Origin of the sequence: Pseudomonas oryzihabitans (assembly GCF_014522265.1) — a bacterium.
Lineage (GTDB): Bacteria > Pseudomonadota > Gammaproteobacteria > Pseudomonadales > Pseudomonadaceae > Chryseomonas > Chryseomonas aestiva.
In genome coordinates, this window is record NZ_CP017024.1 from 407,501 (window position 1) to 463,733 (window position 56,233).

Annotated in this window: 49 protein-coding genes and 4 pseudogenes; 26 read left to right on the forward strand and 27 right to left on the reverse strand. The window is 66.2% G+C overall.

All coding sequences use genetic code 11. The features are described 5' to 3' along the window. Window positions 1-42 precede the first annotated feature (42 nt). Window positions 43-420, reverse strand: coding sequence for a hypothetical protein (locus BGI51_RS01915; protein ID WP_017640656.1), 378 nt, complete (start codon window positions 418-420; stop codon window positions 43-45). 270 nt (window positions 421-690) lie between these two features. Here BGI51_RS01915 and BGI51_RS01920 point away from each other — a divergent pair, with 270 nt between their 5' ends. The 8 genes from BGI51_RS01920 (at window position 691) to copD (ending at window position 8,953) form a co-directional block, all read left to right on the forward strand. Further along, window positions 691-1,488 carry an outer membrane protein OmpK gene (locus tag BGI51_RS01920; RefSeq protein WP_187980144.1) on the forward strand — a complete coding sequence of 266 codons (798 nt, stop codon included), beginning with the start codon at window positions 691-693 and terminating at the stop codon, window positions 1,486-1,488. 69 nt (window positions 1,489-1,557) lie between these two features. Further along, window positions 1,558-2,934, forward strand: a complete 1,377-nt coding sequence (locus tag BGI51_RS01925; protein ID WP_187980145.1) for a uracil-xanthine permease family protein — start codon at window positions 1,558-1,560, stop codon at window positions 2,932-2,934. A gap of 70 nt (window positions 2,935-3,004) precedes the next feature. Continuing rightward, window positions 3,005-3,661, forward strand: a complete 657-nt coding sequence (locus BGI51_RS01930; RefSeq protein WP_187980146.1) for a TetR/AcrR family transcriptional regulator — start codon at window positions 3,005-3,007, stop codon at window positions 3,659-3,661. Beyond that, on the forward strand, window positions 3,658-4,242 hold the full coding sequence (locus tag BGI51_RS01935; protein WP_187980147.1) for an IMPACT family protein: 585 nt from the start codon (window positions 3,658-3,660) through the stop codon (window positions 4,240-4,242). Before BGI51_RS01930 ends, BGI51_RS01935 begins: the two co-directional genes overlap by 4 nt. Window positions 4,243-4,437: 195 nt before the next feature. Continuing rightward, on the forward strand, window positions 4,438-5,649 hold the full coding sequence (locus BGI51_RS01940) for an ammonium transporter (RefSeq protein ID WP_187981250.1): 1,212 nt from the start codon (window positions 4,438-4,440) through the stop codon (window positions 5,647-5,649). 209 nt (window positions 5,650-5,858) lie between these two features. Continuing rightward, window positions 5,859-7,649, forward strand: coding sequence for a SulP family inorganic anion transporter (locus tag BGI51_RS01945; protein ID WP_187980148.1), 1,791 nt, complete (start codon window positions 5,859-5,861; stop codon window positions 7,647-7,649). 33 nt (window positions 7,650-7,682) lie between these two features. Further along, entirely contained in the window at window positions 7,683-8,054 is a 372-nt protein-coding gene (copC, locus tag BGI51_RS01950; RefSeq protein ID WP_133862510.1) for a copper homeostasis periplasmic binding protein CopC, read from the forward strand. A 2-nt stretch (window positions 8,055-8,056) separates the two neighbouring features. Then, entirely contained in the window at window positions 8,057-8,953 is an 897-nt protein-coding gene (gene copD, locus BGI51_RS01955) for a copper homeostasis membrane protein CopD (RefSeq protein ID WP_187980149.1), read from the forward strand. 33 nt (window positions 8,954-8,986) lie between these two features. Here copD and BGI51_RS01960 read toward each other — a convergent pair whose 3' ends face one another. From BGI51_RS01960 to BGI51_RS01975, 4 genes and pseudogenes are all read right to left on the reverse strand, one after another. After that, window positions 8,987-9,592 (reverse strand): outer membrane protein, encoded by a 606-nt coding sequence (locus BGI51_RS01960; protein ID WP_187980150.1) that lies wholly within the window; start codon window positions 9,590-9,592, stop codon window positions 8,987-8,989. A 169-nt stretch (window positions 9,593-9,761) separates the two neighbouring features. Beyond that, the gene (locus BGI51_RS01965) at window positions 9,762-10,772 is read right to left on the reverse strand and encodes a class 1 fructose-bisphosphatase (RefSeq protein WP_058792208.1); all 1,011 of its coding nucleotides are present in this window, start codon (window positions 10,770-10,772) and stop codon (window positions 9,762-9,764) included. A gap of 164 nt (window positions 10,773-10,936) precedes the next feature. Continuing rightward, on the reverse strand, window positions 10,937-13,033 hold the full coding sequence (glgX, locus tag BGI51_RS01970; RefSeq protein WP_187980151.1) for a glycogen debranching protein GlgX: 2,097 nt from the start codon (window positions 13,031-13,033) through the stop codon (window positions 10,937-10,939). 262 nt (window positions 13,034-13,295) lie between these two features. Beyond that, window positions 13,296-15,736: pseudogene (locus tag BGI51_RS01975) on the reverse strand (glycogen/starch/alpha-glucan phosphorylase). 316 nt (window positions 15,737-16,052) lie between these two features. Between BGI51_RS01975 and BGI51_RS01980 the strand changes: the two are divergent. Next, a pseudogene (locus BGI51_RS01980) lies at window positions 16,053-16,798 on the forward strand (SDR family oxidoreductase). Between the two features lie 145 nt (window positions 16,799-16,943). Here the strand turns inward: BGI51_RS01980 and BGI51_RS01985 are convergent. The 4 genes from BGI51_RS01985 to ptsP all read right to left on the reverse strand — a co-directional run bounded on the left by BGI51_RS01985 (window position 16,944) and on the right by ptsP (window position 23,974). After that, window positions 16,944-18,299 (reverse strand): chloride channel protein, encoded by a 1,356-nt coding sequence (locus BGI51_RS01985; protein ID WP_187980152.1) that lies wholly within the window; start codon window positions 18,297-18,299, stop codon window positions 16,944-16,946. Window positions 18,300-18,372: 73 nt separating this feature from the next. After that, complete coding sequence (locus tag BGI51_RS01990) at window positions 18,373-20,130, reverse strand: PTS fructose-like transporter subunit IIB (RefSeq protein WP_187980153.1); 1,758 nt, start codon at window positions 20,128-20,130, stop codon at window positions 18,373-18,375. Next, window positions 20,127-21,095 carry a 1-phosphofructokinase gene (gene pfkB, locus BGI51_RS01995; protein ID WP_187980154.1) on the reverse strand — a complete coding sequence of 323 codons (969 nt, stop codon included), beginning with the start codon at window positions 21,093-21,095 and terminating at the stop codon, window positions 20,127-20,129. Before pfkB ends, BGI51_RS01990 begins: the two co-directional genes overlap by 4 nt. Beyond that, window positions 21,092-23,974 carry a phosphoenolpyruvate--protein phosphotransferase gene (ptsP, locus tag BGI51_RS02000; protein WP_187980155.1) on the reverse strand — a complete coding sequence of 961 codons (2,883 nt, stop codon included), beginning with the start codon at window positions 23,972-23,974 and terminating at the stop codon, window positions 21,092-21,094. Before ptsP ends, pfkB begins: the two co-directional genes overlap by 4 nt. Window positions 23,975-24,255: 281 nt before the next feature. On the opposite strand from ptsP, the gene cra reads away from it, so the two are divergent. After that, window positions 24,256-25,248, forward strand: a complete 993-nt coding sequence (gene cra, locus BGI51_RS02005; RefSeq protein ID WP_133862521.1) for a catabolite repressor/activator — start codon at window positions 24,256-24,258, stop codon at window positions 25,246-25,248. Further along, window positions 25,245-26,042 (forward strand): TatD family hydrolase, encoded by a 798-nt coding sequence (locus BGI51_RS02010; protein ID WP_187980156.1) that lies wholly within the window; start codon window positions 25,245-25,247, stop codon window positions 26,040-26,042. The genes cra and BGI51_RS02010 overlap by 4 nt, the downstream gene beginning before the upstream one ends. On the opposite strand, the gene ampD is transcribed toward BGI51_RS02010, so the two are convergent. Then, window positions 26,039-26,599 (reverse strand): 1,6-anhydro-N-acetylmuramyl-L-alanine amidase AmpD, encoded by a 561-nt coding sequence (ampD, locus tag BGI51_RS02015; RefSeq protein ID WP_187980157.1) that lies wholly within the window; start codon window positions 26,597-26,599, stop codon window positions 26,039-26,041. The genes BGI51_RS02010 and ampD overlap by 4 nt on opposite strands. Next, a complete protein-coding gene (locus tag BGI51_RS02020) occupies window positions 26,599-27,075 on the reverse strand; it encodes an FAD/FMN-containing dehydrogenase (RefSeq protein WP_133862524.1) in 477 nt (158 codons plus the stop codon). The genes ampD and BGI51_RS02020 overlap by 1 nt, the downstream gene beginning before the upstream one ends. A gap of 83 nt (window positions 27,076-27,158) precedes the next feature. On the opposite strand from BGI51_RS02020, the gene BGI51_RS02025 reads away from it, so the two are divergent. Further along, window positions 27,159-27,638, forward strand: coding sequence for an MOSC domain-containing protein (locus BGI51_RS02025; protein WP_187980158.1), 480 nt, complete (start codon window positions 27,159-27,161; stop codon window positions 27,636-27,638). A 256-nt stretch (window positions 27,639-27,894) separates the two neighbouring features. Further along, window positions 27,895-29,187 (forward strand): NAD(P)/FAD-dependent oxidoreductase, encoded by a 1,293-nt coding sequence (locus tag BGI51_RS02030; RefSeq protein WP_187980159.1) that lies wholly within the window; start codon window positions 27,895-27,897, stop codon window positions 29,185-29,187. 67 nt (window positions 29,188-29,254) lie between these two features. On the opposite strand, the gene BGI51_RS02035 is transcribed toward BGI51_RS02030, so the two are convergent. Beyond that, window positions 29,255-31,441: a DUF1631 domain-containing protein gene (locus BGI51_RS02035; RefSeq protein WP_187980160.1), complete on the reverse strand. Its 2,187-nt coding sequence runs from the start codon at window positions 31,439-31,441 to the stop codon at window positions 29,255-29,257. Window positions 31,442-31,686: 245 nt separating this feature from the next. Between BGI51_RS02035 and nadC the strand changes: the two genes are divergently transcribed. Both nadC and BGI51_RS02045 read left to right on the forward strand, forming a co-directional pair. After that, window positions 31,687-32,574, forward strand: coding sequence for a carboxylating nicotinate-nucleotide diphosphorylase (gene nadC, locus BGI51_RS02040; protein ID WP_187980161.1), 888 nt, complete (start codon window positions 31,687-31,689; stop codon window positions 32,572-32,574). Window positions 32,575-32,692: 118 nt separating this feature from the next. Further along, window positions 32,693-32,914: a hypothetical protein gene (locus tag BGI51_RS02045; protein WP_133862529.1), complete on the forward strand. Its 222-nt coding sequence runs from the start codon at window positions 32,693-32,695 to the stop codon at window positions 32,912-32,914. Here BGI51_RS02045 and BGI51_RS02050 read toward each other — a convergent pair. Both BGI51_RS02050 and purU read right to left on the reverse strand, forming a co-directional pair. After that, on the reverse strand, window positions 32,902-33,153 hold the full coding sequence (locus tag BGI51_RS02050; RefSeq protein WP_187981396.1) for a hypothetical protein: 252 nt from the start codon (window positions 33,151-33,153) through the stop codon (window positions 32,902-32,904). The genes BGI51_RS02045 and BGI51_RS02050 overlap by 13 nt on opposite strands. Beyond that, window positions 33,125-33,976: a formyltetrahydrofolate deformylase gene (gene purU, locus BGI51_RS02055; protein ID WP_133862531.1), complete on the reverse strand. Its 852-nt coding sequence runs from the start codon at window positions 33,974-33,976 to the stop codon at window positions 33,125-33,127. Before purU ends, BGI51_RS02050 begins: the two co-directional genes overlap by 29 nt. Before the next feature lie 300 nt (window positions 33,977-34,276). Between purU and mvaT the strand changes: the two genes are divergently transcribed. Next, window positions 34,277-34,660: a histone-like nucleoid-structuring protein MvaT gene (gene mvaT, locus BGI51_RS02060; RefSeq protein ID WP_187980162.1), complete on the forward strand. Its 384-nt coding sequence runs from the start codon at window positions 34,277-34,279 to the stop codon at window positions 34,658-34,660. Window positions 34,661-34,904: 244 nt separating this feature from the next. Here the strand turns inward: mvaT and sbcB are convergent, their stop codons facing one another. Beyond that, a complete protein-coding gene (gene sbcB / locus BGI51_RS02065; protein WP_187980163.1) occupies window positions 34,905-36,350 on the reverse strand; it encodes an exodeoxyribonuclease I in 1,446 nt (481 codons plus the stop codon). A gap of 108 nt (window positions 36,351-36,458) precedes the next feature. Between sbcB and BGI51_RS02070 the strand changes: the two genes are divergently transcribed. From BGI51_RS02070 to BGI51_RS02080, 3 genes are read left to right on the forward strand one after another with little or no spacing between them, the layout of a single operon-like run. Continuing rightward, window positions 36,459-37,661, forward strand: a complete 1,203-nt coding sequence (locus BGI51_RS02070) for a DUF4350 domain-containing protein (RefSeq protein ID WP_252977188.1) — start codon at window positions 36,459-36,461, stop codon at window positions 37,659-37,661. Beyond that, on the forward strand, window positions 37,658-38,653 hold the full coding sequence (locus BGI51_RS23740) for an AAA family ATPase (RefSeq protein ID WP_187980164.1): 996 nt from the start codon (window positions 37,658-37,660) through the stop codon (window positions 38,651-38,653). Before BGI51_RS02070 ends, BGI51_RS23740 begins: the two co-directional genes overlap by 4 nt. Continuing rightward, window positions 38,650-39,444 carry a hypothetical protein gene (locus BGI51_RS02080; RefSeq protein ID WP_187980165.1) on the forward strand — a complete coding sequence of 265 codons (795 nt, stop codon included), beginning with the start codon at window positions 38,650-38,652 and terminating at the stop codon, window positions 39,442-39,444. Before BGI51_RS23740 ends, BGI51_RS02080 begins: the two co-directional genes overlap by 4 nt. On the opposite strand, the gene BGI51_RS02085 is transcribed toward BGI51_RS02080, so the two are convergent. Continuing rightward, window positions 39,429-39,791: a PilZ domain-containing protein gene (locus tag BGI51_RS02085; RefSeq protein ID WP_187980166.1), complete on the reverse strand. Its 363-nt coding sequence runs from the start codon at window positions 39,789-39,791 to the stop codon at window positions 39,429-39,431. The genes BGI51_RS02080 and BGI51_RS02085 overlap by 16 nt on opposite strands. Before the next feature lie 56 nt (window positions 39,792-39,847). Beyond that, entirely contained in the window at window positions 39,848-40,234 is a 387-nt protein-coding gene (locus tag BGI51_RS02090) for a tetratricopeptide repeat protein (RefSeq protein ID WP_133862536.1), read from the reverse strand. 196 nt (window positions 40,235-40,430) lie between these two features. Here BGI51_RS02090 and pyk point away from each other — a divergent pair, with 196 nt between their 5' ends. Further along, entirely contained in the window at window positions 40,431-41,882 is a 1,452-nt protein-coding gene (pyk, locus tag BGI51_RS02095) for a pyruvate kinase (RefSeq protein ID WP_133862537.1), read from the forward strand. A gap of 98 nt (window positions 41,883-41,980) precedes the next feature. Here pyk and BGI51_RS02100 read toward each other — a convergent pair whose 3' ends face one another. Next, a complete protein-coding gene (locus BGI51_RS02100) occupies window positions 41,981-42,151 on the reverse strand; it encodes a hypothetical protein (RefSeq protein ID WP_166655937.1) in 171 nt (56 codons plus the stop codon). Between the two features lie 124 nt (window positions 42,152-42,275). On the opposite strand from BGI51_RS02100, the gene BGI51_RS02105 reads away from it, so the two are divergent. Beyond that, window positions 42,276-44,891, forward strand: a complete 2,616-nt coding sequence (locus BGI51_RS02105; RefSeq protein ID WP_187980167.1) for a DEAD/DEAH box helicase — start codon at window positions 42,276-42,278, stop codon at window positions 44,889-44,891. 79 nt (window positions 44,892-44,970) lie between these two features. Here the strand turns inward: BGI51_RS02105 and BGI51_RS02110 are convergent, their stop codons facing one another. Further along, complete coding sequence (locus BGI51_RS02110; protein WP_187980168.1) at window positions 44,971-45,444, reverse strand: phosphate-starvation-inducible protein PsiE; 474 nt, start codon at window positions 45,442-45,444, stop codon at window positions 44,971-44,973. A 207-nt stretch (window positions 45,445-45,651) separates the two neighbouring features. On the opposite strand from BGI51_RS02110, the gene BGI51_RS02115 reads away from it, so the two are divergent. Then, on the forward strand, window positions 45,652-46,458 hold the full coding sequence (locus BGI51_RS02115) for a SirB1 family protein (RefSeq protein WP_187980169.1): 807 nt from the start codon (window positions 45,652-45,654) through the stop codon (window positions 46,456-46,458). Here the strand turns inward: BGI51_RS02115 and BGI51_RS02120 are convergent. The 3 genes and pseudogenes from BGI51_RS02120 to BGI51_RS02130 form a co-directional block, all read right to left on the reverse strand. Continuing rightward, window positions 46,455-47,143, reverse strand: a pseudogene (locus BGI51_RS02120) (LrgB family protein). The gene BGI51_RS02115 and the pseudogene BGI51_RS02120 overlap by 4 nt on opposite strands. Further along, on the reverse strand, window positions 47,136-47,519 hold the full coding sequence (locus BGI51_RS02125) for a CidA/LrgA family protein (RefSeq protein ID WP_166655938.1): 384 nt from the start codon (window positions 47,517-47,519) through the stop codon (window positions 47,136-47,138). Before BGI51_RS02125 ends, BGI51_RS02120 begins: the two are co-directional and overlap by 8 nt. A 112-nt stretch (window positions 47,520-47,631) precedes the next feature. Next, window positions 47,632-48,081, reverse strand: coding sequence for a flavodoxin (locus tag BGI51_RS02130; RefSeq protein ID WP_187980170.1), 450 nt, complete (start codon window positions 48,079-48,081; stop codon window positions 47,632-47,634). Window positions 48,082-48,302: 221 nt separating this feature from the next. Here BGI51_RS02130 and BGI51_RS02135 point away from each other — a divergent pair, with 221 nt between their 5' ends. The 4 genes from BGI51_RS02135 (at window position 48,303) to BGI51_RS02150 (ending at window position 50,302) form a co-directional block, all read left to right on the forward strand. Further along, window positions 48,303-48,863 carry an antibiotic biosynthesis monooxygenase gene (locus BGI51_RS02135; RefSeq protein ID WP_187980171.1) on the forward strand — a complete coding sequence of 187 codons (561 nt, stop codon included), beginning with the start codon at window positions 48,303-48,305 and terminating at the stop codon, window positions 48,861-48,863. 96 nt (window positions 48,864-48,959) lie between these two features. After that, window positions 48,960-49,658, forward strand: coding sequence for a dihydromonapterin reductase (folM, locus tag BGI51_RS02140; RefSeq protein ID WP_187980172.1), 699 nt, complete (start codon window positions 48,960-48,962; stop codon window positions 49,656-49,658). Window positions 49,659-49,673: 15 nt separating this feature from the next. Then, the gene (locus BGI51_RS02145) at window positions 49,674-49,967 is read left to right on the forward strand and encodes a DUF1244 domain-containing protein (protein WP_187980173.1); all 294 of its coding nucleotides are present in this window, start codon (window positions 49,674-49,676) and stop codon (window positions 49,965-49,967) included. Next, a complete protein-coding gene (locus BGI51_RS02150) occupies window positions 49,964-50,302 on the forward strand; it encodes a HopJ type III effector protein (protein ID WP_187980174.1) in 339 nt (112 codons plus the stop codon). Before BGI51_RS02145 ends, BGI51_RS02150 begins: the two co-directional genes overlap by 4 nt. A gap of 57 nt (window positions 50,303-50,359) precedes the next feature. On the opposite strand, the gene lpxC is transcribed toward BGI51_RS02150, so the two are convergent. The 5 genes and pseudogenes from lpxC to murC form a co-directional block, all read right to left on the reverse strand. Further along, window positions 50,360-51,274, reverse strand: a complete 915-nt coding sequence (lpxC, locus tag BGI51_RS02155; RefSeq protein ID WP_017640702.1) for a UDP-3-O-acyl-N-acetylglucosamine deacetylase — start codon at window positions 51,272-51,274, stop codon at window positions 50,360-50,362. 109 nt (window positions 51,275-51,383) lie between these two features. Further along, window positions 51,384-52,565 carry a cell division protein FtsZ gene (ftsZ, locus tag BGI51_RS02160; RefSeq protein WP_133862548.1) on the reverse strand — a complete coding sequence of 394 codons (1,182 nt, stop codon included), beginning with the start codon at window positions 52,563-52,565 and terminating at the stop codon, window positions 51,384-51,386. A gap of 53 nt (window positions 52,566-52,618) precedes the next feature. After that, window positions 52,619-53,862 (reverse strand): annotated as a pseudogene (gene ftsA / locus BGI51_RS02165) (cell division protein FtsA). Window positions 53,863-53,878: 16 nt separating this feature from the next. Further along, window positions 53,879-54,733, reverse strand: a complete 855-nt coding sequence (locus BGI51_RS02170) for a cell division protein FtsQ/DivIB (protein ID WP_133862549.1) — start codon at window positions 54,731-54,733, stop codon at window positions 53,879-53,881. 65 nt (window positions 54,734-54,798) lie between these two features. After that, entirely contained in the window at window positions 54,799-56,214 is a 1,416-nt protein-coding gene (murC, locus tag BGI51_RS02175; protein ID WP_252977276.1) for a UDP-N-acetylmuramate--L-alanine ligase, read from the reverse strand. Window positions 56,215-56,233: the final 19 nt, after the last annotated feature.

Below are 56,233 nucleotides of genomic sequence, written 5' to 3' on the forward strand. Positions count from 1 at the left end.
AGGGGAGTTTCAGGACAGGTCAACAGGTTATTTCAAGAAACTTCAATAAAGCGGTATGGGCGCCAGGCGATAACCCGCTTCGGTCGCGATGATCCGGTACTGCTTGATCTCGCCAGGCGTCAGGAGAATGGACTGGGAGATGCTGCTCGCCATGGGTGCTGCGCAACCACCCGGACCGGAAGAGGTAAGACTCACGGCGATTTCGCCAGGCGGCAGATTGAAGGAAGCACTCTGGCCCGCCATGAGGGTACCGGCCAGTCGCCCCTGGATCACCAGACCTATATCGCATCCTGATCCGGAATAGGCGTCGCCGCGGGTGATCATGAGGATGCCCGGCTGCCCCGTCCCGCCCTGGGGGACCTGAGCCGAGGCGAAAGAGCTGCAGAGCAAGGCCGTCAGCACACCGATAAGCAACTTCATGTCTATCTCCTGCAGGGTCGCCAAGCACCTTAGCACTGCGCAGGCCCCCGCGCGCTGTTTCGCAGCAGAGCCGCGTCAGGCGCCGCTTCAGGGCACGAAAACTGAGCAAGTGGTCAGGTTTGGTGCCGCGCCCAACAGCTGAAATTTCCCGGAAGCCTTATACAAGGCGTTGAAAAATAACTATTTTCCTCCGCCCGCTTGGGTTTGGCGTCGATTTTGCTGAGCACGGCGGACGCAACACACAACGAGAAAGCACTTCCAGGAGCCTACATGCGCAAGACCCTAAACACCGCGCTGCTGACCACCAGCCTACTCGCAGCCGGTATCGCCAACGCCGCAGACAGTCCACTGCTGTGGCATGGTGAAAGCCTCACCTATCTATATGGCAAGGATTTCCGGGTCGATCCCCGTATCCAGCAGACCGTCACCTTCGAGCATGCCAGCAGCTGGACGTGGGGCGATCTCTTCCTCTTCGTCGACAGCATCTGGTTCAACGGCGCGACCAATGCCAGCGACGGCCATCAGGGCTTCTACGGCGAACTCAGTCCAAGACTGTCCTTTGGCAAGCTGTCCGGCCGGGATCTTTCCTTTGGCCCGATCACCGATGTGCTGCTCGCCACCACACTGGAATACGACCAGAACGATGGCGAGGGCGCCGGCCGTGATCAGCGCAACTACCTGGTCGGTCCGGGTTTCGACCTCAAGGTGCCGGGCTTCGACTACTTCCAGCTAAACCTCTACTACCGCAAGCCGGATGGCGGCAATGCGCCCTCGGGTGCCTGGCAGCTTACGCCGGTATGGGCCTACACCCTGCCCCTGGGCAATTCGGATCTGCTCATCGATGGCTATCTGGACTGGGTGATGAACAACAAGGGTAGCTACCACGCCAACCTGCACTTCAATCCACAGGTCAAGTACGACCTGGGCAAGGCCATGGGGTACGAGGCCAAGCACCTTTATGTGGGTACCGAGTACGACTACTGGTCGGACAAGTACGGCATTAAGGACAGCGAGGGATTCCGTACCGACCAGAGCGTTTTCAGCTTCCTGGTGAAGTATCAGTTCTAGTCCGGCCAGACCCACTTTTGGCGCTGTAGCCGCCGTCCCGGCCCGCCGCGCCACTGCGAGGTAATCATCATGCCCAGTCCCGTCCCCGATGATCTGCTCTATGGCCTGGACGAGCGTCCGGCCCCGCTCGCTGCCTTTTGCGCTGCCCTGCAGCATGTCCTGGCGAGCTTCGTGGGGATCGTTACTCCACCGCTGATCATTGCCGGGGCCCTGGGTCTGCACGAGCACCTGCCCTATCTGATCAGCATGGGGCTGATGGTGTCGGGCGTCGGCACCTTTCTGCAGGCCCGCGGTGCCGGTGGGCTGGGGGCGGGCATGATCTGCCTGCAGGGCACCAGTTTCTCCTTTCTGTCCGCGGTGCTGGCAGCCGGGATGCTGGTCAAGCAACGCGGCGGGACACCGGAGGACATCCTGGCGATGATCTTTGGCGTCTGCTTCTTTGGCGCCTTCGTCCAGATCGGCCTGAGTCGCTGCCTGGGCCTGTTGCGCCGAGTGATCACACCACTGGTGACCGGCATCGTCATCACCCTGATCGGCATCAGCCTGATCAGGGTGGGCATCACCGATCTCGGCGGGGGCGCAAAGGCCGCCAACTTCGGCGCACCGATCAACCTGGCTCTCGGCGGCCTGGTCCTGGTGGTTATCATTGGCCTGAATCTGTCACGGCGACCCTGGGTGCGGCTGTCGGCGGTGATGATCGGATTGCTGGTGGGCTCCCTGGTCGCCTGGAGCTGTGGCCTGCTGAAACCCCAGGCGCTGCCGGATCTGCCCCTGATCAGCGTCCCCCTCCCCTTTCGTTTCGGCTTCGCCTTCGACTGGTCGGCCTTTTTGCCGGTCACGCTGATCTATCTGATCAGTACCCTGGAGACCACCGGCGACCTGACCGCCAATTGCCTGATTTCGCGGCAACCCATCGAAGGTCCCGGCTATCTGCGGCGGTTGCGGGGCGGGGTCCTGGGCGACGGTGTCGCCTGCCTGCTCGCGGCCACCTTCAATACCTTTCCCAGCACCACCTTCGCGCAGAACAACGGGGTGATCCAGCTGACCGGCGTGGCCAGCCGCCATGTCGGCTACTGGATAGGCGCCATCCTGCTGGTGCTGGGTCTGTTCCCCATCCTGGGCGCCGTCCTGCAGCAGATTCCCAAACCGGTGCTGGGCGGTGCGACCCTGGTGCTGTTCGGCAGTGTCGCTGCGGCCGGAATACGGTTGCTGGCACAGTGCACGCTGGATCGTCGCAGCCTGCTGATCATCGCCACTTCCCTTGGCGTGGGCCTGGGTATCGCCAGCCAGCCGACACTGCTGGATCAGTTGCCGCCACTGGTGAAGAGTCTCTTCGACACCGCGATCACCAGCGGCGGCATCACCGCCATCCTGCTTAACCTGCTGCTGCCCGAAGAGCGCAGCGCAGCGCTGACGGAATGCCGCTCGCCGGCGCCACACCCATAAAAGAGCCCTTGTGTCCGGGACCGGGGGTACGCTATTGATGCCTGCCGCGCCTTTGGATCCTATCGTTGTCATGACCCTTCTCGTACCCGCCCATCACGCCGGCCAGGACAAGCCGGCCGGACGCATCCGGCAGAAGAATGAGGAGTCGATCCTGAGCGCGGCGGAGGAAGAATTCGCCCGCCATGGCTTCAAGGGCACCAGCATGAACACCATCGCCCAGCGCGTCGGGTTGCCCAAGGCCAATCTCCACTACTACTTCAACAACAAGCTCGGCCTCTATATGGCGGTGCTGGGCAACATCCTCGAACTCTGGGACAGCACCTTCAACCACCTGACCGTGGAAGACGACCCCGCCGAGGCCCTCAGCCGCTACATCCGCGCCAAGCTGGAATTCTCGCGGCGCCAGCCGCTGGCCTCGCGGATCTTCGCCATGGAGATCATCGGTGGTGGTCACTGCCTGTACGAGTATTTCGATCAGGACTACCAGACCTGGTTTCGCAGCCGGGCGGCGGTGTTCGAGGCCTGGATCGCGGCCGGCAAGATGGATCCGGTGGATCCGGTCCACCTGATCTTTCTGCTGTGGAGCAGTACCCAGCACTATGCCGACTTCGCCAGCCAGATCTGCCAGGTGACGGGACGCAGCCGCCTGACGCGGCAGGATTTCGACGAAGCGGCGCGGACCCTGACCCATGTCATCCTCAAGGGACTGGGCCTCCAGGCGCCATGACCTTCACCCTGATCCGGGATGCCGCCTTTGAAGAAGAGGTGCGCAAGAGTCGTTTTCTGGCCCTCGCCGCGCCCGTTTCCACGGTGGAAGCGGCCATGACCTTTATCGAGCGCGTGAGCGTACCGACCGCGACCCACAACTGCTGGGCGTGGAAGCTTGGCAACCAATACCGCTTCAATGACGACGGCGAGCCAGGCGGCACCGCGGGCCGGCCCATCCTCGCCGCCATCGAGGGGCAGGATTGCGACCAGGTGGTGGTGGTGGTCGTCCGCTGGTATGGCGGCATCAAGCTGGGTACCGGCGGACTGGTGCGCGCCTATGGCGGTTGCGCTGCCCGCTGCCTGCAGCAGGCGGACAGGCAGCCGCTGGTGGTGCGGCAGGACTACGGCTTCGCCTGTACCTATGCGGAGTGGCCGCTGATCAAGGCGCGCCTGGCCGCCCTGGCGGTGGTGCTGCTCGAAGAGGACTACCAGGCGCTGGAGATCACCCTGCGGATCGCCGTGGAACCGCAGCGTCGCGACGAGGTGGCGACCTTGCTGACCAATCTGAGCAGTGGTCGGATCGTTCTGCGCTCGCTTTAGCGGCACGACCTTTGCTGTCTAGTGGTGCATGCCTTTCCGACTTGCACCGCCCTGGCGCATTCCTGCGCTCTACCCGGGTTGTGTCTTGTCTGGCGGCAAGACTGAACCTGCCAAGAGCCGCAGCCCGCCCCAAAAGTGCGCATCAAGCGGCCGTCAGGCATGTTTTTGGTGCAACCCTTTCAGATGACTGCCCTGATGAACGAATTGCCTTCCGCCGTGGCGACCCTGGTCCACAGTGCCAATACCCTCTTTCTCCTGCTCGGCGCCGTGATGGTGCTGGCCATGCACGCCGGCTTCGCCTTTCTCGAAGCCGGCACCGTGCGGCACAAGAACCAGGTGAATGCCCTGTCCAAGATCCTCGCCGACTTCGCCATTTCCACCCTGGTGTACTTCTTCGTCGGCTACTGGATCGCCTATGGCGTGACCTTTTTCGCGCCGGCCCAGGTGCTGACCGCCGACAGCGGCTACGGACTGGTGAAGTTCTTTTTCCTGGCGACCTTCGCCGCGGCCATTCCGGCGATCATCTCCGGCGGTATCGCCGAGCGGGCGCGCTTCGTGCCGCAGCTGTGCGCTACGGCGCTGATCGTGGCCTTCGTCTATCCCTGTTTCGAAGGCCTGATGTGGAACAACAACCTGGGGCTGCAGGACAGCTTCGAAGCGCTGTTCGGGGCGCGCTTTCACGACTTCGCCGGCTCGGTGGTGGTGCACGCGGTGGGTGGCTGGCTGGCCCTGGCGGCGGTGATGCTGCTGGGGCCGCGTCAGGGTCGCTATCGCGAAGGCCGGTTGGTGGCCTTTCCGCCGTCGAACATTCCCTTCCTGGCGCTGGGCTCCTGGATCCTGATCGTCGGCTGGTTCGGCTTCAACGTCATGAGCGCCCAGAGCCTGGCGGGTGTCAGCGGACTGGTGGCGCTGAATTCGCTGATGGCCATGGTCGGCGGGACGGCGGCTGCCCTGCTGCTCGGGCGCAACGATCCCGGCTTCCTGCACAACGGTCCCCTGGCGGGACTGGTCGCCGTCTGCGCCGGCTCCGACCTGATGCATCCCATCGCCGCGCTGACTACAGGCCTGGTGGCGGGCGCCCTGTTCGTCTGGGCCTTTACCGCGGTGCAGACGCGCTGGAAGCTGGACGATGTGCTGGGCGTCTGGCCATTGCACGGCCTCTGCGGCGCCTGGGGTGGTATCGCCTGCGGTCTGTTCGGCCAGACGGTGCTGGGTGGCCTGGGCGGGGTAAGCCTGCTGGCGCAGCTGGCCGGCACGGCCCTGGGTATCGCGATCGCCCTGCTCGGTGGACTGGCCGTCTACGGGCTGCTCAAGGCCGTGCTGGGCTTGCGGCTGAGTCAGGAAGAGGAATACCAGGGCGCCGATCTGTCGATCCATCGCATCGCCGCCAACAGCCACGATGGCTAGTGGCCCAGGTTACCCACAGCCAGCGTGTACAGTAATGTGGATAACCCGTGCATGAAGTCACGAGAACGCCACGGAGACCGGTCTGGCGGCGACTGGTGAAGAAATGAGCACATGCGGTGTCGTGGCGGCAACCGTGGATGGCGGGCAGCCGGTAGCCGGCCAGTAACAGTAATCGGTAGAGTGGGCGATCCTTTTTCCAGGAGTGCCCCATGCCCGCCCTCTCGACCCTGCTGCCCTGGCTCCGCGAGGTGGACCGCACCACCCTGAAGGCGGACCTGGGTGCGGGTCTGCTGGGCGCGGTCCTGGCGCTGCCCCAGGGCGTGGCCTTCGCCACCCTGGCCGGACTGCCTCCGCAATATGGCGTCTATGGCGCCGTGGTGCCCTGCATCGTCGCCGCCCTGGCGGGTTCCAGTCGCCATGTGGTGACCGGTCCGACCAATGCCAACTCCCTGGCCCTGCTGGCAGCGCTGTCGCCGCTAGCGCTGGCGGGCTCCGGCCCCTACATCGACCTGGCCCTGGCGGTGACCCTGCTGGTCGGTCTGTTGCAACTGACGGTGGGCGCCCTGCGCCTGGGCGCCGTGGCCAACTTCATCTCGCCTTCGGTGCTGCTCGGCTTCATGAGTGGTGCGGCCGTGCTGATCGGGCTCTATTCGCTCAAGGACCTGTTCGGGTTGTCGCCGCCACTGGGCACCTCGGCCTTCGGCGTCCTCGGCTATGTGCTCGCCCATCCGCTGGCGATCCACTGGCCGTCGCTGGTCATCGGTGTGGTGACCCTGGTCGCCACCCTGCTGCTGCGCCGGCTGCGCCCGCGCTGGCCGACCATGCTGCTGGGCCTGCTGGCCGGTTGCCTGAGCGCCTGGATCCTGGAGCGCAGCGTGCCGGGCGCGGCCCATGGGATCGCCACGGTCGGACGGATCCCCTCGGCGCTGCCGCCCTTCCATCTGCCCGACGTCACCCTGCAGGACCTGGGCAATCTCTCCGGGATCGCCGTGGCCCTGACGCTGGTGGCCCTGGGGCAGTCGCTGTCGATCGCCAAGGCGGTGGCCCAGCGCTCCGGGCAGCGGCTGGACGTCAATCGCGAATTCCGCGGCCAGGGCCTGGCCAATCTGGTCGGCGGCTGCTTCTCGGCCTATGTCTCCTGCGGCTCGCTGAATCGCTCCATGCCCAATTTCGAAGCCGGGGCCCGTACGCCGCTGGCGGCAGTGTTCGCCGCCCTGCTGGTGGTGGCGCTGGTGGCCTTCGGGGGTGCCCTGATCGCCGCCATTCCACTGGCGGCCATCGCCGCCACCCTGCTGCTGGTGGCGCGCGGCCTGCTGGACCTGGGGCGCTGGCGCGAGGTGCTGAGGGTCAGCCGCACCGAGGCCCTGGTGGCCGGGGTGACCTTCCTGGCGACCCTGACCATTCCCCTGGACCGCGCCGTGCTGCTAGGCACGCTGGTGTCCCTGGTGGCCTATCTCTATCGCACCTCGCACCCCGCCATCCGCCCGCTGGTGCCGGATCCCCGTACCCCCGAGCGTCGCTTCACCCCATTGGACGAACTGGGCCAGCCGGCGCAGGAGTGTCCGCAACTCAAGCTGGTGCGGGTGGAAGGCTCGGTGTTCTTTGGCGCCGTACCCCATGTCGGCGATCAGCTGGATGGCTTTCGCCGTGCCCAGCCTGGCCAGAAGCACGCCCTGTTCATGACCAAGAGCATGAATTTCATCGACCTGGCGGGTAACGACCTGTGGCGGCGGGAGTGGCGCGAGCGCCGGGCCCAGGGCGGTGATCTCTATTTCCATCGTCCCCGCACGCCGGTCCTGCAGCTGTTCGCCAAGACCGGGTTTCTCAAGGAGCTGGGCGATGGCCACGTCTTCTCGTCCAAGGATCAGGCCCTGCGCAGCATCTATCCGCGGCTGGACCCGGAGGTCTGCCGCACCTGCACCGCGCGCACCTTCGTCGAATGCGCGGCGCGCGCGGCGGAGCGGGCGCCAGGCGCGGACGCCACCCGGACGGACTGCTAAGCTGGCGGTTTCCTTCTGCCGCCGGAGATTTCCATGACCGCTGCCCTGCGTCTCGCTCGCCGCCTCGCCCTGACCGCCCTGCTGTTGCCCGGCCTGGCCCTGGCCCATGGTCATCTCAAAAGCGCCGAGCCCGCCCCCGACAGCACCAGCGCGGCACCGAAGCAATTGAGTCTGAGCTTTTCCGAAGGGATCGAGGCGTCTCTCAGTCAGGTGCTGTTGCAACGTCAGGATGGCCAGGCCAGCACGGCGATCACTACCGGCAAGGTCATTTCCGGGCGCGACGAGCGCACCCTGGACGTGCCGCTGGATGCGCCGCTGGAACCGGGTCGCTACCAGGTGAAGTGGCGCGTACTGGCCAAGGACGGGCACAAGACCCAGGGCGATTACCGCTTCACCGTCCAGTAAGGATGGACGGCGGACTGGCGACGCCCGATGCCTGGCGCCCCGTCGCCCGTACCCTGCTGCTGCTGCCGCTGCTGCTGACCTGGGGCTATCTGGCCCTGGCGCTCTGCTTGGGTCGCCCCGGCTTGCGGCTCTGGCTACTGGCACGCGCCCGCCTCTCGGCCCGCCTGCTGGGCGCGCTGCTGCTGCTCGGGATATCGAGCCAGTTGCCGCTGCAGGCCGCGCTGGTGGGCGAGGGCTGGACGGATGCCTTCAACCTGCCGCTGTGGCAGCTGTATCTGGCCACCGAGGCCGGCCATGGCTGGCGCTGGCAATTGCCACTGGGTCTGCTGCTGGCGTTGTGGCTGCTGGTGGGACCCGGGATTCACGGCAGTCGGTGGCTATGGGGATTCAGCGGCCTGCTGCTGGCCAGTCTGGCCCTGGGTGGCCATGCCGCCGCGACGGCGGCCGGGTTAGGCCTGGCGCACCAGCTGAACCAGGCCCTGCATCTGCTCACCACGGGGCTCTGGCTGGGCAGTCTGCCCGGGGTGCTGCTGTGCCTGGGGCAGCCGCCCCCGGACCTGAGGGATGACGTCCAGCACTTGCTGCGCGGCTACTCGCTGCCCGGGCAGATCTGCGTGGCGCTGGCCTTGCTCAGCGGCGCGCTCAACAGCCTGCTGATCCTGGGGCCGGACGGCCTGCTGCGGCTGACGCCCTACTCCGCTCTGCTGCTGGCCAAGGTACTGGTGGTGGCGACGATGGTCGTCCTGGCCCTGGCCAATCGTTATCTGCTGGTGCCGCGATTGGGACAGGGGCCGCAGGCATGGCAGCTGCTGCGCCGGGCCACGGCCCTGGAGATCGCCCTGGGGGTGGTCGCCGTCACGCTGGTGGCGGTCTTCGCGGGGCTGGATCCCTTCAGCTGAAAGTCGGGGCGCCCGCTGGCGCCCCGGCACGCCTCAGAAATAGACGTTCATGCCCAGGTAGATTTCCTTGCTGCTGTCGAGCTGGCTCGAGCCGAGCTTGGCGCCGTCCTGGTCGATATCGGGCTTGGCATTGCTGCGCAGGTAGCGATAGCCGGCTTCCAGGGAGGTGCGCTCGTTGACCTGCTGCAGGATGCCGGCCTGGACCCCGGCCACATAGCCGAGGTCGCTGTCGTGGCCGAAACTGGAACCATCCTGGGTGACCCGGGCGACGCCCAGGGTCCCGCCACCGAACAGCTTGGTATTGCTGCCCAGGGGATAGAAGGCATCGTAGCTGCCGGTCAGGTCCTGCTGCTTGAGCCCGAGGCCAGCGCTGCTGCCGCTGGCCTGGTCGAGGGTGGCATAGTAGCGACCGGTGTCGTTCTGCTGACCGAGGCGCAGCCCCCAGGTGTTGCTGCCATCGATGGCACCATCGGTATCGGGGCTGTTCAGGTTGCGGTCGAGGGCGTGGCTGTTGCTGAAGTTGTCGTAGCTCTTGCCATAGGTGAGGCCGGCGAAGTTCTGGGTATCGGCGGCAAAGACCTGATGACTGGCCAGGGCCAGCAGGCCGAAGAGGACGACACGGGATTTCAGGGCGTTCATGGTGAAAGGCTCCTCACACGATGCGAATACAGCCCGACCGGCTGCGCGGCCATCTTCGGCGGCGGCGGATTAGCGGCGGATTAAGGGGACTGAATCGGAGCTGAACGCTGAGGCACGACGCGAGGAGTGAACCGGACCGCCCGTTGCAGGCGGTCCGGCTTGAAGGCGATCAACGCTGACGGTGGTACTCGGTCACGCGTTGCACTTCTTCCTTGGAGCCCAGGAACACCGCTACCCGCTGGTGCAGGCCATCGGGCTGGACGTCGAGGATGCGCTGGTGACCGTTGGTGGCGGCACCACCGGCCTGCTCGACCAGCATGGACATGGGGTTGGCCTCGTACATCAGGCGCAGCTTGCCGGGCTTCTCGGGTTCACGGGCATCGCGGGGGTACATGAAGATGCCGCCGCGAGTAAGGATGCGATGGACGTCGGCCACCATGGAGGCGATCCAGCGCATGTTGTAGTTCTTGCCCAGGGGGCCTTCCTTACCGGCCAGCAGCTCGTCCACGTAGCGCTTGACCGGGGCTTCCCAGTGACGCTGGTTGGACATGTTGATGGCGAATTCGGCGGTGGACTCGGGAATGGTGATGTCTTCGTGGGTCAGGACGAAGCTGCCCAGCTCGCGATCCAGGGTGAAGCCCTTGACGCCGTCGCCCAGGGTCAGCACCAGCATGGTCTGGGGACCGTAGATGGCGTAGCCGGCAGCGACCTGCTCGGTACCCTTTTGCATGAAGGCTTCTTCGGTCACATCACCGGTGGTGCTGCTGACGAAGTCCTTGCGCAGGATGGAGAAGATGGTGCCGACGGAAACGTTGACGTCGATGTTGGACGAGCCGTCCAGCGGGTCGAACATCAGCAGGTAGGCGCCCTTGGGGTAGTGACCGGGGATCTGGTGAACCTGGTCCATTTCCTCGGAGGCCATGCCGGCCAGGGTGCCGCCCCACTCGTTGGCTTCCAGCAGGATCTCGTTGGACAGCACGTCCAGCTTCTTCTGCACCTCGCCCTGGACGTTCTCGGTGCCCATGCTGCCGAGCACGCCACCCAGCGCCCCCTTGGACACCTCGTAGCTGATGCGCTTGCACGCCCGGGCCACGACTTCGATGAGGAAGCGCAGGTCGGCCGGGGTCTTGTGGCTGCGGGTCTGCTCGATGAGGTAACGACTGAGGGATATCCGGGACATCGCGGTGCTCCTTGTAATGATGGGCGCGAGTGTAGCGCCAAAGCTCAAGCTCCGTCTCAAGCAGAGCGGACCGACAGGCCGGGTCTGCCAGCCAGTGCCGATTTGCCGCTTCCTCGACCAGGTGAGAAAGCGATCAGCGCTGACGGCCGACCGGGAACGGGCGCCTAGGGCGCGTCCGGGGTCTCCACGGCCAGCAGTACGCCTCGGCCAACACGGAGGTTTTCGGCGCTGGGATAGACTGCCGAGCCGGGTTCCAGTTCAGGCCGGCGACTGTCCAGCTGTATCACCCAGTGATGTCCGTCACGTGACTGGGGCAGACGCAGCTCGATCTCCTCCCGACGTGGCTGGAAGGCCAGCCAGATTCGCGCCGCCTCGGGCTGATCCTCGCCATCGAGGGATTCCAGGGTGAGCGCAAGCGGCAAGCGGCCCCCGGCTTGCCAGCGACCGTCATCCATCGACACGCCATCGGCATCGAGCCATTCGATCCTCACCCAACCACGGGAATCGGGGCGGCCCAGCAGCCGCTGTGCCTGCAAGGCCGGCAATTCCTGGCGTAGCGCCATGAGGCGACCGACGAAGGCGCTCTGCCGTTGCCCGGCGGGGCTGGCGGCCTGCCGCCAATCCAGCCAGGACAGTTCGTTGTCCTGCACGTAGGCGTTGTTGTTGCCCTGCTGGGTACGACCGAATTCGTCGCCAGCGGTGAGCATGGGTTCACCCCCGGCGAGGATCAGGGTCGCCAGCAGGGCGCGCTGATCGGCGGCACGGGCCTCTTGGATGGCGGGATCGTCGCTCGGGCCCTCCGCGCCGTTGTTCCAGCTCTTGTTGTCGGTGGTGCCGTCGCGATTGTCTTCGCCGTTGGCGTCGTTGTGCTTTTCGGCGTAGCTGACCAGGTCGGCCAGGGTGAAGCCGTCGTGGGCGGTGATGAAGTTGACGCTGGTGCGCAATGGGCGATCGCCCGTGCCGAACAGATCGGCACTGCCGGCCAGACGGGTCGCCAGGGCACCGCGCAGGCCTTCGTCGCCGCGCCAGAAACGGCGGACGTCATCACGAAAGGCGTCGTTCCACTCCTGCCAGGGCGCGCGGAAGGCACCGACCTGATGACCACCGGGGCCGATGTCCCAGGGCTCGGCCACCAGTCGCACCTGGCGCAGGACCGGATCCTGGGCCAGCGCCTGGAGCAGTGGTGCGTCACGATCGAAACCGCTTTCCAGGCGACCCAGCGCCGGTGCCAGGTCGAAGCGGAAGCCGTCGACGCCGGCGGCGGTGACCCAGTGGCGCAGGCTGTCCAGGGTCAGGCGCAGCGCCGGCGGGCTGTAGAGTGCCAGGCAGTTGCCGCAACCCATGTCGTTGATATAGCGGGCCGGATCGTCTGGCTGCAGGCGGTAGTAGCCGGCGTTGTCCAGGCCACGGAGGTTGAAGGTCGGGCCCAGTTCATCCCCTTCGCCGGTATGGTTGAAGACCACGTCGAGCAGCACCTCGAAGCCGGCCGCCTGCAGGGTGGCCACGGTCTCGCGCAATTCGCTCAGGGCATCGCGCCCGGCCAGGCGAGGATCGACGGCGGCCATGACCACCGGGTTGTAGCCCCAGTAATTGGCCAGCCCCAGGGCCGGCAGGTGACGGTCGTCGGCCCAGGCGGCGATGGGCAGCAGTTCCAGGGTGGTGACGCCGAGACGCTGCCAATGCTCGATCAGCGCAGGATGCCGCAACGCCGCCAGGGTCCCACGCTGACGGGTCGGAACCTTGGGATGCAGCCGGGTCTGACCGCGGACGTGCAGCTCGTAGATCAGCCCGGCGTCGCGACGCTTGGGTGCGGGCGTCAGGGCGTCGAGCGAAGGCAGGACGATGGCCTTCGGGACATGGGCGCCGCTGTCGCGCTCGTCCGGGCGGTTGGGGTCTTCGGGGTGGAAGCCATAGGTGCTGGGGTGCAGCTGGAACGGCCGGTCCACAGCCAGGGCCCAGGGGTCCACCAGCAGTTTGTTGGCATTGAATCTGAGACCGTCCCGGGGACGATAGGCGCCTCGGGCGCGCAACCCATATCTCAGCCCCGGCTTGGCGCCGGGCAGAAAACCGTGCCAGACGCCGCCCTCGTGCTCGCGAAAGGCCAGGCGCTGGGTCTCGGCCTCACCCTTGGCGTCATAGAGGCAGAGTTCGACCGCTTCGGCGGCCGGCGACCAGACGGCGAAGTTGATCCCGCCGTCGACGACGGTGGCACCGTAATGGGCGGGATTGCCCGCTTCGAGGCGGGTGAAGGTACGGGGCATGGGGACTCCGGTGACGGGCTTGCGGGGCGGATACTGCAAGGATGTAGACGTCGTGGAAGGCAGGGGTTCTCAGTCGGGGAGTGGCTGATCGTGGCCATGGCCAGCCGCCGTAGGCTGGGTTGAGCGTAGCGAAGCCCAGCACATCCTGCCTGGGCGCCGGCTCTGTCGTGGCCCTTATCGCGGCCATGGGCCGCTCCTACGGATGGCCTGTAGGAGCGGCCGCAGCGGCGGACCGCCATGGCCGCGATAGACCCTATAACGACTACAGCGCCTTCCAGATCTCCGTGGCGTATTCGCGGATGGTGCGGTCGGAGGAGAACCAGCCCATGCTGGAGGTGTTGATCACCGCCGATTGCCACCATTTGTCCGGCTGCTGCCAGCGCATTTCAACCTGGCGCTGGGCGTCCCAGTAGGCATCGAAGTCGGCGCAGACCAGGAAGCGGTCGTGCCAGGTAAGCACGTCGAGCAGGCTGTTGTAGCGAGCCGGATCCTCGGGGAGAACTGGCCACCGCGCAGACCCGCCAGGACCTGGGCCAGGCGTGGCGAATTCTCGATGATGTCCGAGGAGATGCCGCCGCTGCGCTGGCGCTCCTCCACCTCGGCCGCCTTGAGGCCGAAGATGAACATGTGCTCCTCACCGATCAGCTCGCACATCTCCACATTGGCGCCGTCCAGGGTGCCGATGGTGAGGGCGCCATTGAGGCCGAACTTCATGTTGCTGGTGCCCGAGGCTTCCATGCCGGCGGTGGAGATCTGCTCGGACAGGTCCGCCGCCGGAATGATGACCTCGGCCAGGCTGACGTTGTAGTTGGGCAGGAAGACAACCTTGAGCAGGTCGCGGGTCAGGGGATCGTTGTTGACCACCTTGGCCACATCATTGGCCAGCTTGATGATCAGCTTGGCCTGGTGATAGCTGGCGGCGGCCTTGCCGGCGAAGATCTTGACCCGCGGCGTCCAGTCGCCGTTGGGGTTGTCGCGGATGGCCTGATACAGCGCGATGGTCTGCAGCAGGTTCATCAGCTGCCGCTTGTACTCGTGGATGCGCTTGATCTGGACGTCGAAAAGCGCGGCGGGGTCGAGATCGATCTCCATCCGCTGTTTCACCAGGCTGGTGAAGGTGTCCTTGTTGCGTTGACGCTGCAGGGCGAAGCGCTCGCGGAAGTTGCTGTCGTTGGCATAGGGCTTGAGCTGCGGCAGGGTCTTTTCCGGATCGTGCAGCACGCCCTGGCCCAGGGTATCCACCAGCAGGTCGGTGAGCGCCGGATTGGCCTGGTGCAACCAGCGGCGGAAGGTGATGCCGTTGGTCTTGTTGTTGATGCGATCCGGATAGAGTCGGTGCAGCGAGCGGAAGACCGTCTTGCGCATCAGGTCGGTGTGCAGTCCCGACACGCCATTGGTGCTGTGCGAGCCGAGGAAGGCCAGGTTGCCCATGCGCACCCGGCGACCCTGGCTTTCGTCGATCAGGGAGACATAGGAGATCATGGCGCCATCGGTCTCGCCGCGGGCGCGCAGGGAGTCGAGGAACTGCGCATTGATCAGGTAGATGATCTGCATGTGCCGCGGCAGCAGGCGCTCCATCAGCTGCACCGGCCAGGTCTCCAGCGCCTCGGGCAGCAGGGTGTGGTTGGTGTAGCTGAGGGTGCCGACGGTGGTGCTCCAGGCGGCGTCCCAGGGAATGCCGTGGACGTCCACCAGCAGCCGCATCAGCTCGGCCACGGCAATGGCCGGGTGGGTGTCGTTGAGCTGGATGGACACGTGCTCGGGCAGGCTGAGCAAGTCGTTGTGCTGCTTGAGATGACGGCGGGTCAGGTCGGCCAGCGAGGCGGCGACGAAGAAGTACTCCTGGCGCAGGCGCAGTTCCTGGCCGGCTTCGCTGCTGTCGGCCGGATAGAGCACCCGCGAGATGCTCTCGGCGCGCGCCTCGTTGGCCACGGCGCCGACATGGTCGCCGGCGTTGAAGGTTTCCAGGTGGAGGATCTCCAGCGGTCGGGCGCGCCAGAGTCTCAGGGTGTTGGCGCCCTCCCCGCCCCAGCCGATCACCGGGGTGTCATAGGCCACCGCACGGATGCGTTCGCCGGGCGTCCACACCTGGCGGCGCGGATCGCCTTCGCCGTAGGGCGCGACGTGACCGCCGAAACCGATCTCGTACACCACCTCGGCCCGTTCGAACTCCCAGGGGTTGCCGAAATCCAGCCAGTTCTCCGGCTGCTCCAGCTGGAAGCCATCGGCGATCACCTGGCGGAACAAACCATGCTCGTAACGGATGCCATAGCCATGGCTGGCGATGCCCAGGGTGGCCATGCTTTCCATGAAGCAGGCGGCCAGCCGGCCGAGACCGCCGTTACCCAGGGCGGCGTCCGGCTCCAGCCCGCGGATGCGCTCCAGGTCGACGCCGAGGTCGGCCAGGGCACGGCGGGTCTCTTCGAGGATGCCGAGGTTGGACAGGCTGTCGATCAGCAAGCGACCGATGAGGAATTCCAGTGAAAGGTAGTAGACCCGCTTCTGGCCGGTGCGATAGGCGTCGCGCGTGCGACTCATCCAGCGGTCGACGATGTAGTCACGGGCGGCCAGGGCGGTGGCCTGGAACCAGTCGTGGTCGAGGGCGTTGTCGGGGTCCTTGCCGACCGCGTAGGTGAGCTTGGAGAGGATGTTGGTACGGAGCGCGGAAACTTCGTTGGGCGAGATGAAGCGGGGTCTTGTCATCAGGATTGACCTCTACAAGCGCTTGAGCTTTGTCTGAAAAGTACCTGCGCATCGGTGATGCTGCGTTGAAAATCAACTCAGAATGCTCATTTACCGCTCGTAAACTGCGCTTCCTCGCTGATTTTTGCCTTGTCTCACCTTCACTCGGTGACCTTTCAGACAAGCCTGGGAATCAGATCGCGAAGTGGCCGCGGATAATGCGGCGCGTGCCGTTCACCCTACTTTTAGGCGAAACGTCGGGCACGTCCAAGCTTTTTTCGACACATCAGACGGTTAGCCGTCTCCCCTCTCCGCTCTCTAGCCCGAGGTTTTCATCATGCGCAAGACCCTGCTCATCACCGGTGCAAGTCGCGGTATCGGCCGCGCCACGGCCCTTGGCGCCGCTCGCCGCGGCTGGAATGTCGCCTTCAACTATCGCCAGGACGAGGCCGCGGCCCGGGCCACCCTGGCCGAGATCGAGGGTCTGGGCGTGGAAGGCCTGGCACTGCGCGGCGACGTGGCCGACGAGGCCCAGGTGCTGGCGCTGTTCGAGCGCACGGTGGCGCGCTTCGGCGGGCTGGACGGCTTCGTCAACAATGCCGGGATCGTCGACCATTCCCAGCCATTGGTGGACATGAGCGCAGAGCGCCTGCGACGGATGTTCGAGGTCAACGTCTATGGCGCCTTTCTCTGCGCGCGCGAAGCGGCCCGTCACCTGTCGCGGGAACGCGGCGGCCGCGGGGGGCCATCGTCAATGTCTCCTCCATCGCCGCCCGCCTGGGCTCCCCCAACGAATACGTCGACTACGCCGCCAGCAAGGCGGCGCTGGACACCCTGACCCTCGGCCTGGCCAAGGAACTCGGTCCGCACGGGGTAAGGGTCAACGCGGTGCGACCGGGCGTGACCCTCACCGACATCCATGCCAGCGGTGGCCAGCCGGGGCGTGCCGAGCGCCTGGGCGTGACCACACCATTGGGGCGTGCGGGTGACGCCGAGGAAATCGCCGCCGGCATTCTCTGGCTGCTGTCGGACGAAGCCTCCTACACCACCGGCGCCCTGCTGGATATCGGCGGTGGACGCTAGGGCCGGGCTCTGTACGAACAATCGCCGAGCGACGGTCAGGCGAGGCGAAAAACGCTGAGGAAGCGGAGTTTACGAGTGGTAAATGAGCATTCCGAAGTGTTTTTCAACGAAGCATCACCAAGCGCAGGCATTTTTCGTACAGAGTCTAGTCGCGCCGGGGCGTGAGGGCATTGAGCACCTGCTGCGACAGCGCATGGTAGAGCGGCACCGGCATCAGCCAACCGGAGACGGCGGCGGCCAGCAGACAGGCCGCCAGCACCGGCAGCGCCATGTCCGGGCTGTGGGCCAGCTCCAGGGTGATGACGGTGGCGGTCAGCGGGGTACGGGTGACGCCGGCAAGGTAGGCGGCCAGGCCCAACAGGGCGCATTGCGGCAGGCTGATGCCCGGCAGCCAGTCGACCAGCCAGGGGCCCAGCGCCGCCCCCACCGCCAGCGAGGGCGAGAACAGGCCACCTGGCACCCCGGCCAGGTAGGAGACGACATTGGCGAGGAATTTCCACAGCAGGAAGTCGCCCCCGGTCACCGGCTCGCCGGCCAGGATGGCATGGGTCTCGGCATAGCCGGTGCCGAACACATGCTGGCCGGAAAGCAACCCCAGCGCCGCCAGCACCAGTCCGCAGCCGGCGGCGAAAGCCACCGGACGCCGCCCGCGCAGGGCGTTCAGGCGCCCCAGCCAGCCCCGGTCGGTGGGCAGCACCAGGCGGCCGTAGCAACCGCCCAGCAGTCCGCCGACGACGCCGATCACTGCCACGCCGATCCAGCCCAGGCCCCAGGTCAGGTGCAGATCCAAGGCGCCGAGATAGCTGTAGGGGCCGACGATGCCCAGGGTGACGATGCCGCCGAGCAGCACGGCGGTCAGCACCAGGCCGCTGAAGCGCTGCTCGAAGGTGTGGGTCAGTTCCTCGATGGCGAAGACCACCCCGCCCAGGGGCGTGTTGAAGGCGGCGGCGATCCCGGCGGCACCGCCGGCGAGGATGAGTCCGGACAGGGTGCGGCGGCCATGCAGGCCGAGGCGCTTGCCGAAGCCATAGAGCAGCGCGGCGCCCACGTGTACCGTAGGTCCTTCGCGGCCCACCGAGCCGCCCACCAGCAGGGCGCCGGCGGTGAGCAGCAGCTTGGCCAGGGCGATGGGTGGCGCCAGCAGCCGGGCACGCAGATCCGCTTCGGGTCTTTCGAGGGTGGCGATGACCTGGGGAATGCCGCTGCCACGGGCATCGCGCAACACGCCTTGCGTCAACCAGACCAGTCCGGCGAAGCCGAGCGGCGTCACCAGCCAGGGCCAGATCGCACTGTGCCGTAGCATTTTCTGGAAGAGGCCGAAGGAGGCATCGGCCAGCCAGGCGAAGGCCAGACCGGCCAGCCCTACCAGCACCGCGCCGACCCAGAAGGCGATGCGCTGGCGCCACTCGCGCAGCCGACGGCGCCGGCGATGGCGCAGCAGATGCAGCCGACGCCGGGCGGCGACTCCGGGATCGGTATCGGGAAAGACGGGATCGGACATGGAGAAGAGGACACCAGGAAGCGAGAGCCTCCCAGTGTAACCTCTTGTTACAGCGGTATCGTCAGGGTCCGGATCAGGCCGCGGGGACCAGCTCGGTGGCGGCTTCGTTGCGCTTGAGCACCGCGTAGATGACCCCGGTCACCAGACTGCCGGCGGCGATGGCGCCCAGGTACAGCCAGGCGTGGCTGATGGCGTTGGGGATCAGCAGCACGAAGAGGCCACCGTGGGGCGCCATCAGCTTGCAGTTGAACAGCATCACCAGGGCGCCGGTCAGGGCGCCGCCGATGACGCTGGCCGGGATCACCCGCAGCGGATCCTTGGCGGCGAAGGGAATCGCCCCCTCGGAGATGAAGCACAGCCCCAGCACCGAGGCCGCCTTGCCGGCCTCGCGCTCGCTCTGGGCGAACTTGTGCCGCGCCAGCAGGGTGGCGATGCCCATGCCGATGGGCGGCACCATGCCGGCCGCCATGGTGGCGGCCATGGGTCCGTAGGTCTTGGACGCCAGCAGGCCGACGGTGAAGGCGTAGGCGGCCTTGTTGATCGGGCCGCCAAAGTCGATGCACATCATGGCGCCGAGGATCAGGCCGAGCAGCACGGCATTGCTGGTGCCGAGATTGTTGAGGAAGTCGGTGAGTCGACTGAGGGCGCCGGCCACCGGAGTGCCGACCAGATAGATCATCACCAGGCCGACGATGAGGCTGGCGAACAGCGGGATGATCAGGATCGGCTTGAGCGCCTCGACGCTGGCCGGCAGCTTGACGTGCTGGGCGATGGCCTTGGCCACGTAGCCCGCCAGGAAGCCGGCGATGATGCCGCCGATGAAGCCGCTGCCCAGACTGGCGGCCAGCCAGCCACCGATCATGCCGGGCGCGAGACCCGGACGGTCGGCGATGGAATAGGCGATGTAGCCGGCCAGCACCGGGACCATCAGCTTGAACGCCGATTCGCCGCCGATCTGCATCAGGGCCGCGGCCAGGGTGCCCTGCTCCTTGAAGGCCTCGATGCCGAAGACGAAGGACAGGGCGATCAGCAGACCGCCCGCCACCACCATCGGCAGCATGTAGGACACCCCGGTGAGCAGGTGCTTGTAGACGCCCGCGCCTTCCTTCTTGGCGGGTTTGGCGCCCTCGCCCGCCGCTGGCACGGCGCTACCGGCCAGGGTTTCGCCCTCGGCCAGCGCCTTCTTGATCGTCGCCTCGGGTTGCTTGAGGGCGACGCCGGTGCCGCAGCGATAGACGCGCTTGCCGGCGAAGCGCTCGACATTGACCTCGATGTCGGTGGCCAGCAGCACCACGTCGGCATCGCGAATGGCCTCGGCCGGCAGCGGATTGCGCGCCCCTACCGAGCCCTGGGTTTCCAGGTGCAGGCGATAACCGAGCTTCTTGGCCGCGTTCTGCAGGGCCTCGGCCGCCATGAAGGTGTGAGCGACACCGGTCGGGCAGGCGGTGATGGCCACCAGCCGTGGCGTCTCGCTGGCACTGGCCGGTACGCTTGGCGCAGCGCCGCTGGCCGCCGGGGCCTGTTCCAGCACCTTGGCTTCGCTGGCGGCGCGCTGCAGGAAGGCATCGACGTCGCGCAGGGCTTCGGCCGGAGCGGCGCGGTAGACACGCTTGCCGACGAAGCGGGACAGGTCGACCGCTCCGGTATGGACCACCACCACCAGTTCGGCGCGCGCCACCTGGTCGTCGGTCAGCAGGGTGGCCTCGGGGCCGTCGTGGATCTCGACGCTGGTGGTCCAGCCACGGCGCTGGGCGGCGGCGTCCAGCAGGCGCGCGCTGAGCACGCTGGTGACCATGCCGGTCGGGCAGGTCGTGACGATGGCGATGTTCATGGGTTTACCCCTGATTCTTGTTCTAGCGGAAAGTCGGGAAGGACGCGTACCCGCACCTGGTCTTCGAAGGTGGCGAGTTGCGCGGAATCGTTGATGCCGAAGCCGATCTGGGTGACCGCCAGGGCCGCGATGGCGGTGGCCGTAGTCAGGGTGCGTTCCGGCGACTGGCCGGTGAGCAGACCGTGCAGCATGCCGGCCAGCAGGGAATCCCCCGCCCCGACGGTGCTCGCCACGGTGACCTTGGGCGGCTGCGCCTCCAGGGTCTGCTGACCGTACCAGCGCACGCCGTCGGCGCCCTGGGAGATCACCAGATGCTCGATGCCGAGGGCGCGCAGTTGCTCGACCAGCAGCGTCTGCTCGGTGGTGGTCTCGGCGGGTGCACCACAGGCTTCGGCCAATTCTTCGGTATTGGGCTTGATCAGCCAGGGACCGGCGGCCAGGGCGGCGCGCAGGGCGGCGCCACTGGTGTCCAGGGCCACCGGCAGGCCCAGCGACTTGAGCCGACCGACCAGCGCGGCCAGCCACTCGGGGGTCACCCCGCGCGGCAGGCTGCCGGCCACCACCACGGCGTCGTGGCCAGGGGCCAGGCGATCGAGGGTTTCGAGCAATTCCTGCTGGGCGGCGGCGGACACCTCCGGGCCGGGTCCGTTGATGTCGGTGATGCGCCCAGCGGCCTCGGCCAGCTTGAGATTGCTGCGGGTTTCGCCGGCGACCCGGACGAAGGCATCGGTGAAGCCGCGGCGGGCGAACAGGGCCTCGAAGGCGGTGGCGTTGTCAGCACCGAGAAAGCCGCTCACCGTCAGGTCGTGGCCGAGATCGGCCAGCACCTGGGCGACGTTGATGCCCTTGCCGGCGGCATGGACGATCATCGCCTCGCTGCGATTCACCGCGCCGGGCTTGAGCTCCGGCAACTGGACGGTGAGGTCCAGCGCCGGATTAAGGGTCAGGGTGAGGATACGGCTCATCGCAGGGCCTCCACGCTCTGCCGCACTTCCGCGGCAGTGGCCAGTTCCAGGGCGCGGGCGGCGCAGGACTGCACCAGGCGCAGCTCCAGTTCGCGCACCCGGGCCTTGACCAGCGGCACGCTGCGGGCCGAGACCGACAGCTCGTCCACGCCCAGGCCGACCAGTACCGGCACCGCCAGGGGATCGGCCGCCAGCTCGCCGCAGACGCCCACCCACTTGCCGTGGGCATGGGCGGCGCGCACCGTCATGTCGATCAGGCGCAGCACGCTGGGGTGCAGGCCATCGGCCTCGCCGGACAGCAGCGGGTGGCCGCGATCGATGGCCAGGGTGTATTGCGTCAGGTCATTGGTACCGACGCTGAAGAAGTCCACTTCCGGAGCCAGCACCGGCGCCAGCAGCGCGGCCGAGGGCACCTCGATCATGATGCCGACCTGCAGGTCGGTGGTGGGGATCTCCTGGCGCAGGCGGTCGAGGATGTCACGCGCCTGGCGCCATTCCTCGACCCGGCCGATCATGGGGAACATGATCCGCAGCGGCCGGCCGTCGGCGGCCTTGAGCAGGGCACGCAACTGGGTTTCCAGCAGTTCCGGACGGCGCAGGGTCAGGCGGATGCCGCGGATGCCGAGGAAGGGGTTCTCTTCCGGTGGCAGCGGCAGATAGGGCAGCGGCTTGTCGCCACCGACGTCCAGGGTACGCACCACCAGCGGCTTGCCGGCCAGGCCATCGAGGGCGCGGCGGTATTCCGCTTCCTGGGTGGCCTCGTCGGGCGCGCTGTCGTGGCTCATGAACACCAGTTCGGTCCGCAGCAGGCCGACGGCTTCGGCGCCCTGCTCCACCGCGGCGGCGGCCTGGGCGGTATCGCCCAGGTTCACGGCGATCTCGACGTGGTGGCCGTCACGGGTGGTGGCGCTTTCGAAACGGCGCGCTTCGGCGGCGCGGCGACGCTCGGCCTGGACCTCGCGCTCACGCTGCACGGCCTCGATGCGACGGGCATCCGGGGCGATTTCCAGGGTGCCCTTGTCGCCATCCAGCAGCAGCACGCTGCGCGGCGCCAGGTCCAGCACGCGGCGACCGGCGCCGACGATGGCCGGAATGCCCAGGGCGCGGGCGACGATGGCGCTGTGGGAGCTGGCGCCGCCACGGGCGGTGAGGATGCCGCAGACGCGCTCGCGGTCCAGCCGCGCCACATCGCCCGGGCCGACCTCGTCCATCACCAGCACATAGGGTTCTTCAGGCTCGCGGGCGGATTCGACGCCGCACAGCTGGGCCAGTACCCGCCGGCCGACGTCGCGCAGGTCGGCGGCGCGCTCGGCGAGCAGTTTGTCCTGCAGGGCTTCCTGCTGGCTGGCGGCTTCCTCGATCTGGGCGTCCCAGGCGGCCGCAGCGCTGGCGTTGGCCTTGAGGCGGGCGGCGATGCCCTGCTGCAGATCCGGGTCTTCCAGCATCTCCAGGTGGGTCAGGAAGATCTCGCGTAGAGCGCTGGCCTCGCTGCGCGCAATCAGCGCCTCGATATCCGCGCGTACCGCGGCCAGGGCCGCATCCAGGCGCTGGCGTTCGGCGGCGGCGCCTGCGCCGGTAGCGGGATAGTCGAAGTGCTGGGGTGCCACCACATGGGCCGGGCCCACGGCCAGGCCGGGGGCGGCGGCCACGGCCTGGGCGCGATCGCCCGGGGCCAGCGGCAGTTGTTCGGACGGGTCCACCAGGCTGATGGCGGTGACCCGGGCGGCGCCGGCCGGGGCCGGTGCGCTGGCGGTGACCAATTCCACTTCCTCACCGAGACCGGCCTGCACAGCGCCGATCAGATCGTTGAGCGCGGCCTCGGCCGGGGTGCCAGGCTCGACGAGGAATTCCAGGGTCTGGCCGCGACGGGCCCCCAGCGCCAGCAGCCGCGACAGGCTCTTGGCCGAGACCGGGGCGCCGTTATCGACGCGCACGCGGATCTCGCCGTCATAGGCCTTGGCCAGCCGCGCCAGCTCCTTGGCCGGACGGGCATGCAGGCCATGGGCGTTGGCCAGCACCACCTGGGCACTGGGCCAGTCCGGGGCGACTTCGCCGCCCAGGGCTTCGAGCACGGCGCGGCGGGAGGTGGCCTGCGCCAGCTCCTGGCCACGGCCGGCGACGAGCAGATCGCAGAGGCGTTCGAGCAGGGCACGATGGCCCTCGCCCAGGCTGGCCAGGCAGAACAGGCCGCGCACCGGCTGCTCCTGCACCTGCAGGGTCTGCAGCGGGGTGACGAAGGCCAGGCCGGGGCGCTTGACCGCAGTCTCGCTGTTCAGCCACCAGAGGCCGTCGCCCAGCGGCAGCGGCTGGCTGGCCTGCAGGGCACCGGCGAAGCCGGCCCCCACGCATTCCATGTGCTTGAGCATGCGCGCACCCTGCCAGGCCAGGTCTTCCAGGTCCTCGGCATCGATGGCCAGTTGCACCAGTTCTTCGTCCAGCGCCAGCGCCTGGGGCGCGCCCTGCAGCAGGTCGAGGATCTGCTGGGGTTCGCGGGCCTCGCGCAGGGCCTGTTGCAGGTCGCTTTCACCGAGGGCCCGGGTGAGCAGCTGCAGGATGCGCAGGTGTTCGTCGGATTTGGCGGCGATGGCGATGGCCAGGTAGGTCAGTTGACCGTCACCCCAGTCCACCCCGTGCGGGAATTGCATCATCCGCACGCCGGTGACGAACACCTGGTCGCGGGTCTGAGGCGTACCATGGGGAATGGCGATACCCTGGCCGAGGTAGGTGGAGCCCTGGGCCTCGCGGGCCTTGAGCCCTTCGAGATAACCCGGGGCGACCAGACCGTCGGTCACCAGGGACTCGGCGAGCATGGCCAGTGCGGTCGCCTTGTCCGGCGCCTGCTGGGCCATGCGGATATGCTGGGCATTGAGTTCGAACATGGAAGGATACCTCCGGCGCCGCGCGCCTGATCCTGGCGCCGTGCCTTTCTTGTAATAGATGCTTGCCGGCTCGCTCAGCCCTGCAATCGCGTCGGGAGCGGCGTGGCAGGGCCCTTGGCAGATTCGTGCCAGCCCTCGGACAACAGAAAGCTGAAACGTTTCACCCAATGGGACTGGAACGTTACTCGATAATCGCCGATCCTTGAAGCACAACACACAATAAAGACCGTCTCGCCAGCGCCGTACAGCGCCAGGCCATTCAGGTCCCATGAGGAACAGGCGTGAAACTCAGCGACATCGCCCAATTGGCCGGCGTATCCCTCACCACCGCCAGCTACGTCATCAACGGCAAGGCGGCGCAAAGACGCATCAGTGCGGCGACCGTGGCGCGGGTCATGGCCGTGGTCGAAGCCCACGGCTACCAGCCCGACCAGCGCGCCGCCGGCCTGCGCCGTGGTGCCACCCACACCCTGGGCTTCCTGCTGCCCGACCTGGAGAACCCCAGCTATGCGCGCCTGGCCAAGCAGCTGGAACGCCGGGCACGGGCGCGCGGCTATCAGCTGCTGATCGCCTGCACCGACGACAATCCCGACAGCGAACGTCAGCTGATCGCGCTGTTTCGCGCGCGCCGCTGCGACGGCCTGTTCACCGCCAGCAGCCTCGCCGAGGACGACGCCCCGTACCGCCAGCTGCAGGAACACAACATCCCGATCATCGCCATCGATCGCCAGCTCGATCCGGCGCAATTCTGCTCGGTGGTCAGCGACGACCACACCGCCGGCCGGCAACTGGCGGCCACGCTGCTGACACCGAACACCCACAGCATCGCGCTGATCGGCGCCCGTCCCGACCTGGCCATCAGCCGCGCCCGCGCCGCCGGCTTCGCCGCGGCCCTCGCCGACCACCCGGCGCGCCACTGGGAGCGGCATGCACCCCACTACAGCCGGGAAGGCGGTCGCGCCCAGGCGCTGGCCATGATCGAAGAACTCGGCCACTGGCCCGAGGCGCTGCTGACCACCTCCTACGTCCTGCTGCAAGGCGTGCTGGATGTGCTGCGCGATCATCCACTGGCCGCAGGCGACACCCTGCGCCTGGCCACCTTCGGCGATACCCAGTTGCTGGACTACCTGCCGTTCAAGGTCAACGCCATCTCCCAGCAGCACGAGGTCATCACCGAGCGCGCCCTGGAGCTGATGCTGGACGCCCTGGAAAACGATCACTACCTGCCCGGTGTGCAGGCCATCCCGAGGGTGCTCAAACGCCGTCTGCCATGAGCCTGCTGATCGATACCCACAACCATCTGGACTATCCGGACTTCGACGCCGCGCGACCGGGCCTGCTGGCCGAATGCGCGCGACTCGGGGTGATCCGCCAGGTGCTGATCGGCGTCGAGCGCAGCCAGTGGCCGCAACTCTGGCGGGTTGCCACGGATAACGCCGGCCTCCATGCGGCGCCCGGCCTGCATCCGCTGTACCTGCAGCGCCATCAGGAGGCCGATATCGAGGCGCTCCGGACCTTTTGCCTGGAACGCCGGAGCGATCCCCGCCTCTGCGCCCTGGGCGAGATCGGTCTGGACTATTTCATCGAGACGCCGGACAAGACGCGCCAGGCCTGGTTCTTCGAACAGCAGGTGCGCCTGGCCATGGAGCTGGACTTGCCGGTGCTGCTGCACGTGCGCCGCGCCCATGCCGATGTGGTCAGGATCCTGAAGCGTCTCAAGCCACCCCGAGCCGGCATCGCCCACGCCTTTTCCGGCAGCTATGAAGAAGCTCGCGAATACCTGCGCCTGGGCTTCAAGATCGGCCTGGGCGGCGCGCCCACCTGGCCGCAGGCGAAGAGACTGCAGCGGGTACTGCCACAGTTGCCGCTGGAGGGCATCGTGCTGGAGACCGATGCGCCCGACATGCCACCCGCCATGCATCCGGACGTGCGCAACAGCCCTACCCATCTGCCGGCCATCTGCGCCGCCCTGGCGCCGCTGTGGCAGGTTTCGGCCGAGACGCTCGCGGCGACCACTACGCGTAATGCCTGCGCGGTGCTCGGCTGGGACGCGGACCGGCTGGCCTAGACGTCGCCGTCCTGCAGCTCGGCGTGCAGACGCAGCCAGTCGAACGCCGGTCCCGGATCGGTCTTGCGCCCCGGGGCGATAGCGCTGTGGCCCTGGATGCGCTCGGCGCTGATCGCCGGATAGGCGCGCTGCAGCGCCCGCGTCAGCCGCCCCAGGGCAAGATACTGGGCGTCGGTGTAGGCCAGGTCGTCCGTGCCTTCCAGTTCGATGCCCAGGGAGAAGTCGTTGCAGTTCTCGCGCCCGTCGAAGCAGGAGATACCGGCATGCCAGGCGCGCTGCTCGCAGGAGACGAACTGGGTCGCCGCCCCGTCGCGCTCGATGAGAAAGTGCGCCGCCACCTTCAGTTCGGCGATCTCCGTGAAGAAGGGATGGGCCGAATGATCCAGGCAATTCTGGAAGAACGCCTGGACGCAGCCGGTGCCGAATTGCCCGGGCGGCAGACTGATGTTGTGGATCACCAGCAGGGACACCACCGTCCCCGCCGGGCGTTCGTTGTGGTTGGGCGAAGGACAGCGGCGCGCCTCGCGATACCAGCCCTCGACGAACGCCCGCTCCATCAGCGGGCCTTGGCCTTGAGCGCGTCGCGCAGCGCGGTGGCGTCGCTGAATTCGCGCTGGCTGACGAAGCGGCCATGATCGAGGGTCACCCAGAGCACCTTGTCGGCAGCGCCCGGAAAGCGCGGCACGATCCGCGATTCGCGATCGAGCAGGATTCGGTAGCCGTACTTGCGCATGGCCGGTACGGCGAACATCCGCGTGATGGCCGCCGGCATGCTGCTGATATCGGCGATGTAGGCCACCCGGCTGCCGTCGATATAGTTCGCCGGCTGCTCGCGCATGGCTTCCTTGACCAGGCCGGAGCCGCTCATGCTGCGCGCCACCAGCAGGACCTGCAGCTGGTCGTCGAAGGTATAGGGCTGGTCACGCTGATCGAGCAGGGTGAAGGGCGCCACCCGCTCGCCGGGTTCGAGCGCCAGGGCGGTCAGGGGCAGCAGCAGACACGACAGCAACAACGCCAGAACTCCAGCGCGCATGGCATCCTCTCTTGAAAGGTCTATCGAGGCCGCTATCCTGCCCTACCGCTCGAATTGGCACCACCATCGCGTCGAGGAGCCCCATGATCCCGCTCAAAGAACTGCTCGCCCAGGTCCCCCAGTCCGGCGAGGTGCGCTGGATCGGCGTGCGACCCGCCTCCCGCGCGCCCATGGTCGAGATCGAGGCCGTGGAAGCCCGGCGTGACGCGGGCCTGACCGGCGATCACGCCCGCCCTACCCCGCGCAACCAGCGCCAGGTCACCCTCATCCAGTGGGAACACCTGCCGGTGGTGGCCGCGCTGATCGGCAAGACGGTCGCACCCGCCGATCTGCGCCGCAATCTGGCCATCGCCGGGATCAATCTGTTCAGCCTGAAGAACCGGCGCTTTCGCATCGGCCAGGCGATCCTGGAGACCACGGGCTGGTGCCAGCCCTGCGCGCGCCTGGAAGAACGCCTGGGCCCGGGGACCTTCCAGGCCGTGCGCGGCCATGGCGGCCTCACGACCCGGGTGCTGGAAAGCGGCATCATCCGCCTGGGCGATCGGGTGGAGGTCCTGGATTGACCCCAGTTTCTCCAGGGTCGAATGGCCGGGTCAGCCCGGTTAAACTAGCGCTACCTCTCGTCGCCGCAGACATCCTTGCCAGAGCAGATGCACGCCGCCTCCCTTGAAAGTCACGACTTTTCGCCCATCTTCTCTGCTAGATGGCGCGACTATCGCGCGTTGCGACGACCCCCAGATATCTACCGACCCGGGACTGCGCCCGCTTGCGGCGACGCGCCCGGTCCGGCCCCGCTTTCCTTCTCCATGAGTGCTCTCCATGACCCATCGCATCGTTATCGTCGGCGGCGGCGCCGGCGGCCTGGAACTGGCTACCCGCCTGGGACGCAGCCTCGGCAAGCGCGACCAGGCGCAGATCGTGCTGATCGACGCCAACGCCACCCACCTGTGGAAACCGCTACTGCACGAGGTGGCCGCCGGCTCGCTCAATTCCACCGAGGACGAACTCAGCTATGTCGCCCAGGCCAAGTGGAACCACTTCGAATTCCAGTTCGGACGCATGACCGGCCTGGATCGCGAGCGCCGCAAGGTGCAGCTGGCCGCGATCGAGGACGACGGCGCCGTCCTGGTTCCGGAACGGGAGATCGGCTACGACTCCCTGGTGCTGGCCATCGGCAGTACCACCAACGACTTCGGTACGCCAGGCGCTGCGGAAAACTGCATCTTCCTCGACACCCGAGCCCAGGCCGAACGCTTCCACCGCAAGCTGCTGACCCACTACCTGCGCGCCCACGTCAGCGAGCAGCCGGGTGAATACATCGAGGTGGCCATTGTCGGCGCCGGTGCTACCGGCGTGGAATTGGCGGCCGAATTGCGCAACGCCGCCGAAGAGTTGCAAGCCTACGGCATGGACCGCATCCGTCCCGAAGACCTGCGCATCACCCTCGTCGAGGCCGGTCCACGCATCCTGCCGGCGCTGCCCGAGCGGATCGCCGGCCAGGCGCACCGCACCCTGGAGAAACTCGGCGTACGGGTGCTGACCGGTTCGGCGGTCAAGGAAGTCCGCGCCGACGGCCTGCAGACCGCAGGCGAATTCGTTCCGGCCAGTCTCAAGGTCTGGGCCGCCGGTATCCGCGCCCCGGCCTTTCTCAAGGACCTGGCGGGCCTCGAGACCAATCGCATCAACCAGCTGGTGGTCAACTCGACGCTGCAGACCACCCGCGACCCGAACGTCTTCGCCCTCGGCGACTGCGCGGCCTGCCCCCTGACCCCCGGCGACACCCGTACCGTGCCACCGCGCGCCCAGTCCGCCCACCAGCAGGCCTCGCTGCTGGTCAAGACTTTCAAGGCGCGCCTGGAAGGCAAGCCGCTGCCCGACTATGTCTACAAGGACTACGGCTCGCTGATCTCGCTGTCGCGCTTCAGCGCGGTGGGCAATCTCATGGGCGGCGCCCTCGGCAGCCTGACCCTGGAAGGCTGGCTGGCGCGGACTTTCTATGTGTCGCTCTACCGGATGCACCAAGTCGCCCTCTATGGCCCGCTGCGTGCCCTGGCGCTGTTTGCCGGCGATCACCTGAGACGCAAGACCGAGCCGCGCCTGAAGCTGCACTAGGCCCCTGGTCTGGGCATGAAAAAAGCCGTCCTCAGGGACGGCTTTTTTTATGCCTTGCGCAAAGCACTCAGGACAGCGACTGACCGCGCAGATTGCCGATCACCGAAGTCATGGCCCGGTCGAACAGCAGGGCATCGTCCAGCAGCCGTACCCGACCCTCCTGGTAATCCAGCGCCAGTTCCTCGCGGGTCCGGTCCAGCACCTTCATGCCGGTCCGATTGACGAACACCAGGCGGCCCATGGGGCGGATGACCGCGGCCAGCTTGCAGCGCAGCTTCTGCTCGACATCCTGGATTTCCAACCAGGCGCCTACCGAGAGGACATCCACCCACTCCAGGGAGTCGCTGGTCAGTCCGGTGATCCGCTCAGCCGCGCGCGGCAGCTCGAAGGGCTCGTCGACAGGCACCGACGCCGGCACCACGACCGCCGTATCCGCCGCCGCATCCGCCAGTTCGGGACGGGTCTGCTGAAAGGTCTGGACGTGCAGGGACTCGAGCTCGGTGAAGAATTCGGAGGTGGAAAAGGGATCGAAGGCCGCGCTGGCCAGGCCTTCCCGCAGTGCCTTGAGCAGGCCGGGCACCATTTCCAGCAGGCGCTGGCGCGATGCGACGTCGTGGTGCGGCTGGATGCTCCAGATCAGATCATCCATGGTCTTGAGGGCTGCGCGCCATTCGCTGGAATCATAGCCCTGCTTCAGGCAGGTCAACAGCAGCACCTGGCTCCAGGCCTCGCGCAGGACACGTTGCACGGCAGCGGGCAACGGGTGCTCCTGCAGGCGCTGGCTGAGCACGTGCTCGACCTGCAAGCGAGCGATCTCGGCGCGCGCCCGGCCTTCCTCGGCATCACGGGTGCGCTGTTCGAGCAGCTCACTGCGCCGCTGCTCGTCGCTGACATAGGCCATGAAGTCGGCCAGCAGCTCGGCGAAGATCTCCGGATCGTCGACGAAGTCGGACAGCAGGCGCTGCACGATCTGCTCGATCTTCTGGTACAGGCCGTCGCGCTGCAGGTCGCTCTGCTCGCCCCAGCCCAGGGAAGCGGCGGCGATCTCGTTGAGCAGTCGCCGGGCCGGATGGCTGCCACGGCTGAAAAAGGTCTTGTCGAGGACCGCGACCTTCAGCATGGGAATCTGCAGGCGAGCGATCAGTGCCTTGAGCGAATCCGGCAGGGTGAGGTCGTCGAGAATGAATTCGAACAGCATCGCCACCAGGTTGATGACGTCTTCGTCGACCTGCCCCACCACGCGCTTTCGACCCGAGCGCTCGCTGATGCGGCCCAGGGCCACACCCAGTTGCGCCTTGAGGTCGTAGCCATCCAGGGACTGACTGGAGATCTGCTGCTGCAGGTGGGACAGCAGACGCATGAGGTCATAGCTGGTGATGACCTGGCCATCACCGGTCGCGGCGCCTTCATCTGCGGTCATGGCGCCACCCAGGGCCGCACTGGTCGGCGTCCGCAGCTGAGCCAGCAGGCCCTGCAGGGTGCCGAAGAGTTCCTGACCGTCGTCTTCGCTGTTGACGTGGGCCGGGGTGCGTCCGCTGTAGCCCTTGGCCGAGCGGCTCGGCACCTGCTGGGGAATGGCCTTGAGCTGGGGCAGTACGCCCGCCTCGACCAGTTGGCGATTGGATTCCGCATACAGCTGACCCAGCCCGTTGAGCACGAAGCGCTCGAACAGCTTGTAGATGATCAGCTTGACCTTGATGTCGGTGTCGAGATCACGACAGGCTTCGACGAAGGCCTCGCACAGGCGGCGCGGCCCCAGCGGATGAGTCGAGTCGTCCAGCTTGCTCGACAGCTGGGTATTGAACCTGATGGTCAGGTGGCTGATGGCCATGGCGTTGTTGCTGAGGGCCTTGGCCACCATGGTGTCCACGGCGACGCTCTCTTCCAGCGCATCGTTCTGCACCAGACTGAGGTCTTCGTAGGAGACACTGTCCAGGCGCATTTCCGGCTTGCTGCCAACCAGGTTGTTCAGCGCCGCGAAGCGCTCGAAATACTGCTGGAGAAAGCTGCGCTCGATGCTCTTGCGTCGGAGGCGCAGATCGCGCATCGCTTCGAAGTAGAGACTTTGTTCCTGGTTGCTGCCGGCCCGATCGGCCATCTCAAACAGCGCATCGTCGGCGTTGTCGAACAGCTGCTGCAAGGACGCATTGAGTCGCTGAGCGGCGCGATCCCTGACCGGTAAAAGCACTGCGGGCAATCGGGAAGAAGATTCCCCGAGCGCCTTGAAATGAACTACGTTTACGTCGTTCTGCACCACCGCCTCCCACAACCGTTCTTGCGTTCGGCTGAATCGCGTTCCACTACAGGAGCATTGAACAACGTTGGCCGCCCTGGCCGCGAGGTGAAACGTTGTCGATGTGCCATTATTTGCTTTGCCAAGGCATCGACCAATCGACATCTGCACAGTACATGACAGGGTTCACAAGGCACCTGTCAGTCAGCACCTGCCCTTCAAATAATTCGACGTTGTCTATCTCAGATCGTCAACCTCCCCTAAAGTTGCCCGCTCGCCTCCCGCAGCCCTTCTCGGAGTCTTTTCATGTCCAGCGCTACCCTGCCGATCTCGCCCAGGTCATCACTGACAATGTCGCCGCCGCACTGCGCGAAGACGTCGGCAGTGGCGACCTCACGGCCGGTCTGATCCCCGCTCATCAGCACGCCCGGGCGCGGATCATCACCCGCGAAGCCGCGGTGGTGTCAGGCACGGCCTGGGTCGACGAGGTGTTCCGGGTGTTGGATCCCGCAGTGGAAGTCCGCTGGCAGGTGACCGATGGCGAGCGGGTCGCAGCGGACCAGGTGCTGTTCGAACTCGCGGGTCCCGCGCGCGCCCTGCTCACCGGCGAGCGCAGCGCGCTGAATTTCCTGCAACTGCTGTCCGGCACCGCCACCCGCTGCCGCCACTATGCCGACCTGGTGCAGGATACCGCCGTAAGGCTGCTGGATACCCGCAAGACTCTGCCCGGCCTGCGCCGTGCCCAGAAATACGCGGTCACCTGCGGCGGCTGCTACAACCATAGAATCGGGCTGTTCGACGCCTTCCTGATCAAGGAAAACCACATCACCGCCTGCGGCGGCATCGCCCAGGCCGTGGCCGCCGCCCGGCAACTGGCGCCGGGGCGTCCGGTGGAAGTCGAGGTGGAGAATCTGCAGGAGCTGGAACAGGCCCTGAGCGCCGGCGCGGACATCGTCATGCTGGACGAGCTGAGTCTGGCCGACATGCGCACGGCGGTGGCCCTGACCGCGGGCCGGGCCAAGCTGGAAGCCTCGGGCGGCGTCAACCAGGACACCCTGCTCGGCATCGCCCAGACCGGTGTCGACTACATCTCCATCGGCACCCTGACCAAGGACGTCAAGGCCGTCGACCTGTCCATGCGCATCCTGAACTGAGCGGGATAGGCAAAGTGCCGCGCGGCGGCTAGACTCCGCAGCCGCGCCTCTTGCGCACCGGCTTCGAGCGGTCCTGACGACCGCTCGCCTCTCGCGACACTCGAACAAGATCGAACCCGTGACCAAAGATCAACTTCGCGCTGAACTGGAACGCCAGGCCCAGCGCTATCAGGATGTCTACGGTGGCGAAATCGTCACCTACGCCGCGCAACCCAAACCCGACCGCAAGCCCTGGAAGAAACGGCCGACCGTGCAGGACGAGGTGTTCGCCTCGGAAGTGCGCAAGATCGCCGATCTCAAGGCCAAAGCCAGCGACGAGTCCATCACTCAGGACACCTGAGGCGAGTCTTCAGCCGCGCTGTCCGGAGCGTCCGCCACGCCGTCTTCGTCGCCTTGCCGTGCCTGCAGTTGCCGCCAGAGCGCCGCGGCGGCAGTGAAGTCGGCGCCGCCGTCGAGAGTCATCGCCTGCAGGTCGTAGCGAGCCAGGCAACCTTCGCCCAGACGGGGTGGCTGCTCCGCGGTACCGGGAGCAGCCGCCGGGGAGTCGCTGTCAGTCGAAGATGACGGTCTTGTTGCCATGGACCATGACCCGCTCTTGCAAGTGGTATCTCAGACCGCGAGACAGCACCATCTTCTCGACGTCCTTGCCCAGCCGCACCATGTCCTCGACATTGTCCCGGTGGCTGACGCGCTCCACGTCCTGCTCGATGATCGGACCGGCATCCAGCTCTTCGGTCACGTAGTGGCAGGTGGCGCCGATCAGCTTGACGCCGCGCAGCGACGCCTGGTGATAGGGCTTGGCGCCGACGAAGGACGGCAGGAAGCTGTGGTGGATGTTGATCACCTGGTGGGCATAGCGCGCGCAGAGATCCGGCGGCAGGATTTGCATGTAGCGCGCCAGGACCACGGTATCGGCCTGGTGCAGATCGATCAGCCGCGATACCTCGTCGAAAGCCGGCTGCTTGTTGGCGGGATCGACCGGCACGTGGAAGAAGGGAATGCCGTGCCACTCGACCATGCTGCGCAGGGTGTCGTGGTTGGAGATGACGCAGGGGATCTCGCAGTCCAGCTCGCCGCTGTGCCAGCGGTGCAGCAGGTCGGCCAGGCAGTGGGATTCGCGACTGGCCATGAGCACCACGCGCTTGCGCTGGGCCGAATCGGTGATCCGCCACTGCATGGAGAATTCCCGCGCGATGGGCGCGAAGGCCTGACTGAAGCCGGCCAGATCGAAGGGCAGTGAATCCGCGCGGATCTCATGGCGCATGAAGAACCAGCCACTCTCCGTATCCGAGTGATGACTCGCTTCGGTAATCCAGCCGTTATAGGTCGCCAGGAAGTTGCTGACCTTGGCCACGATACCTACCCCGTCCGGACAGGCGATCACCAGACGAAACGTTTGCATAGCACAACCTCGAACGAAAAGGGGCTGCATTCTAGGCGCAGTCGCCTGCAGCGTCGAGCGGCGCAAGGTGCCAAGGCGCGCGCCTGTACGGCGAGGGTAAAGACTTTGCAAAGGACAAGTAAGGACCGACAAGTTCCACTGCCGACCTGCTGAAAGTTGCGCGCCTTTTACCAACATCATTGTTGCGACGGACGCCGCCTTAATTATCGGGCTGTCATGCGGACAGTTTACTTATTCCAATAGCCAATCTATGATCGATGCAGAATTTCATCTCTGCATCACTCAGAACAAAGGCCGTTTATGTCGCTCATCAACGAATATCGCCAGACCGAAGAAGCCATCAAGGAATTGCAGGAGCGCCTGAAGTCGCTGCAAGAGGATGACAAACTGCAGCGTGAGCTGGAATTCGAAAAGAAACTCCGCGCGCTGATGGGTGAGTATCAGAAATCCCTGCGTGACATCATCGGCATTCTCGATACCGAAGCCAAGCCCGCTCGCCAGACCCGTACGCCCAAGGCCAGCAATGGCAGTACGCCCAAGCGCGCCCGTAAAGTTAAGCAATACAAGAATCCGCACAATGGCGAAGTGATTGAAACCAAGGGTGGCAATCACAAGACGCTGAAAGAGTGGAAAGCCAAGTGGGGTTCGGATGACGTCGAGTCCTGGGTAACCCTGCTGGATTGATCAGAAAAACGCCGGCCAGCCGGCGTTTTTTTTGCCTGCACGGCAAAGGGTTGCGCAACCAGCCAATCCCCAAACACCGACTGCCAGCTTCAATACTCCGCTGACACGACCGTTCACCGCGTCTTTCATATTGTCCAAGCAACATCTTTCTCAGCTGAAGCTGCGGTCCTTGGCCACGGCACCTTTGGCTGTGCACGTCTTTTCTGTTAGCAGACGTCTCTAACGACCTTTGTTGTTCGCGACTTCAGGCAACAGGATTATCCAACCGCTGCATCAACGCCCGAACATGGGCGGACCAGGCCTCGAGAATCGGTACCCGCTCGCTGGCCACCTCAGGCTGCAGTTGTTCGGCCAGGGTAATGAACTGGGTGCAGGTCATATGGCCTTGACCTTCTTCACCCAGCAGGCGCTGCCGGCAGAATTGTCGCCAGCGCGCCCCCTCTTCCGCGGTCAGCAACTCGGGAAAGTTGCGCGCACGATAGCGAAAGAACAGCTCCGGATGTCGCTCGTCCTGAAAAGGCCAGGACCGGCTGCCAAGTTGCTCTGCCGGACACTGCTGAACCTGTTCGCAGAGTTGCCGTTCTTCGGCGGCAATGAAACCGTCGTACAGTCTCTCTTCGGCATCCTGTTCCCGGGTGGCAAAACCGGAGGCCTCGGCATAGAGCGCCTGCACCTTGGGTTGCCAGGTCGCACGCTGGTCGAGCAATTGGCGGGCGCGGCGCCAGACGGCGGCCTGATCGAATTGCAGCCGCTCCGTGTCCGCAGGGCGCAAGACGCTGAAGGGCGCCAGAATCGGACACCTGTTGATCTGTACCAGCTTCAGCGGCACCGGGAGGTCACCCTCGGCCAGCGCCTCCCGCCGGGTATAGAGGCGTTCGCGCAGGGTCTCGACATCCAGTTCCAGCAGCGGCTCCGGCGCCAGGCCGAGATCGCAGACGATCAGCGCGTTGCGATTGACCGGATGCCAGGCCAGCGGCAGCACGGGTGCGAGGAAATGTCGCTCGGCGCTGAAGCGGCCGGAAACGTGCAACAGGGGTTCGAGCAGACGGATGCGCGCCAGCGCCGCCTTCTTCTGGCGCTGCGTCCAGAGATAGTCATAGAGCCTTGGTTGCCGCTGCTTGACCAGCCGCGCCAGGGCCAGGGTCGCGCGGACATCCGCCAGGGCGTCATGGGCCTGAGCGTGTTCGATGCCGTTGGCGACAGTCAGACGGTCCAGGCGTAGGGAAACGCGCTCAGCGTCCTGCGGCCAGCTCAGACTCTCCGGGCGGAAGGCATAGAGCGCCCGGATCAGGCCGAGCACATCCCAGCGACTGTTGCCCTGCTGCCATTCGCGGGCATAGGGATCGTGGAAGTTGCGGTACAGGCTGTGCCGTACCATTTCGTCGTCGAATCTCAGGTTGTTGTAGCCGACCGCGCAGGTGTTGGGACGCCGCAACTCCTCGTGGAGGCGCTGGACGAAGTCGCGCTCGCGCAGCCCCAGCCGCTGCAGGGTGGCCGGCAGGATACCGGTGACCAGGCAGGCCGCGGGATGGGGCAGGACATCCTCGCTCAGTTGGCAATGCAGGTTGAGCGGCGCCTCGATTTCGTTGAGCTCCAGATCGGTACGCACCCCGGCCACCTGCAGCGGTCGATCCCGCCGTGGATCGATCCCCGTGGTCTCGAAGTCGTACCAGAAGATACTTTGCGTCACACTGCCCTCCCCTAGAATCGGCGCAGTCTAGCATCGTCGTGCGCCTTGCTCCCGAACGCCCGCACCCGCTAGGCTCTGGCGCCTGTCTACCGCGTATTCTCTCTGCCCATGCGTTCAGTCGATCGGCTCTCCCTTCGCTTCAGGTGCCGAGGTATCGGCGTACGCCTGGGCGCCGCCGTCTGGGCGCTGACCCTGTCCCTGGCCTGCCTCGCGCAGCAGGAGCCGCTGTCCTGCCCCCTGCCGCCGCAGTCCGACAGTGGTCCGGCCAGCCTGCGCCTGACCCATCAGGGACTCGACAGCCGGACGGCGCGGCAGACCGCCAACCAACTCGGCGCGACCACCCGCAGCACCGATCCCCAGGCGCTGGCGGCGGCTTACCTGCAGCACTTTGGCAGTCGGGTGCGGCACGGCCAAGCCGAACAACTCGCCGAGCTGCCGGCCGGGGACGTCAGGTTCTGGCTGGCCGGCAATCCGCCCCTGGCGGAGACTCAGGCGCAGACGCTGCTGGACTGGGTCGAGGCGGGCGGCCATCTGGTGGCCGTCGCCGATGACAGCACTCTGGCGCTCAGCGCGACCCTGGGCGTTCGACCCATGCCGACCCGCGAGCTGGGGGGTGCCGCCCCACCCATCATGGCGCTGCCGCTCTGGCCCAACCTGACCCAGCTCTATCTCGCCGAGGACGACGCCCCCGCCTACCTCAGCTTCGACGACAGCCGCCATCTGTTCGATGTCGGTGATCAGGCGGTGGCCTGGGCCAGCAGCGCCAGCGCCACCCATATGCTGATGCTGCCCTGGGGCGACGGCAGCGTGACGCTGCTGTCGGACACCGCGCTTTGGAGCAACGCCCACCTCGCCCAGTACGACAATGCCTGGCTGCTGTGGTACCTCACCCAGGGCGCGCCGGTGACCCTGATCGCCCCGGCGCCACCGCTCCCCCTGTGGCTGGACGCCTTGCAACGCTATGGCCTGGCCCTGCTCCTCCTGACGCTGGCGGCGGGTCTCTGGCTGAGACGCCGCCAGGACCATCCGGCGCCCCGGCGTGACGCCAGACGCTGGCCCGAACTGATCGCCACCCTGCAGCGCGATATCCAGCGCGAGGTGCGCCGCCGTCGCCCCGAACTCACCGATCAGACTGTGGCCGAGCGCTGGCAATATCTGGCGCGCCTGAGCGGCCTGAGCACCCGTGTGGTGGGCGAGGCGATGCGGCCCAGCCCGGCGCGCCTCTCCACCCGCGACTTCACCCGCCGCATCGCCCAGCTGCGCCTGTTGCGCCTGGCCGTGCGCGCCCCCGTTTCCGAGGACTTCCGATGACCGACAGCTCTGCTCCTGACGCCACCCCGGCGGACCCCGGCGAAAGCGGCGTCAAGGCCCGCGCCCTGGCCCGACTGCAGGCCCTGCGACAGGCGCTGCTCAAGGTGCTGCCGCAGCAGGAGGCCGCCGTGGACGGTCTGCTCGCCACCCTGCTGGCCGGCGGTCACCTGCTATTGGAAGGTCCGACCGGCTCCGGCAAGACGCTGCTGGTTCGCGCCCTGGCCGCCAGCCTGGACGCCGGCTTCGCCCGGCTGCAGTGCCATCCGGCCCTGACCCCTGCCGAGGTGGCCGGCGAAATCGTCACGGACGCCGGCAGCGACAGTGCCCGTCTGCGTCGGGGGCCCCTGTTCAACTCCCTGGTCCTGCTCGAAGAGCTGCAGCGGGCTCCGCCAGCGATCCTCAATCTGCTGGACGACGCCCTGCAGGGTCGCCAGCTGAGTCTGGGCGGCCGCCCGGTGCCCCTGCCAGCGCCCTTCATGGTGATCGCTACCCGCTCCTCGAACAGCGATCTGCCGCTGGCGCTACGGGATCGCTTCCTGGCGCACCTGCGACTGGAGTGGCCGGCAGAAGGCCAGGAGCTCGCCGCCCTGCGCCAGGCTGTCCAGCAGGGTCACGGCGATCCCCTGGAAGCGGCGACCCTGCGCCCGCTGCTGCAGGCGCGGGATCTGCCAGCCCTGCAGCGACTGGTGGCCGGCCTGCCGGTCGCGGAGCCGGTCCTCGAGCATGCCGTGCGCCTGATCCGCCTCACCCGGGAGTGGCCGGCCTTCGAGCAGGGCGCCGGGCCGCGCGCCGGGCAGGCCTTGCTGCGTCTGGCCCAGGCACAGGCTTTTCTGCGGGGTGGCGACAGCGTGACGCCCGAGGATGTGCGCACCCTGCTGCCCGCCGTGCTGCGTCCACGCCTGCGGCTGACCCCAGAGCGCGAATTCGAGGGCGACAGCCTGGATGGCCAGATCCTCAAGCTGTTGGGACAGTGTCCGGCACCGCGCCCATGATCCAGCGCTGGCTGCCCCTGGCGCTGGGCGCCCTGGCCCTGCTCAGCCTGATCCTGGGCTGGCTGGCGCCTCTGCGCTGGCAGGCCCTGCCGGCCGCAGGGGCATCGCTGCTCCTGGGGCTGGCCCTGCTGGAGCGCCGGCACTGGCGAAAGATCCGGGCGAATCCGCTCATCGCGCAGCCAGCCAGGGCACGCCTGCGGGCGAACACGCCTGTGCAACTGCTGATCGCCAGCCCGGGACTGGTAAAGACCGACGGACGCGGAAGCCGCGAACAGGTGCAGGGCTTCTGGCAGGCGCTGGCGGCCAGTGGCAATGAGCTGCGGCTCTACGGCCTCGATCCCGAGCTGCGCCTGCTGGCGGCGGCCACACCCGCTCGCCCCCTGAAGCCTGATGTCCTTCCTCGGTCGGTCCCAGGCGCGACGGCTGATTTCAAGGCGGCGCTGGCGCGGCTTTGCAGCCAGGCGCGACCCGGCAGTGTCCTGGTGGTTCTGGCGCCACTGGATGAAGCCAGGGTGGCCTGGCTCGGTCGTCTGGATCTGGGCCGACGCGGCCTGCAGCTCTGGCTGGTCGATACCGCGCTGGAGGAGCTGGCAGAGCCCGACGACATCCGTACCTGGCGCGACGCCTGCCGCTATGCCGAGGCCTGGCAGACCAGGCTTCAGGGCGAGCGTCTGGCCGCGCGCCTGGAGAGAAGGGGAATCCACTGGCTGCCTGCCAGCGCGACGGCGGATCTGCAGACCCGCCTGTTGCAGCTATGGAATGCCGGCGACCCGGATCAGATCGCCGACTGAGAAAGACGGCCGAAGGTGAAATAGTGCTGCAGCACGTCGATCAGCTCGGCGAATTCCGCTGGCGGTTCGGCGACGCTGAAGCCGGAATCGTAATTGCCCGGGGTCACGTCTTCGTGGCTCCACTGGCAACGGGCATCGAAGTCGACGAAGTGCAACTGGCCGTCCTGCCCGGGGATCTTCAGCCGGAGTTCGAAACGCGCATTCACCAGCATGGGCAGCTGGCTGATCATCAGCAACCCCTCGCGGGAGATGTTGCCGATGTAGCCCATGGGCTTGTCGGTGAAGCGGTTGAACACCTTTAGATAGTAGGGCAGTTGGTGGCGCTCGATACGACGATTCTGAGTCATGGTGCGATTCATCCTGCACACGGTAAAGCCACTTTACCGACAACGTCCTGGAAAGCTCAGCGCTGCGGTAGTTTTCGCACCGGTTGGGGCGTCGCAACGGCCGTTCCGCCATCTAGCCCCAATTGGCGCAGGGTGTCCAGTCGGGCCTGGGCCCGAAAGGCGTATTCGCTGGCCGGAAACCGGACCTGGATGAAACGATAGGTCTGAGCAGCGTCGGCGTACAGCTGCTGCTGCTCGAGACACTGGCCACGCAGCATGGAGAATTCCGGCTGCAGCCAGGGGCGGGCGCGACCCTTGCGCTCGGCCTGGGAGATCTGCAGCAGGGCATTGGTGCAGTCGCCTTCAGCATAGGACTTGTAGGCGGCGTCGAGATAGGAATTCATCGAAACGCTGGTGCAACCGGTCAGGCCGAACAGCAGGAACAGGCAGAGATAAGGGCGCATGGAAAGTCCTCCTGTTCGCTAGATCGGCGCCGGGGCGCGCTTCTTGAGGGCAAACGACCATTGGTGTGACGGAGCTGCGAAAAGCCGTCATGTGCTGGCCACGCGACAGCGCTACAATGAGGTGCGCTTCGTGTTCTACGTCGACTCGGCGCTGAGGCGCCGACTCATGGTTGCAATCCGCTAAAGGAAAGACTGCATGATTTATCGCCGTACCAAGATCGTCGCCACCCTCGGCCCGGCCAGCAATTCTCCGGAAGTCCTCGAGCAGCTCATCATCGCCGGCATCGACGTCGCCCGCCTGAACTTCTCGCATGGAACGCCCGACGAGCACCGGGCCCGTGGTCAGCTGGTACGGGATCTCGCCGCCAAGCACGGTCGCCATGTCGCCCTGCTCGGCGACCTCCAGGGTCCGAAGATCCGCATCGCCAAGTTCGTCAACAAGCGCATCGAACTCAAGGTCGGCGATCCCTTCCGCCTGTCCATCGCCCATCCCCGCACCGAAGGCACCGAAGAAGTGGTCGGCATCGACTACCCGGGCCTGGTCACCGACTGCCGCGTGGGTGACGAACTGCTGCTGGACGATGGCCGCGTGGTCCTGCGCGTGGAAGGCATGACCGCCACCGAATTGCATTGCACCACCCTGATCGGCGGCCCGCTGTCCGATCACAAGGGCATCAACCGCCGTGGCGGCGGTCTCACCGCCCCTGCGCTGACCGACAAGGACCGGGACGACATCAAGCTGGCCGCATCCATGGAGGTCGACTACCTGGCCGTGTCCTTCCCGCGTGATGCCGAAGACATGCACGAAGCCCGTCGCCTGATGGAAGCCGCCGGTGGCAAGTCCTGGCTGGTAGCCAAGATCGAGCGCGCCGAAGCCGTGGCCGACGACGAAGCCCTGGACGGCCTGATCCATGCCAGTGACGCCGTGATGGTGGCCCGGGGCGATCTGGGCGTGGAAATCGGCGACGCCGAACTGGTGGGCATCCAGAAGCGCATCATTTCCCACGCCCGGCGCCTCAACAAGGCGGTGATCACCGCGACCCAGATGATGGAGTCGATGATCAGCAGCCCGATGCCGACCCGTGCGGAAGTCTCCGACGTGGCCAACGCCGTGCTGGACAACACCGACGCGGTGATGCTCTCCGCCGAGAGCGCCGCCGGCCAGTACCCGGTGGAAGCGGTCAAGGCCATGGCGCGCGTCTGCGTCGGTGCCGAGAAGCAGCCCACCAGCAAGCTGTCCAGCCACCGCCTGGGCCATACCTTCACCCGGTGGGACGAGAGTATCGCCCTGGCCTCCATCTACGTGGCCAACCACTTCCCGGGCGTGAAGGCGATCATCAGCCTGACCGACACCGGCTACACCCCGCTGATCATGTCGCGCCTGCGCTCCTCGGTGCCGATCTTCTCCTTCGCCTCCAGCCGCGCCACCCAGGCCCGCACCGCGCTGTTCCGCAACGTGCACACCATTCCCTTCGACCCGACCACCATGCCGGCGAACAAGGTGAGCCAGGCGGCGGTGGACGAGCTGCTCAAGCGCGGCATCGTCGAGCACGGTGACTGGGTCATCCTCACCAAGGGCGACAGCTACACCAAGCGTGACGGCACCAACACCATGAAGATGTACCGCGTGGGCGACCTGCTGGTCTGATCCCTGCCGCCGGTCCTTGACCGGTGCTGACGAAAAGCCCCGAACAGGCGACTGCTCGGGGCTTTTTCTTGGGCGCGGGTGGCACCTACAGGGCAGCGCTAGAGACCCTTGAAGGCGAGGTAGGCCAGGTGCAAGGCCGCCGCACCCAGCACGCCCAGGCTACAGACGATGAGGATGCCACGCTGCAGCGAGCGCAAGCGCCCCTCACGGCGGGCCGCCAGGCGCGTGGCATCGAGCAGCGCAACGTTGGCCAACGGTGATTCACGCATCGTTTCGCTCCCCCGGTCTCTTAATGCACTATATTCTCATTCTCACATAGATCAAGGGAGTCCGACGAGCGTCTGCCGGACTGTGGCAGAATAGCCGGTTTGGTGCGAACAGCCTGGGTGAACGATGGCGTTACGTTTCGAACGGCTCAAGTGGCAGGACTGGAAAGGCGCCTTCACGGAGCGCAACTACGAGCGCGGTCGGCGCCTGGCACTCGACGGCCTGGTGCAGCTGCGCTCGGCGGCCAGGGGCCAGCTCTATGCCGAGTGCAGCAGCCCGGCCGGACCGGCCTATCGGCAGGCGATCAGCCTGCGCGCGGGCGAGACCGCCTGGCGGGTCGACGCCCGCTGCACCTGCCCGGTCGGCCGCAACTGCAAGCATGCCGCCGCCGCCCTCATCGAGCTCGAACGGCTGCAACGCAGCGAGGCCGACTTGCCGGCCACGCCGGTTGCCAATCCGGAGCTGCCGCAACCGGTCCTGACCCTCGGTAGCCATACCCAGATCGATTACGACCGGCACATCGGCAAGATGCGACCCACGGTGCGCCATCGCGCCGCCCTGGCCTTTGCCTATGGCCCGCGGCGACTGTTCGGCACCCCGCCGCGTACCCCGGACGCCGCCTATCCCGCACGCCAGTTGCCGGCCGAACAACGCTGGCGGCAGACGCTGCTCGATCACGGCCTGCGCCTGGCCACCCGGCGCAGCGCCGCGCTGCCCGACGACAGTGGCGAGATGTTCGAATTGCCGGACGACCCCGCCTGGCTCAGATTCGTGCAGCAGGTCATCCCCGGTCTGCGCGAAGCCGGCTGGAAGATCGAGGCCCATCCCGAATTCACCTTCGACCTGACACCGGTGGAAGGCTGGTACGGTCACCTCGAAGAGGTGCAGGATCCGACCGCCGCGAACGGCCAGTTCGATGTCGAGCTGGGTATCCGCCTGGGCCAGCGCCGCGTCAGCCTGATTCCGCTGCTGATCGACGCCCTGCGCCGCGAACCCTCCCAGTACGAGCCGGCGATGCTGGCCAAGCGCGCCGACGACGAACCCGTGTTGTTGCGCATCGATCCTCCGCGCCTCGCCGGCCCGCAGGGCCGGGTACAACGGGTCGCCGTGCCCCTGGGTCGGCTCAAGCCGATCCTGCAGATCCTCGGCGAGCTCTATGCGACCGACCGCCTCACCCAGGACCGTGCCCTGCGCCTGCCGCGCCTGGACGCCGCGCGCCTGGCCGAGCTGGACGAGCGCCTGCCGCTGGAATGGGAAGGCGGTGAACGCCTGCGCAGCTTCGCCGAGCGGCTGCGCAGCTACGCGGCCGAGCCCGTCGTCCTGCCGGACACCCTGCACGCCGAACTGCGCCCCTATCAGCGCGACGGCGTGGCCTGGCTGCAGGCGCTGCGCGAACTGGAAGTGGGCGGCATCCTGGCCGACGACATGGGCCTGGGCAAGACGCTGCAGACCCTGGCGCACATCCTCGTCGAACAGGCCGCCGGGCGCCTGACCGCACCGGCATTGATCGTCATGCCGACCAGCCTGATCCCCAACTGGCAGGACGAGATCGCCCGCTTCGCACCCGGACTGCGCGTGCTGACCCTGCAGGGCAGCGCCCGCAGCAGTCGCTTCGAGCGGATTCCGGAGCACGATGTGGTGCTCACCACCTATGCCCTGCTGCCCCGCGATGCCGAGCGCCTGGCCAACTACGATTTCCACCTGCAGGTGCTGGACGAGGCCCAGTCGATCAAGAATGCCGCCACCAAGGCCGCCCAGGCCGCACGCCACCTGCGTGCCCGCCATCGTCTCTGCCTGACCGGCACGCCGCTGGAAAACCACCTGGGCGAACTCTGGTCGCAATTCCACTTTTTGATGCCCGGCTGGCTGGGCGACGAGAAAGGCTTCAAGCAGGCCTATCGCATTCCGGTGGAGCGCGAAGGCAACGCGCAGCGCCTGGCGGCGCTCAAGGCGCGGGTGCGGCCCTTCATGCTGCGCCGCACCAAGCAGCGGGTCGCCAGCGAGTTGCCACCCAAGACCGAGATCGTCCAGCTGGTCGAGCTCAGCACGGCGCAGCGCGAGCGCTACGAAGACCTGCGGCTGCTGCTGGACGAACGCGTTCGCGCCGAGATCGCCCGTCAGGGCATCGGTCGCAGCCAGTTGCTGATCCTCGATGCCCTGCTGCGGCTGCGCCAGGTCTGCTGCGATCTGCGCCTGGTACCCCACGAAGACGCCAGCGTGGCCAAGCCCTCGGCGAAACTGGCAGCACTGAACGAGCGCCTCGACGCCCTGCTCCCCGGCGGCAGTCGGGTCCTGGTGTTCTCCCAGTTCACCAGCATGCTCGATCTGATCGCCGCCGACCTCGACCAGCGCGGCATCGAGTACGTCACCCTGACCGGCGAAACCCGGGATCGGCGCACCCCGGTGCAGCGCTTCCAGAGTGGCGAGGTGCCGGTGTTCCTGCTCAGTCTCAAGGCCGGCGGCAGCGGTCTCAACCTGACGGCGGCGGACACGGTGATCCACTTCGATCCCTGGTGGAATCCGGCTGCCGAGCAGCAGGCCAGCGACCGCGCCTACCGCATCGGTCAGGATCGTCCGGTGTTCGTCTACAAGCTGATCGCCCGCGGTACGCTGGAAGAACGTATCCAGCAGCTGCAGCAGGAAAAGGCCCGTCTGAGCGCCGGTATCCTCAGCGAGAACAGTGGCGACTGGCGCCTGACCGAAAGCGACCTGACCCAGCTGCTGGCACCACTGGACCGCTAGTGAACCAGGCAGGTGGCCTAGCCTGACGCCGCGGGGCAACCGGCGGCGTCAGGAGCAGACCGGGAAGGCCCACGCGGCGCTACTTGTCGCCCACGCCTTCACCCACCGCATCGCCCGTCGCATCCAGCGCCTTGCTGGAAGGGAATCTGTTCGAGGCGACGCGGACCGCCAGCACCGACAGCGACAGCAGAAAGATGCCGCCGCAGAGATACAGCAGCCCGACATCCGGCGGCCGATGATGAGAGACATCACCGATCAGGTAGCGGGTCAGGGCAGTGATGGCGATGTAGAGCAGAAAGCGGATGGGCAGGTGGTTGGTCTTGAAGTAGATGCCGACCATGGCACCCAGCTCCAGATAGATGAAGAGCAGCAGGATGTCATCGATGCTCGCCTGGCCCTTGTTGAACATCTCCATGAAGGCCATCACCGAGGCCCAGGCCGTGGCCGCGCCAATGGCGAACAGGCCGAAGTAGTGGAAGCCTTCCACCAAAAGGTTGCCGAGGGAGTTCGCCCCGTCGTGCATGCGCTTGCGACCGCTGTCTGCCCATTTCATGGCCTGCCACCCCACTGCCGTGTCCGAATACACCCACCTGCAGACTCGTCCATGTTGAAATTCCCGTTCTCAAGGTTGCTCTGGCACCAGCCGCTCTTATAGCGAGAAGCCGGACCGCCGACCAGTGCGCAACTGTCGCAGACTGGACGGCCCGCCGCTGGCAGGCTAAAACCTGAGGAAAAGCCCGCAAGGGCTCTGGAGTCTACTGTGGAAGCGCGTCTATCCTGCCTCGCCTGCCTGGACCGGCCCGATCCCCGGCTGCTGGAAGCTGCCCTGTGGATCGCGGCCGAGCACCATGACCAGGTCGATCCGCCGGCTCTGCTGCACTCGCTGGACGATCTGGCGCTGCGCCTGGTCGCCACCCTGGATGGCGATGCCAGTCAATCCGAGCGTGCCCAGGCCTTGTTACGGCAATTGTGCGATGCCGGCTTTCGCGCCGCCGAGTGGCCCCTGAATCCCACCGCAGCCCTGCTCGACGAGGTCCTGGCGCGGCGGCGCGGCCAACCGCTGTCGATCGCGCTGGTGGCCCTGGAACTGGCGCGGCGCCTGGAGATCGACCTGCAGGGCATCGGCTTTCCCGGGCACTTCCTGCTGCGCGTCCCCGGCGCGGATCACCTGCTCGAACCCTTTGGCGGACGCCGCCTGTACATGAACGACTGCCGTCAGTTGCTGGTGGATCAGTTCGGTCCCGCCGCGCAACTGCAGGCGAGCTACCTGGCGCCCCTCGGTCCGCGGCAGATGATGCAGCGCCTCTCGCGCAATCTGCGTGAACTGCATCGCCAGGGCGACCAGCCACTGGCCGCGCTCAAGGATGCCCAGCGGGTCATCGAGCTGGGCGCGGTCGGGGTCATCGATCACCTGGCGCGCGCCGACCTGTACCGCCAACTCGATTGCCCCCAGGCCGAGCGCTACGACCTGCAGCACGCCTTGCTGATCAGCGAAGACGACGCCGAACGCGAGCAGGTGCGACGGCGGCTGGAGCAACTGGGCGCGCCTTCCGCCACCCTGCACTAGCCGCGCAGCAACCAGAGCACCAGCTGGGCGCCAAGCAGATTGCTCAGCCCGGCCAGCACCATGACCAGGCCGGCCACGGTGCCCTCCTCCAGACCGACCTCGTAGGCCTTGCTGGTCCCCACGCCATGGGCACCCATGCCGAACAGGGCGCCGCGGGCCAGGGCCGACTTGAGCGGCAGCAGCTTGATCAGCAGGCTGCCGAGGATGGCGCCACCCAGGCCGGTGATCATCACGAAGGCCGCGGTCAACTCGGGGACACCCCCACGGTGGCGGACATCGGCATGGCGAAGGGGGTACTGATGGAGCGCGGCAGCATGGACAGCAGCACCCGGTCATCGAGCAGCAGCAGGCGGGCCAGCAGCCAGGAACTGCCGATGGCCACGCCACTGCCCACGCAGAGGCCGGCCAGCAGCGCCTGCCAGTAGCGCGCCAGCAGGCGGCGTTGCTGCCAGATCGGCACGGCGAAGGCCACCGTCGCCGGTCCCAGCAGGGTGATCAGCCAGTGACTGTAGTGGGCGTATTCGGCATAGCTCACCTGCTGCCAGAGCGTGGCGGCATAGAGCAGCACCGTGACGAAGATGATCGGACTGACCACATACCAGCGCAGGCGCGCATAGAGCATGCGGCTCACCACGTACCCGGCCACCGTCAGCAACAGCCAGAAGAGCCCGGGCAGATCAGGCATCGCGACGTCCCCGACGGCGGAACATCCAGTCCACGGTACAGGCGGTGGCGATCATGGTCAGCACGGTGCTGAGCAGGATGGCCAGCAGGATGCGCACGCCTTCCTGCCGTAGCAGCGGGCCGTAGTCGAGCAGGCTCAGCAGCGCGGGAATGAAGAACAGCAGCATTTCGCCGAGCAGCAGGCGCACGCCGCCCTGTAACCACTCGGGTTCGACGATGCGCGCGGCCAGCAGCACCAGCAGCATGGCCAGACCTACCACACCACCCGGTACCGGCAAGGCGAAAGAGGTCGCCAGCCAGGTACCCACGGCCCACAGCGCGCCCAATCCGCACAGCTCCAGAGCCAGGCGCAGATATCTATTCACCCAGGGCTCCATCTCAAATCTTCATCAGGCGCTCAAGGATACCGAGGCTGAGGGGACGAGGACAGCAAACCGGGCCAGGCGGCGGGATCGGCACGGGTAAAGCAGCTTTGCGGCCTGGGCAAGATCAGCCCAGGGCGGCGATGACCTCGGCGACCCAGCGCTCGGCATCTTCGTCCGGCGTCACCGTTTCACTGGCATCGATGCGCAGCATGGGCAGCAGTTCGCGCAGCCCCAGCTCGGCGAACAACTCCTGCATCAGCTCGCCGCCACCACAATAGGTGTCACCATAGCTGGAATCACCCAGGGCCAGCACCGCGCCGGGTCGTCCGGACCAGGACGGCAACCGATCGCGCAGCTGGAAATACAGGGATTCCAGGTTGGCGGGCAATTCGCCCATGCCGGTGGTGGAGGTAATGGCCAGCAAGGCTTCGGGTGCGAAGGCCTCCAGGCTACCGAGATCGGCATTGGGCTGGTGCCAGACCTCATGGCCTGCCGCGGTCAACCGCGACTTCACCTGTCGGGCGATATCTTCCGCGGTGCCATAGACCGAGCCATTCAACAGTGCGACTTTCATACGGACCTCTTGCGTGGAATCCCGTCCAGTATGCCTGGTGCGGCCCGCGCTTGGCGCTCCGTCAGCAAGATGGCTCCGCTGGCAACCCTGGCTGCAGCCAGGGGTCTCAAGGCTTGTTATGCTAGCGCCGCCTGCTACCCCAGGCGTTTTCGCCACCTGTCCGCCTACCCGGCGGCATGACGGCATCCGGCCTATCCGGCCCGATCGCCCGGAGTTGGAGCATGAATCAGCCTGTTACCCTCATGGTCGCGCGGCGCGTCGCGGCCGGCCAATACGATGCCTTTCTGATCTGGCTGCGCGAAGGCGAAGCCCTGGCCACCGGGTATCCCGGCTATCTCGGTTCGGGGGTCCTGACCCCGCCTCCAGGCGACAATCTGGTACAGATCATCTTTCGCTTCGCCTGTCCCCAGACCCTCGACGCCTGGGAACACTCGGAGACGCGGCGTCTCTGGCTGGAGCGTGGCCAGGGCCTGTTCGAAGCGCCCCTGGCACGGCGTGCCCAGGGCATGGACGACTGGTTCGGCGCGGGCATCCAGCCGCCGCCGCGCTGGAAACAGAGCATCGCCGTCTGGCTGGCGTTCTTTCCCATCTCGCTGCTGTTCAATGCCGCTTTCGGCGATTACCTGGCGCATCTGCCGTTACTGCCGCGCATCCTGCTGAGCACCCTGATCCTCACCCCGGTGATGGTCTGTGTCTTCATTCCGCTGATCACCCGCGCGCTGAAGGGCTGGCTGCACAGTGCCTCATCGCGGACCGGCGACTGGCGCGGTAGCGCCCGCTAGGCCAGCACGGATCGGCCTGCATCCTGACGCGTCGAATGCGTACAATGGCCACGGCCAGCCTCCTGGCCGCTTCGCTCATCAGGATCGGGTACCCTCATGTCCGCAACCCTTCCCCTTCTGGTCACCGGCGCCAATCGCCGCGTCGGTCTCGCCTTGACCCGCCGGCTGCTGGCGGAGGGCCAACCCGTCATCGCCGTCTATCGCGACGATCCGGGCCCCTTGCGTGACCTTGAGATCGAGGCCTATCAGGTCGATCTGGCGGAAGAGGCACAGCGCGACACCCTGCTGCAGCAACTGCATGAACGCCATCCGGCATTGCGCGGCATCGTGCACAACGCTTCGGTCTGGGCCGAAGACGGCCTGGAAAATCTGCGGCGGCTCTACCGTCTGCATCTGGAAGCGCCCTACCACCTCAATCTGGGCCTGCAGGACCTGCTGCTGGCCGCGCCGCGGGCCGACATCATCCATATCGGCGACGACAGCGCCACACGCGGCAGCCGCAATCACATCGGCTACGCCGCCACCAAGGCCGCCCTGCACAATCTGACCCTGTCCTTTGCCGAAGCCCTGGCACCCAGGGTGCGGGTCAACACCATCGCGCCGGGCCTGCTGATCTTCAAGGAAGGCGCCGACCAGGCCTATCGCCAGGCGACCCTGGACAAGGCGCTACTGGATTTCGAACCCGGCGCCGATCCCATCGTGGATACCGTGCTCTATCTGCTGTCGACCCAGTACGCCACCGGCAGTACCTTTACCGTCAACGGCGGGCGCCACCTGCGCCACGGCCGCCGCTAGCAAGAGGAATCAGTCATGACCGAACAAGACCGCCTGGAACTGGAAGCCGCTGCCTTCCGCACCCTGGTCGACCACCTGCGCAAGCGCACCGATGTGCAGAACATCGACCTGATGAATCTGTCCGGCTTCTGCCGCAACTGCCTGTCCAAGTGGTACAAGGCAGCGGCCGACGACAAGGGTCTGGAACTGAGCCTGGACGATGCCCGTGAGGTCGTCTACGGCATGCCCTATGCCGACTGGAAAGCCCGGTACCAGACCGAGGCCTCGCCAGCCCAGTCCGCGGCCTTCCAGGAGCAGCAGAGCAAATGAGCGATCTCGCCAGCTTCCGCGCCAGCCTGGCCCAGGGCGACCATGCCTTCGCCGACACCCTGGCCTTCATCGCCGAGCACTACCACTACCAGCCCACCGCCTTTCGCAACGGCGAGGTGGACAATGCCGTGGGCCAGAACGAAGGCTCCTGCAAGACCCTGGGTCTGGCCAGACTCGAGGGCCTGAGCGATAAGGAGGCCCTGCTGGCCTTTGGCGAGCACTATCGCAGCGTGTTGCAGACGCCCGAGGGTAGCGATCACGCCAATATCCGCGCCCTTATCGCCCACGGCCTGGCCGGCGTGAGCTTCCAGGGCGAGCCCCTGACGCGTCGCTAGACCTTTTCAGCGAACAAAAAAAGCCCTGCGGATGCAGGGCTTTTTCTTGGACCGGGCTTAGACCGCAGCCGCGGGTCTCATGTAGGAAATCGGTGCCAGACCGGAGTCTTCGAAGGTCACCACTTCCCAGGCATCACGATCGGCCAGCAGCGCACGCAGCAGGCGATTGTTCATGGCATGGCCGGACTTGTAGCCGCGGAATTCGCCAATGAGGCTCTTGCCGAGCAGGTAGAGGTCGCCGATGGCGTCGAGGATCTTGTGCTTGACGAATTCGTCTTCGTAACGAAGGCCGTCTTCGTTGATCACACCCTTCTCGTCGACCACGATGGCGTTGTCGACGCTGCCACCCAGGGCCAGGTTGTGCGAACGCAGAAATTCCAGGTCACGCATGAAGCCGAAGGTACGGGCACGGCTGACTTCCTTGAGGAAGGAGGTGCTCGAGAAGTCCACCGAGGCTTTCTGGGTACGGTTGTTGACCACCGGGTGATCGAAATCTATTTCGAAGGTCACCTTGAAGCCGTCGAAGGGCACAAAGGTGGCGCGCTTGTCACCATCAACGACGCTCACTTCACGCTTGATGCGGATGAACTGCTTGGCCGCTTCCTGTTCCTGCAGACCGGCAGACTGGATCAGGAACACGAAGGGACCGGCGCTGCCGTCCATGATCGGTACTTCGACCGCGGACAGCTCGACGTAGGCATTGTCGATCCCCAGACCGGCCATGGCCGACAGCAGGTGCTCAACGGTACCGACCTTGACGCCACTGTCACTGAACAGGTTGGTCGACATGGTGGTTTCACCCACGTTCTCGGCCCAGGCCGGGATTTCCACGACCGGATCGAGATCGGTGCGACGGAACACGATCCCCGTATCGACCGGAGCCGGCTTCAGGGTCAGGTAAACCTTTTCCCCGGAATGCAGGCCGACGCCAGTGGCGCGAATGGTGTTCTTGAGGGTGCGTTGTCTAATCATGCCAGGGCCGCTCGGTCGCAGGGTGCGAATGGTGTTCAACGAAGTCGCGATGATAGCAGATGCGAAAATCGATGCCCACTAATCACACCCTGGCTTGTGATATACCCGATCAATCAGCCTGACGACGCAGGAAGGCCGGAATGTCCAGGTAATCCAGGTCGTCGTTGGGATTGACTTTGGTCGCCGCTGCCGAGCCTCCATGATTCTGGCTGCCACGACCGGAGCGCATCGAGGTCGGGTACTTGAGGTCGTCGTAGTTGACCGGAGCGCTTTCCTGACGGGCCGCGGCCAGGGTCTGAGCGGTGTTGTCCACCACCTTGACCGGCTTCTCGATGCGCGCACCCAGGCCGGTGGCGACCACGGTGACGTGCAGCTCGTCGCGCATTTCCGGATCGATCACCGCGCCAACCTTGACGGTGGCGTGCTCGGACGCGAAGTCCTCGATGATCTCGCCGACGGCGGCGTATTCACCCAGGGACAGATCCAGGCCAGCGGTGATGTTGACCAGGATGCCGCGGGCGCCGTGCAGGTTGACGTCTTCCAGCAGCGGGTTGCGGATGGCGGCTTCGGTGGCTTCGCGCGCACGGTTCGGACCGCTGGCGTGGCCGGTACCCATCATGGCCATGCCCATCTCGCCCATCACGGTCTTGACGTCGGCGAAGTCGACGTTCATCAGGCCGGGACGCTGCATGATGTCGGAGATACCGCGAACGGCGCCGGCGAGGACGTCGTCAGCCTTGGCGAAGGCGGCCAGCAGGCTGGCGTCCTTGCCCAGGATGGTCAGCAGCTTCTCGTTGGGGATGGTGATCAGCGAGTCGACGCATTCGGACAGGGAGCGAATGCCTTCGTCGGCGACCTGCATGCGCTTGCGGCCTTCGAAGGGGAACGGACGGGTGACCACGGCAACGGTCAGGATACCCATCTCCTTGGCCACTTCAGCGATGATCGGCGCGGCACCGGTACCGGTGCCACCGCCCATGCCGGTGGTGATGAAGACCATGTCGGCGCCTTCGAGGACTTCGGCGATGCGCTCACGATCTTCCATGGCCGCCTGGCGGCCGATTTCCGGGTTGGTGCCCGCACCAAGACCCTTGGTGACGCCCGGGCCGAGTTGCAGCACGGTACGGGATGTGACGTTCTTCAGGGCTTGGGCGTCGGTATTTGCACAGATGAATTCGACGCCTTCAACACCGCTTTTGACCATGTGGTTGACGGCATTGCCACCGCCACCGCCCACGCCGATGACTTTGATCACGGCGCTTTGTGGAATGTTGTCTACGAGTTCGAACATGGTCCCCTCTCTTCCTTTCGGATCTTCGCCTACTGCCGCGGTTTAATTGTGAATTACAAGTTGCCCTGGACCCAACGCTTCATGCGTTCCAGGACTGTGGATTTGGTTTCGCTGCTATATCCGCCAGAAACAACCGGCAAGGGATCGGTCTGCTTTTGCAGACCATAGAGCAACAGGCCGACGCCTGTGGAATAGATCGGGTTGCTGATCACGTCAGTCAGACCCTTGACCGTCTGGGGCACCCCAGGCGTACCGGCATATGGAAAATCTCTTCCGCCAGTTCGACCGCGCCTTCCATCTTCGCGGTACCACCGGTGAGTACGATCCCTGCGGGGATCAGATCCTCGTAACCACTGCGGCGCAGTTCCGCTTGCACCAGTGTGAATAGCTCATCGTAACGGGGCTCGACCACTTCCGCGAGGGCCTGACGCGACAATTCTCGCGGCGGACGGTCACCCACGCTGGGCACCTTGATGGTTTCGCCCGGTCCAGCCAGTTTCGCCAAGGCACAAGCATACCGAATCTTGATTTCTTCGGCATATTGCGTTGGGGTTCTCAAGGCCATGGCAATGTCATTTGTGACTTGGTCGCCAGCAATGGGTATTACCGCCGTATGGCGGATGGCGCCTTCGGTAAAGATGGCTATGTCGGTAGTGCCGCCGCCAACATCCACCAGGCAGACGCCTAGTTCCTTTTCATCGTCGGTCAGCACCGAATAGGCCGACGCCAACTGCTCGAGAATGATGTCGTCGACTTCCAGACCGCAACGACGAACACATTTCTCGATGTTCTGCGCAGCGTTGACGGCACAGGTGACGACATGGACCTTGGCTTCCAGTCGCACGCCGGACATGCCGAGGGGCTCGCGCACCCCTTCCTGGTTATCGATCACATAGTCCTGGGCCAGGGTGTGCAGCACGCGCTGGTCGGCGGGAATGGCCACCGCCTGGGCGGCATCGAGCACCCGCTCGATATCCGCCGGGCTCACTTCACGATCGCGGATCGCCACGATGCCGTGGGAATTCAGGCTGCGAATGTGATTGCCGGCAATGCCGACGAAGGCCGAGTGGATCCGGCAACCGGCCATCAGCTGGGCTTCTTCGATGGCCCGCTGGATGGAGGCGACGGTGGATTCGATATTGACCACCACGCCCTTCTTGAGCCCGCGCGACGGATGGGTGCCGATCCCGACGATCTCGATCTGACCATCGGAAGACACCTCGCCGACCAGAGCCACGACCTTGGAAGTGCCGATGTCGAGGCCGACGATCATCTTGCCGCTTTGCACGCTTGCCATAGTAAAAAACTTCTCCTCAATGCTTGGCCGGTTCGGTCACGGGGGTGGCGGCGACAGCGGGATCACGCCAGGCCACGGCCAGACCGTTCGGATAACGCAGATCGATCCGCGCGATATTGTCCATCTGTGCCTTGAGCACCTGATCGTACAGGCGCATGAAGCGCCGCATCTTTTCCACCAGCTGGTCGCGGCCGAACACCAGTTCCAGGCCCTGACCAGTGGTGAGGTACCAGCTGCCGCGCTCATGCATTTCCAGGCGCGACACGGTGTAACCGAGCGGCCGGAGCATCTGGCTGAACATCTGGTACTGCTGCATCACCTGCTGCTGGGCCCGCTTGGGACCGTACAGCCGCGGTAGATTGTCATAGTTGGCCAGATCCTGCGGGGCAAAAGCCTCACCCTGGTTGTTCAGCAGCGCCTCGTCGCCCCAACGGGCGATGGGCATCTGCTCTTCCAGGCGGATGCTGATCTCGTCCGGCCAGACCCGGCGCACCTCGGCGTGGGCGATCCACGGCATGGTTTCCAGTTCGTGGCGCATGTCGGCCAGGTCGACCTGGAAGAAGGTGGTGCCGACAAAGGGCGCGATCCGCTGCTGCACCGCGGCCTGGCTGATGTAGGAGAGATCGCCCTTGACGCTGACCTTGGCGATCGGCCGGTCGGCATAGGGCAGCAATTTCTGGGCACCCTCATAGGTGCCGAAGCCCAGGCCCAGCAGCAGGAACGGCCAGAGGATGCGCTTGAGCAGGCCCAGGCTGGGGCGTGGCAGGCGTGTCGACAGCGGCTCTTCGGCGACCAGGCGGCTGGCGCCCCGTTGTTCGACGTTGCGCGACCGACCGAAGCCGGGCTGGTTGTGACGTAGGGTGGCGACCAAGGTTCAGCCCTCCACGTGCGCGCCGGCAACAGCGGTTGCCGGCAAGGGGTTGTACGGATGGCGGCTCATGCCGAACTCCCGGTGGTCGCGGCAGTGGCGAACAGCGGATGGCTGAGCAGTTGCGGCGCCAGTGCGCCGATGTCGCCCGCGCCCTGGCAGAGCAGGATGTCGCCCGGGCGCAGCAGTGGCTTGACCAGCGGCGCGATGTTGCTGCCGCGCTCGACGTAGATGGGATCGAGCTGACCGCGCTGGCGGATGCTGTGGCAGAGCTGGCGGCTGTCGGCGCCGGGAATGGGTTCTTCGCCGGCCGGATAGACTTCCATCAGCAAAAGGACGTTGGCATCGGCCAGCACCTGGACGAAGTCTTCGTAGAGATCGCGGGTGCGACTGAAGCGGTGCGGCTGATAGACCATCACCAGCCGGCGCTCGGGCCAGCCGCCGCGCACGGCCTTGATCACCGCGGCGACTTCACGGGGATGGTGACCGTAGTCGTCCACCAGCATGACGCTGCCACCGGCGACCGGCAGCTCGCCATAGACCTGGAAGCGCCGCCCCACTCCCTGGAAGCCGGACAGGCCATTGAGGATGGCCTCGTCGCTGACACCTTCGTCGGTGGCGATGGCGATGGTCGCCAGGGCATTGAGCACGTTGTGCACGCCCGGCATGTTGACCGAGACCGCCAGCGGTGCGCGGCCCTCGCGTAGCACGGTGAAATAGGTGCGCATGCCTTCCTGGCGGATATCCACGGCACGGACGTCGGCATCCTCGGCGGTACCGTAGGTGACGGTGGGCCGGGCGACCTGGGGAATGATCTCACGCACCACCGGATCGTCGACGCAGAGCACGGCCAGGCCATAGAACGGCAGGTTGTGCAGGAAATCGACGAAGGTGCGCTTGAGCCGATTGAAGTCACCTTCGTAGGTGCTCATGTGGTCGGCGTCGATATTGGTGACCACGGCAACCATGGGCTGCAGGTGCAGAAAGCTGGCGTCGCTCTCGTCGGCCTCGGCGATCAGGTAGCGGCTGGTGCCTAGCTGGGCATTGGTACCGGCGGCATTGAGGCGGCCGCCGATGACGAAGGTCGGGTCCAGGCCTTCGGCTGCGAACACCGAAGCGATCAGGCTGGTGGTGGTGGTCTTGCCATGGGTACCGGCCACGGCGATGCCGTGACGATAGCGCATAAGCTCGGAGAGCATCTCGGCGCGAGGCACTACGGGAATGCGCTGCTCGAGGGCGGCGGAGACTTCCGGATTGGATCTGTTGATGGCACTGGACACCACCAGCACGTCGACCTGATCCAGGTTCTCAGCGCGGTGGCCGATGTAGATGCGCGCGCCGAATTGCTGCAGGCGCGCGGTCACCGCGGATTCCTTGAGGTCCGAGCCCGAGACTTCGTAACCCAGGTTCAGCAGCACCTCGGCGATGCCGCACATGCCGACGCCGCCGATACCGACGAAATGGATGCGCCGGATGCTGCGCATGCGCCGAACTTCGGCCTGG

Excerpts from the sequence above, each read along its gene's own strand:
- glgX (WP_187980151.1), bottom strand. The coding sequence starts at position 13,033 with ATGCCCCGTACCTTCACCCGCCTCGAAGCGGGCAATCCCGCCCATTAC.
- BGI51_RS02125 (WP_166655938.1), bottom strand. The coding sequence starts at position 47,519 with ATGGAGCCCTGGGTGAATAGATATCTGCGCCTGGCTCTGGAGCTGTGC.
- pyk (WP_133862537.1), top strand. The coding sequence starts at position 40,431 with ATGATTTATCGCCGTACCAAGATCGTCGCCACCCTCGGCCCGGCCAGC.
- BGI51_RS01965 (WP_058792208.1), bottom strand. The coding sequence starts at position 10,772 with ATGTCCCGGATATCCCTCAGTCGTTACCTCATCGAGCAGACCCGCAGC.
- BGI51_RS02030 (WP_187980159.1), top strand. The coding sequence starts at position 27,895 with ATGACCCATCGCATCGTTATCGTCGGCGGCGGCGCCGGCGGCCTGGAA.
- BGI51_RS01930 (WP_187980146.1), top strand. The coding sequence starts at position 3,005 with ATGACCCTTCTCGTACCCGCCCATCACGCCGGCCAGGACAAGCCGGCC.
- BGI51_RS01935 (WP_187980147.1), top strand. The coding sequence starts at position 3,658 with ATGACCTTCACCCTGATCCGGGATGCCGCCTTTGAAGAAGAGGTGCGC.
- copD (WP_187980149.1), top strand. The coding sequence starts at position 8,057 with ATGGACGGCGGACTGGCGACGCCCGATGCCTGGCGCCCCGTCGCCCGT.
- folM (WP_187980172.1), top strand. The coding sequence starts at position 48,960 with ATGTCCGCAACCCTTCCCCTTCTGGTCACCGGCGCCAATCGCCGCGTC.
- pfkB (WP_187980154.1), bottom strand. The coding sequence starts at position 21,095 with ATGAGCCGTATCCTCACCCTGACCCTTAATCCGGCGCTGGACCTCACC.
- BGI51_RS02085 (WP_187980166.1), bottom strand. The coding sequence starts at position 39,791 with ATGACTCAGAATCGTCGTATCGAGCGCCACCAACTGCCCTACTATCTA.
- BGI51_RS01940 (WP_187981250.1), top strand. The coding sequence starts at position 4,438 with ATGAACGAATTGCCTTCCGCCGTGGCGACCCTGGTCCACAGTGCCAAT.
- BGI51_RS02090 (WP_133862536.1), bottom strand. The coding sequence starts at position 40,234 with ATGCGCCCTTATCTCTGCCTGTTCCTGCTGTTCGGCCTGACCGGTTGC.
- BGI51_RS02135 (WP_187980171.1), top strand. The coding sequence starts at position 48,303 with ATGAATCAGCCTGTTACCCTCATGGTCGCGCGGCGCGTCGCGGCCGGC.
- BGI51_RS01920 (WP_187980144.1), top strand. The coding sequence starts at position 691 with ATGCGCAAGACCCTAAACACCGCGCTGCTGACCACCAGCCTACTCGCA.
- BGI51_RS02070 (WP_252977188.1), top strand. The coding sequence starts at position 36,459 with ATGCGTTCAGTCGATCGGCTCTCCCTTCGCTTCAGGTGCCGAGGTATC.
- ftsZ (WP_133862548.1), bottom strand. The coding sequence starts at position 52,565 with ATGTTCGAACTCGTAGACAACATTCCACAAAGCGCCGTGATCAAAGTC.
- murC (WP_252977276.1), bottom strand. The coding sequence starts at position 56,214 with ATGCGCAGCATCCGGCGCATCCATTTCGTCGGTATCGGCGGCGTCGGC.
- BGI51_RS23740 (WP_187980164.1), top strand. The coding sequence starts at position 37,658 with ATGACCGACAGCTCTGCTCCTGACGCCACCCCGGCGGACCCCGGCGAA.
- BGI51_RS02100 (WP_166655937.1), bottom strand. The coding sequence starts at position 42,151 with ATGCGTGAATCACCGTTGGCCAACGTTGCGCTGCTCGATGCCACGCGC.
- BGI51_RS02020 (WP_133862524.1), bottom strand. The coding sequence starts at position 27,075 with ATGCGCGCTGGAGTTCTGGCGTTGTTGCTGTCGTGTCTGCTGCTGCCC.
- BGI51_RS01960 (WP_187980150.1), bottom strand. The coding sequence starts at position 9,592 with ATGAACGCCCTGAAATCCCGTGTCGTCCTCTTCGGCCTGCTGGCCCTG.
- BGI51_RS02105 (WP_187980167.1), top strand. The coding sequence starts at position 42,276 with ATGGCGTTACGTTTCGAACGGCTCAAGTGGCAGGACTGGAAAGGCGCC.
- BGI51_RS02130 (WP_187980170.1), bottom strand. The coding sequence starts at position 48,081 with ATGAAAGTCGCACTGTTGAATGGCTCGGTCTATGGCACCGCGGAAGAT.
- BGI51_RS02145 (WP_187980173.1), top strand. The coding sequence starts at position 49,674 with ATGACCGAACAAGACCGCCTGGAACTGGAAGCCGCTGCCTTCCGCACC.
- mvaT (WP_187980162.1), top strand. The coding sequence starts at position 34,277 with ATGTCGCTCATCAACGAATATCGCCAGACCGAAGAAGCCATCAAGGAA.
- ptsP (WP_187980155.1), bottom strand. The coding sequence starts at position 23,974 with ATGTTCGAACTCAATGCCCAGCATATCCGCATGGCCCAGCAGGCGCCG.
- BGI51_RS01925 (WP_187980145.1), top strand. The coding sequence starts at position 1,558 with ATGCCCAGTCCCGTCCCCGATGATCTGCTCTATGGCCTGGACGAGCGT.
- lpxC (WP_017640702.1), bottom strand. The coding sequence starts at position 51,274 with ATGATTAGACAACGCACCCTCAAGAACACCATTCGCGCCACTGGCGTC.
- ampD (WP_187980157.1), bottom strand. The coding sequence starts at position 26,599 with ATGGAGCGGGCGTTCGTCGAGGGCTGGTATCGCGAGGCGCGCCGCTGT.
- BGI51_RS02050 (WP_187981396.1), bottom strand. The coding sequence starts at position 33,153 with ATGGCAACAAGACCGTCATCTTCGACTGACAGCGACTCCCCGGCGGCT.
- BGI51_RS02010 (WP_187980156.1), top strand. The coding sequence starts at position 25,245 with ATGAGCCTGCTGATCGATACCCACAACCATCTGGACTATCCGGACTTC.
- BGI51_RS02150 (WP_187980174.1), top strand. The coding sequence starts at position 49,964 with ATGAGCGATCTCGCCAGCTTCCGCGCCAGCCTGGCCCAGGGCGACCAT.
- BGI51_RS01990 (WP_187980153.1), bottom strand. The coding sequence starts at position 20,130 with ATGAACATCGCCATCGTCACGACCTGCCCGACCGGCATGGTCACCAGC.
- BGI51_RS01915 (WP_017640656.1), bottom strand. The coding sequence starts at position 420 with ATGAAGTTGCTTATCGGTGTGCTGACGGCCTTGCTCTGCAGCTCTTTC.
- BGI51_RS02110 (WP_187980168.1), bottom strand. The coding sequence starts at position 45,444 with ATGAAATGGGCAGACAGCGGTCGCAAGCGCATGCACGACGGGGCGAAC.
- purU (WP_133862531.1), bottom strand. The coding sequence starts at position 33,976 with ATGCAAACGTTTCGTCTGGTGATCGCCTGTCCGGACGGGGTAGGTATC.
- BGI51_RS01985 (WP_187980152.1), bottom strand. The coding sequence starts at position 18,299 with ATGTCCGATCCCGTCTTTCCCGATACCGATCCCGGAGTCGCCGCCCGG.
- copC (WP_133862510.1), top strand. The coding sequence starts at position 7,683 with ATGACCGCTGCCCTGCGTCTCGCTCGCCGCCTCGCCCTGACCGCCCTG.
- BGI51_RS02080 (WP_187980165.1), top strand. The coding sequence starts at position 38,650 with ATGATCCAGCGCTGGCTGCCCCTGGCGCTGGGCGCCCTGGCCCTGCTC.
- BGI51_RS01945 (WP_187980148.1), top strand. The coding sequence starts at position 5,859 with ATGCCCGCCCTCTCGACCCTGCTGCCCTGGCTCCGCGAGGTGGACCGC.
- BGI51_RS02025 (WP_187980158.1), top strand. The coding sequence starts at position 27,159 with ATGATCCCGCTCAAAGAACTGCTCGCCCAGGTCCCCCAGTCCGGCGAG.